The 56,685-nt window shown below is 71.8% G+C and carries 50 protein-coding genes and 2 pseudogenes (1 of these 52 only partly in view); 22 read left to right on the top strand and 30 right to left on the bottom strand.

What is annotated here, in order from left to right:
* The 3 genes from QC282_RS01960 to QC282_RS01950 all read left to right on the top strand — a co-directional run.
* Positions 1-123, top strand: partial view of a carboxylesterase/lipase family protein gene (locus QC282_RS01960; protein WP_279547386.1) — the 3' end only. The gene continues 1,443 nt to the left of window position 1, outside the view; only the last 123 of its 1,566 coding nucleotides appear in the window; its start codon lies beyond the left edge, outside the window; it ends in the stop codon at positions 121-123.
* A gap of 55 nt (positions 124-178) precedes the next feature.
* On the top strand, positions 179-2,032 hold the full coding sequence (gene asnB / locus QC282_RS01955) for an asparagine synthase (glutamine-hydrolyzing) (RefSeq protein ID WP_279547385.1): 1,854 nt from the start codon (positions 179-181) through the stop codon (positions 2,030-2,032).
* A gap of 104 nt (positions 2,033-2,136) precedes the next feature.
* On the top strand, positions 2,137-2,994 hold the full coding sequence (locus tag QC282_RS01950) for an arylamine N-acetyltransferase (RefSeq protein ID WP_279547384.1): 858 nt from the start codon (positions 2,137-2,139) through the stop codon (positions 2,992-2,994).
* Between the two features lie 71 nt (positions 2,995-3,065).
* Here QC282_RS01950 and QC282_RS01945 read toward each other — a convergent pair whose 3' ends face one another.
* From QC282_RS01945 to QC282_RS01920, 6 genes are all read right to left on the bottom strand, one after another.
* Complete coding sequence (locus QC282_RS01945; RefSeq protein WP_279547383.1) at positions 3,066-3,590, bottom strand: shikimate kinase; 525 nt, start codon at positions 3,588-3,590, stop codon at positions 3,066-3,068.
* On the bottom strand, positions 3,587-4,771 hold the full coding sequence (gene aroC, locus QC282_RS01940) for a chorismate synthase (RefSeq protein WP_279547382.1): 1,185 nt from the start codon (positions 4,769-4,771) through the stop codon (positions 3,587-3,589). Before aroC ends, QC282_RS01945 begins: the two co-directional genes overlap by 4 nt.
* On the bottom strand, positions 4,740-6,683 hold the full coding sequence (locus QC282_RS01935) for an anthranilate synthase family protein (RefSeq protein WP_279547381.1): 1,944 nt from the start codon (positions 6,681-6,683) through the stop codon (positions 4,740-4,742). The genes aroC and QC282_RS01935 overlap by 32 nt, the downstream gene beginning before the upstream one ends.
* The gene (locus QC282_RS01930) at positions 6,680-7,303 is read right to left on the bottom strand and encodes an isochorismatase family protein (RefSeq protein ID WP_279547380.1); all 624 of its coding nucleotides are present in this window, start codon (positions 7,301-7,303) and stop codon (positions 6,680-6,682) included. Before QC282_RS01930 ends, QC282_RS01935 begins: the two co-directional genes overlap by 4 nt.
* A gap of 44 nt (positions 7,304-7,347) precedes the next feature.
* Positions 7,348-8,118, bottom strand: a complete 771-nt coding sequence (locus tag QC282_RS01925; RefSeq protein ID WP_279547379.1) for a 2,3-dihydro-2,3-dihydroxybenzoate dehydrogenase — start codon at positions 8,116-8,118, stop codon at positions 7,348-7,350.
* Between the two features lie 73 nt (positions 8,119-8,191).
* Positions 8,192-9,364 carry a 3-deoxy-7-phosphoheptulonate synthase gene (locus QC282_RS01920; protein WP_279547378.1) on the bottom strand — a complete coding sequence of 391 codons (1,173 nt, stop codon included), beginning with the start codon at positions 9,362-9,364 and terminating at the stop codon, positions 8,192-8,194.
* Between the two features lie 886 nt (positions 9,365-10,250).
* Here QC282_RS01920 and tal point away from each other — a divergent pair.
* On the top strand, positions 10,251-11,402 hold the full coding sequence (tal, locus tag QC282_RS01915; RefSeq protein WP_279547377.1) for a transaldolase: 1,152 nt from the start codon (positions 10,251-10,253) through the stop codon (positions 11,400-11,402).
* 247 nt (positions 11,403-11,649) lie between these two features.
* Here the strand turns inward: tal and QC282_RS01910 are convergent, their stop codons facing one another.
* Positions 11,650-12,075, bottom strand: a complete 426-nt coding sequence (locus QC282_RS01910; RefSeq protein WP_279547376.1) for a hypothetical protein — start codon at positions 12,073-12,075, stop codon at positions 11,650-11,652.
* A gap of 647 nt (positions 12,076-12,722) precedes the next feature.
* Here QC282_RS01910 and QC282_RS01905 point away from each other — a divergent pair.
* The 3 genes from QC282_RS01905 (at position 12,723) to QC282_RS01895 (ending at position 15,492) form a co-directional block, all read left to right on the top strand.
* A complete protein-coding gene (locus QC282_RS01905; RefSeq protein WP_279547375.1) occupies positions 12,723-13,934 on the top strand; it encodes a S8 family peptidase in 1,212 nt (403 codons plus the stop codon).
* A 269-nt stretch (positions 13,935-14,203) separates the two neighbouring features.
* Positions 14,204-15,001 carry a VOC family protein gene (locus tag QC282_RS01900; RefSeq protein WP_279547374.1) on the top strand — a complete coding sequence of 266 codons (798 nt, stop codon included), beginning with the start codon at positions 14,204-14,206 and terminating at the stop codon, positions 14,999-15,001.
* Between the two features lie 239 nt (positions 15,002-15,240).
* On the top strand, positions 15,241-15,492 hold the full coding sequence (locus QC282_RS01895; protein ID WP_279547373.1) for a hypothetical protein: 252 nt from the start codon (positions 15,241-15,243) through the stop codon (positions 15,490-15,492).
* Positions 15,493-15,672: 180 nt separating this feature from the next.
* Here QC282_RS01895 and QC282_RS01890 read toward each other — a convergent pair whose 3' ends face one another.
* From QC282_RS01890 to QC282_RS01875, 4 genes are all read right to left on the bottom strand, one after another.
* On the bottom strand, positions 15,673-16,509 hold the full coding sequence (locus QC282_RS01890; RefSeq protein ID WP_279547372.1) for a carbohydrate ABC transporter permease: 837 nt from the start codon (positions 16,507-16,509) through the stop codon (positions 15,673-15,675).
* Positions 16,506-17,519 carry a sugar ABC transporter permease gene (locus QC282_RS01885; protein ID WP_279547371.1) on the bottom strand — a complete coding sequence of 338 codons (1,014 nt, stop codon included), beginning with the start codon at positions 17,517-17,519 and terminating at the stop codon, positions 16,506-16,508. The genes QC282_RS01890 and QC282_RS01885 overlap by 4 nt, the downstream gene beginning before the upstream one ends.
* 2 nt (positions 17,520-17,521) lie before the next feature.
* On the bottom strand, positions 17,522-18,817 hold the full coding sequence (locus QC282_RS01880; RefSeq protein WP_279547370.1) for a sugar ABC transporter substrate-binding protein: 1,296 nt from the start codon (positions 18,815-18,817) through the stop codon (positions 17,522-17,524).
* Positions 18,818-18,900: 83 nt separating this feature from the next.
* Positions 18,901-20,142 (bottom strand): aminotransferase class V-fold PLP-dependent enzyme, encoded by a 1,242-nt coding sequence (locus tag QC282_RS01875; protein WP_279547369.1) that lies wholly within the window; start codon positions 20,140-20,142, stop codon positions 18,901-18,903.
* Between the two features lie 215 nt (positions 20,143-20,357).
* On the opposite strand from QC282_RS01875, the gene QC282_RS01870 reads away from it, so the two are divergent.
* The 3 genes from QC282_RS01870 to QC282_RS01860 all read left to right on the top strand — a co-directional run bounded on the left by QC282_RS01870 (position 20,358) and on the right by QC282_RS01860 (position 21,969).
* Positions 20,358-21,062, top strand: a complete 705-nt coding sequence (locus tag QC282_RS01870) for a FadR/GntR family transcriptional regulator (protein WP_279547368.1) — start codon at positions 20,358-20,360, stop codon at positions 21,060-21,062.
* Positions 21,063-21,328: 266 nt separating this feature from the next.
* Positions 21,329-21,646, top strand: coding sequence for a hypothetical protein (locus tag QC282_RS01865; RefSeq protein WP_279547367.1), 318 nt, complete (start codon positions 21,329-21,331; stop codon positions 21,644-21,646).
* Between the two features lie 38 nt (positions 21,647-21,684).
* A complete protein-coding gene (locus tag QC282_RS01860) occupies positions 21,685-21,969 on the top strand; it encodes a hypothetical protein (RefSeq protein ID WP_279547366.1) in 285 nt (94 codons plus the stop codon).
* A 198-nt stretch (positions 21,970-22,167) separates the two neighbouring features.
* Here QC282_RS01860 and QC282_RS01855 read toward each other — a convergent pair whose 3' ends face one another.
* From QC282_RS01855 to QC282_RS01840, 4 genes and pseudogenes are all read right to left on the bottom strand, one after another.
* The gene (locus tag QC282_RS01855) at positions 22,168-24,714 is read right to left on the bottom strand and encodes a DEAD/DEAH box helicase (protein WP_279547365.1); all 2,547 of its coding nucleotides are present in this window, start codon (positions 24,712-24,714) and stop codon (positions 22,168-22,170) included.
* A 190-nt stretch (positions 24,715-24,904) separates the two neighbouring features.
* Entirely contained in the window at positions 24,905-26,284 is a 1,380-nt protein-coding gene (locus tag QC282_RS01850; RefSeq protein WP_279547364.1) for a deoxyribodipyrimidine photo-lyase, read from the bottom strand.
* A gap of 532 nt (positions 26,285-26,816) precedes the next feature.
* Positions 26,817-26,915 (bottom strand): annotated as a pseudogene (locus tag QC282_RS01845) (sugar phosphate isomerase/epimerase); the annotation flags it as partial.
* A gap of 298 nt (positions 26,916-27,213) precedes the next feature.
* The gene (locus QC282_RS01840) at positions 27,214-27,798 is read right to left on the bottom strand and encodes a TetR/AcrR family transcriptional regulator (RefSeq protein WP_279547363.1); all 585 of its coding nucleotides are present in this window, start codon (positions 27,796-27,798) and stop codon (positions 27,214-27,216) included.
* Positions 27,799-27,936: 138 nt separating this feature from the next.
* Here QC282_RS01840 and QC282_RS01835 point away from each other — a divergent pair, with 138 nt between their 5' ends.
* Positions 27,937-28,803 (top strand): class I SAM-dependent methyltransferase, encoded by an 867-nt coding sequence (locus tag QC282_RS01835; protein ID WP_279547362.1) that lies wholly within the window; start codon positions 27,937-27,939, stop codon positions 28,801-28,803.
* A 78-nt stretch (positions 28,804-28,881) separates the two neighbouring features.
* Here the strand turns inward: QC282_RS01835 and QC282_RS01830 are convergent, their stop codons facing one another.
* Positions 28,882-29,529 carry a class I SAM-dependent methyltransferase gene (locus QC282_RS01830; RefSeq protein WP_279547361.1) on the bottom strand — a complete coding sequence of 216 codons (648 nt, stop codon included), beginning with the start codon at positions 29,527-29,529 and terminating at the stop codon, positions 28,882-28,884.
* A gap of 243 nt (positions 29,530-29,772) precedes the next feature.
* Between QC282_RS01830 and QC282_RS01825 the strand changes: the two genes are divergently transcribed.
* Both QC282_RS01825 and QC282_RS01820 read left to right on the top strand, forming a co-directional pair.
* Positions 29,773-30,108, top strand: coding sequence for a metalloregulator ArsR/SmtB family transcription factor (locus QC282_RS01825; protein WP_279547360.1), 336 nt, complete (start codon positions 29,773-29,775; stop codon positions 30,106-30,108).
* On the top strand, positions 30,108-30,797 hold the full coding sequence (locus QC282_RS01820) for a cation transporter (RefSeq protein ID WP_279547359.1): 690 nt from the start codon (positions 30,108-30,110) through the stop codon (positions 30,795-30,797). Before QC282_RS01825 ends, QC282_RS01820 begins: the two co-directional genes overlap by 1 nt.
* Before the next feature lie 404 nt (positions 30,798-31,201).
* Here the strand turns inward: QC282_RS01820 and QC282_RS01815 are convergent.
* The 3 genes and pseudogenes from QC282_RS01815 to QC282_RS01805 all read right to left on the bottom strand — a co-directional run.
* Positions 31,202-31,468 (bottom strand): annotated as a pseudogene (locus QC282_RS01815) (hypothetical protein); the annotation flags it as partial.
* A gap of 277 nt (positions 31,469-31,745) precedes the next feature.
* Positions 31,746-32,246, bottom strand: a complete 501-nt coding sequence (locus tag QC282_RS01810) for a fibronectin type III-like domain-contianing protein (protein WP_279547358.1) — start codon at positions 32,244-32,246, stop codon at positions 31,746-31,748.
* Positions 32,247-32,638: 392 nt separating this feature from the next.
* Positions 32,639-35,413 carry a glycosyl hydrolase gene (locus QC282_RS01805; protein WP_279547357.1) on the bottom strand — a complete coding sequence of 925 codons (2,775 nt, stop codon included), beginning with the start codon at positions 35,411-35,413 and terminating at the stop codon, positions 32,639-32,641.
* A gap of 684 nt (positions 35,414-36,097) precedes the next feature.
* Between QC282_RS01805 and QC282_RS01800 the strand changes: the two genes are divergently transcribed.
* The 4 genes from QC282_RS01800 to QC282_RS01785 all read left to right on the top strand — a co-directional run bounded on the left by QC282_RS01800 (position 36,098) and on the right by QC282_RS01785 (position 39,733).
* Positions 36,098-37,081 carry a tetratricopeptide repeat protein gene (locus QC282_RS01800; protein WP_279547356.1) on the top strand — a complete coding sequence of 328 codons (984 nt, stop codon included), beginning with the start codon at positions 36,098-36,100 and terminating at the stop codon, positions 37,079-37,081.
* 210 nt (positions 37,082-37,291) lie between these two features.
* Complete coding sequence (locus QC282_RS01795) at positions 37,292-38,173, top strand: aminoglycoside phosphotransferase family protein (protein WP_279547355.1); 882 nt, start codon at positions 37,292-37,294, stop codon at positions 38,171-38,173.
* A 222-nt stretch (positions 38,174-38,395) separates the two neighbouring features.
* Complete coding sequence (locus tag QC282_RS01790) at positions 38,396-38,974, top strand: dihydrofolate reductase family protein (protein WP_279547354.1); 579 nt, start codon at positions 38,396-38,398, stop codon at positions 38,972-38,974.
* Between the two features lie 321 nt (positions 38,975-39,295).
* Entirely contained in the window at positions 39,296-39,733 is a 438-nt protein-coding gene (locus QC282_RS01785; protein ID WP_279547353.1) for a hypothetical protein, read from the top strand.
* Positions 39,734-39,985: 252 nt separating this feature from the next.
* Here the strand turns inward: QC282_RS01785 and QC282_RS01780 are convergent, their stop codons facing one another.
* Positions 39,986-40,543 carry a phosphatase PAP2 family protein gene (locus QC282_RS01780; protein WP_336621054.1) on the bottom strand — a complete coding sequence of 186 codons (558 nt, stop codon included), beginning with the start codon at positions 40,541-40,543 and terminating at the stop codon, positions 39,986-39,988.
* A gap of 74 nt (positions 40,544-40,617) precedes the next feature.
* Positions 40,618-41,406, bottom strand: a complete 789-nt coding sequence (locus QC282_RS01775; protein WP_279547505.1) for an MBL fold metallo-hydrolase — start codon at positions 41,404-41,406, stop codon at positions 40,618-40,620.
* Positions 41,407-41,504: 98 nt separating this feature from the next.
* Here QC282_RS01775 and QC282_RS01770 point away from each other — a divergent pair, with 98 nt between their 5' ends.
* Entirely contained in the window at positions 41,505-42,104 is a 600-nt protein-coding gene (locus tag QC282_RS01770) for an ABATE domain-containing protein (RefSeq protein WP_279547352.1), read from the top strand.
* A 207-nt stretch (positions 42,105-42,311) separates the two neighbouring features.
* Here the strand turns inward: QC282_RS01770 and QC282_RS01765 are convergent, their stop codons facing one another.
* From QC282_RS01765 to QC282_RS01750, 4 genes are all read right to left on the bottom strand, one after another.
* The gene (locus QC282_RS01765) at positions 42,312-42,908 is read right to left on the bottom strand and encodes a hypothetical protein (RefSeq protein ID WP_279547351.1); all 597 of its coding nucleotides are present in this window, start codon (positions 42,906-42,908) and stop codon (positions 42,312-42,314) included.
* A 113-nt stretch (positions 42,909-43,021) separates the two neighbouring features.
* Positions 43,022-43,786, bottom strand: coding sequence for a DUF899 family protein (locus QC282_RS01760; protein WP_279547350.1), 765 nt, complete (start codon positions 43,784-43,786; stop codon positions 43,022-43,024).
* The gene (locus QC282_RS01755; RefSeq protein ID WP_279547349.1) at positions 43,783-44,196 is read right to left on the bottom strand and encodes a metalloregulator ArsR/SmtB family transcription factor; all 414 of its coding nucleotides are present in this window, start codon (positions 44,194-44,196) and stop codon (positions 43,783-43,785) included. The genes QC282_RS01760 and QC282_RS01755 overlap by 4 nt, the downstream gene beginning before the upstream one ends.
* The gene (locus QC282_RS01750; RefSeq protein ID WP_279547348.1) at positions 44,193-44,684 is read right to left on the bottom strand and encodes an ATPase; all 492 of its coding nucleotides are present in this window, start codon (positions 44,682-44,684) and stop codon (positions 44,193-44,195) included. The genes QC282_RS01755 and QC282_RS01750 overlap by 4 nt, the downstream gene beginning before the upstream one ends.
* Before the next feature lie 274 nt (positions 44,685-44,958).
* Here QC282_RS01750 and QC282_RS01745 point away from each other — a divergent pair, with 274 nt between their 5' ends.
* A complete protein-coding gene (locus QC282_RS01745; RefSeq protein ID WP_279547347.1) occupies positions 44,959-46,452 on the top strand; it encodes an alpha/beta hydrolase in 1,494 nt (497 codons plus the stop codon).
* Between the two features lie 191 nt (positions 46,453-46,643).
* Here QC282_RS01745 and fabG read toward each other — a convergent pair whose 3' ends face one another.
* From fabG to QC282_RS01720, 5 genes are all read right to left on the bottom strand, one after another.
* Positions 46,644-47,387 carry a 3-oxoacyl-[acyl-carrier-protein] reductase gene (gene fabG, locus QC282_RS01740; protein WP_279547504.1) on the bottom strand — a complete coding sequence of 248 codons (744 nt, stop codon included), beginning with the start codon at positions 47,385-47,387 and terminating at the stop codon, positions 46,644-46,646.
* Positions 47,388-47,473: 86 nt separating this feature from the next.
* Entirely contained in the window at positions 47,474-47,743 is a 270-nt protein-coding gene (locus QC282_RS01735) for an acyl carrier protein (RefSeq protein ID WP_279547346.1), read from the bottom strand.
* 173 nt (positions 47,744-47,916) lie between these two features.
* Positions 47,917-49,005, bottom strand: a complete 1,089-nt coding sequence (locus tag QC282_RS01730) for a beta-ketoacyl synthase N-terminal-like domain-containing protein (RefSeq protein ID WP_279547345.1) — start codon at positions 49,003-49,005, stop codon at positions 47,917-47,919.
* A complete protein-coding gene (locus tag QC282_RS01725) occupies positions 49,005-50,216 on the bottom strand; it encodes a beta-ketoacyl synthase (protein WP_279547344.1) in 1,212 nt (403 codons plus the stop codon). Before QC282_RS01725 ends, QC282_RS01730 begins: the two co-directional genes overlap by 1 nt.
* A complete protein-coding gene (locus QC282_RS01720) occupies positions 50,213-52,516 on the bottom strand; it encodes an AMP-binding protein (protein WP_279547343.1) in 2,304 nt (767 codons plus the stop codon). Before QC282_RS01720 ends, QC282_RS01725 begins: the two co-directional genes overlap by 4 nt.
* 205 nt (positions 52,517-52,721) lie before the next feature.
* Here QC282_RS01720 and QC282_RS01715 point away from each other — a divergent pair, with 205 nt between their 5' ends.
* The 3 genes from QC282_RS01715 (at position 52,722) to QC282_RS01705 (ending at position 56,625) form a co-directional block, all read left to right on the top strand.
* On the top strand, positions 52,722-54,428 hold the full coding sequence (locus tag QC282_RS01715) for a class I adenylate-forming enzyme family protein (RefSeq protein WP_279547342.1): 1,707 nt from the start codon (positions 52,722-52,724) through the stop codon (positions 54,426-54,428).
* A 182-nt stretch (positions 54,429-54,610) separates the two neighbouring features.
* Positions 54,611-55,054: a hotdog fold thioesterase gene (locus QC282_RS01710; protein WP_279547503.1), complete on the top strand. Its 444-nt coding sequence runs from the start codon at positions 54,611-54,613 to the stop codon at positions 55,052-55,054.
* Between the two features lie 101 nt (positions 55,055-55,155).
* Positions 55,156-56,625 carry an MFS transporter gene (locus QC282_RS01705; protein ID WP_279547341.1) on the top strand — a complete coding sequence of 490 codons (1,470 nt, stop codon included), beginning with the start codon at positions 55,156-55,158 and terminating at the stop codon, positions 56,623-56,625.
* Positions 56,626-56,685 lie beyond the last annotated feature (60 nt).

Raw genomic sequence — 56,685 nt, 5'->3', positions numbered from 1 at the left:
TTCACCCCCGACCGGCCCACCGTGATGGTCGTCGGCGGCGAGCGGGTCGCGCGGGTCGGCACGGTCTCCGCCCAGCCCCATCTGTCGTACTGGGACCGCGCCGGCTGGGTGCCGCGGCCCTGAACCGTCCCTTCCCACGGCCATCCATCAGCACAGCGACGAAAGGACCGGTATTTCGATGTGCGGACTCGCAGGCTGGGTCGCCTACGACCACGATCTGTCGGCGCGCGGCGAGACGGCGTCGGCCATGGCGCAGACCATGGCGTGCCGGGGACCCGACGACCGGGGCGTGTGGGTCTCCCCGCACGCCGTCCTCGGCCACCAGAGGCTCTCCATCATCGACCTGGAGGGCGGGCGCCAGCCCATGCACGTCACCGGCGAGGACGACGGCCTCCCGGTCATCGTCTACACCGGCGAGGTCTACAACTACCGTGAGCTGAAGGAGGAACTGACCGCCCTCGGCCACACCTTCCGCACCGCCAGCGACACCGAGGTCGTCCTGCACGCCTACCTGGAGTGGGGCGAGCACTTCGCCGAACGCCTCAACGGCATGTACGCGCTCGCCCTGTGGGACCCGCGTACCGAGGAACTGCTGCTGGTCCGCGACCGCATGGGCGTCAAGCCCCTCTTCTACTACCCGACCCCGGACGGCGTGCTGTTCGGCTCCGAGGCCAAGGCCGTCCTGGCCCACCCCGACGCCGAGGCGGTCGTTGACGCCGAGGGCCTGGCGGAGATCTTCGCGATCATCAACACCCCCGGCCACGCGATCTTCAAGGGCATGCACGAGGTCGTGCCCGGCACCGTCGTCCGCTTCGGCCGCGGCGGCCGCACCACCCGCACGTACTGGCAGCTGGAGGCCCGGCCGCACACCGACGACCTCGACACCACCATCACCCGCGTCCGCGAACTCCTTGAGGACATCGTCGAACGCCAGCTCATCGCCGACGTCAAGGTGGGCACCCTGCTGTCCGGCGGCCTCGACTCCAGCGCCATCACGGCGCTCGCCGCGAAGGTCTTCCGCGACCAGGGCAAGCAGGAACGCGTCATGGCCTTCTCCGTGGACTTCAAGAACAACGAGGAGACCTTCCGCGGCAACGGCATCTGGATGGACCCCGACACCCCGTACGCGATCGACGTCGCGCGGCGGTCCGGGGCCGAGCACGTCATCGTCACCCTGGACAACCACCACGTCCTCGACGAGGACGTGCGCCGGCGGGTGCTGCTCGCACAGGACCTGCCGATCTCCACCGGCGACATGGAACACTCCCTCTACCACCTGTGCAAGGCGCTCAAGGAGCAGGTGACCGTCGCCCTGTCCGGCGAGACCGCGGACGAACTCTTCGGCGGCTACAACTGGTTCTTCGACAAGGAGGCCGTCGAGGGCGACACCTTCCCCTGGTACGACGCCTGGCGCCGGCTCGGCGGCCTGGACACCATGAAGGAGATCGGCCTCTGGGACCGGCTGGGCCTCGGGGAGTACACCGCCAAGCGGTACGCCGAGGCGCTCGCCGAAGTGCCGCGGCTGGAGGGCGAGCCGGCCGACGAGGCACGGATGCGGGAGCTGACCTACCTCAACATCAGCCGCTGGGAGAACTTCCTGCTGGACCGCAAGGACCGCATCAGCATGGCCGCGAGCCTGGAGGTGCGGGTGCCGTTCACCGACCACCGGCTGGTCGAGTACGTCTTCAACGTGCCGTGGGCCATGAAGACCTTCGACGGCCGCGAGAAGAGTCTGCTGCGGGCCGCCTCCAGCCACGTGCTGCCCGAGTCGGTGCTCCAGCGAAAGAAGAGCCCCTACCCCTCCACCCAGGACATCGAGTACGTGCGGGCCCTGCGCGCCAAGGTGGAGGCCCTGCTCGACGGTTCCCCCGTGCTCGACCTGGTGCCGGCCGAAGGCATCCGCAAGCTGCTGGACAAGCCCGTCGAGTCCTACGCCGGCCTCGGCGGCCTGTGGGGCATGCGGGCCGTCATGGAGCGCCTGGTCGAGTTCGACGCATGGGTGAAGGAGTACGACGTCCGCGTGGAGTGGTGACACTCCCGCACGCTCGGCGCGCGGCCCGTCAGGTGCCGCGCGCCGAACCCGTACGAGACCCACAGCACTTCTGACACCAGGGAAGACCGCCCGGAAGGACGCTCATGGACACCTCAGGTCTGCCTCTCGTGGTCGACGACTGCCCGGACTGGGGCAGCAAGCGGCTCGACCTGGAGGCCTACCTCACCCGCATCGGCTACCGGGGCCCCCGCGACACCTCCCTCGAAGCGCTGCGCGGGCTCCACCGGGCCCACCGGGACGCCGTCTGCTTCGAGAACGTCGACATCGCCCTGGGCCGCAAGGTCTCCATCGACATCGACGCCGTCCAGCACAAGATCGTCGGGCTCGGGCGCGGCGGGTACTGCTACGAGACCAACCTGCTGTTCGCAGCGGCGCTGGACCGCTTCGGCTTCCCGGTCACCCGGCTCCTGGTCCGCATCCGCGAGGGCAGCGGAAAACGCCGGTTCCGCTCCCACACGGCCCTGCTGGTCCGGGCGGACGACACCGTGTGGCTGGCCGACCCCGGCTACGGCTACGCCGCGCTCATCGAACCCCTCGCTCTGCGCCCCCAAGCGGAGAGCACCGTCGCCGGCTGGTCGTGGCGGCTGACCGTCGAGGACGGCCACTGGCTCCTCCAGTACCGGCGGCCCGAGGGCTGGTTCGACATCTACGCCTTCCGTACCGAGCCCCAGTACCCGGTCGACTTCGAGGCCGCCCACTACGTCAGCTCCACGCGCCCCGGCTCGCCCTTCGTCGGGCAGCTGGTCGTGCAGCGGGCCACCGACGAGGAGCGGTACCGGCTCAGGAACAACGAGCTCATGACCGAGTACCGCAGCGGCGAACAGCGCCTGCGCGTCCTCGCCCCCGACGAGACCGTGGACGTCGTCCGTACGCTGTTCGGGCTCCCGCTCACCGCCGAGGAGGGCGGTCTGCTGCGTGATTTCCTCGCCGCCCGGCGGTGACGGCCGGGCCCCCCACGAGAACTCCCGCCCGCACGGTGACCGTGCGCGGCGGGGAGTTCCGTATGCCGTCGTCAGGCCCGCACCTCTCCCAGGGTGAGGGCCGCGAGAACGGCGTCAACGACGCCGTGCGGTGTCAGACCGCCGGTGTCGACCACGGCGCGGGCGACCGCCGTGTACAGCGGGCGGCGCTGCTCCATCAGCGTGCGCCACTGCCGGTGCGGATCACCGGCCAGCAGCGGCCGGCCCGGGTCCCGCCCGACCCGCCGGACCGCCTCGGCGGCGTCGACGTCGAGGAACACCACCCGGTGTCCGGTGAGTGCGGTGCGGGTGTCGGGGTCGAGGACGGCGCCGCCGCCCAGGGCGAGGACGCCGTCGTGTTCGGCCAGTGCCCGCAGCACGGCCTGCTTCTCGACCGCGCGGAAGGCCGGCTCGCCCTCGTCGACGAAGATGTCGGCGACGGTCCGGCCCTGCCCGGCCACGATGTCGTCGTCGGTGTCCCGGTAGCCGACCCCGAGCCGCTGGGCGAGCAACTGCCCCACGGTCGACTTGCCGACACCCATCGGACCGACCAGCACGACGACCGGACCCGTGCTCATCGCACGGCCAGGTTGTCGAGGTACGAGGTGACATTGCGGCGGGTCTCCACCACCGAGTCACCGCCGAACTTCTCCGCCACCGCGTCCGCCAGCACCAGCGCGACCATCGCCTCCGCGACGATCCCGGCCGCCGGCACCGCGCACACGTCGGAGCGCTGGTGGTGGGCCTGCGCGGGCTCACCGGTGGCGACGTCCACCGTCCGCAGCGCCCGCGGCACGGTCGCGATCGGCTTCATCGCCGCCCGCACCCGCAGCAGCTCACCCGTCGACAGACCACCCTCCGTGCCGCCCGAGCGGCCGGTGGCCCGCCGGATGCCCTCGTCGGTGGTGACGATCTCGTCGTGCGCCTTGGAGCCGGGCACCCGCGCCAGGTCGAAGCCGTCACCGACCTCGACGCCCTTGATCGCCTGGATGCCCATGAGCGCGGCGGCGAGCCGGGCGTCCAGCCGCCGGTCCCAGTGCACGTGCGAGCCGAGCCCCACGGGCACGCCGTAGGCCAGCACCTCGACCACACCACCGAGCGTGTCGCCGTCCTTGTGGGCCTGGTCGATCTCCGCGACCATCGCCTTCGAGGCGTCCTGGTCCAGACACCGCACCGGGTCCGCGTCCAGCCGCTCCACATCACCCGGCCTCGGATACACCCCGTACGGCGCCTTCGCCGCCGCCAGCTCCACCACGTGCGAGACGATCTCGATGCCCGCCGTCTCCCTCAGGTACGACCGGGCCACCGCGCCCAGCGCCACCCGCGCCGCCGTCTCCCGCGCCGAGGCACGCTCCAGCACCGGACGCGCCTCGTCGAAACCGTACTTCTGCATCCCGGCCAGGTCCGCGTGACCGGGACGCGGACGGGTCAGCGGCGCGTTGCGGGCCAGCCCGGCCAGGATCTCCGGGTCGACCGGATCGGCCGCCATCACCTGCTCCCACTTCGGCCACTCCGTGTTGCCCACCATGACCGCCACCGGGGAACCGAGGGTGAGGCCGTGGCGGACACCGCCGAGGAAGGTGACCTCGTCACGCTCGAACTTCATCCGGGCACCGCGACCGTAGCCCAGCCGCCGCCTCGCCAAGTGGTCCGCCACCATCTCCGTGGTGATCGGCACGCCGGCGGGAAGGCCCTCCAGCGTCGCGACAAGTGCGGGACCGTGGGACTCACCCCCGGTCAGCCAGCGCAACCTGCTCAACGGCGCCGTGCTCCTTTCCCGTCGCGTCGGAGAGAACCTCCTTGAGGAGACCGCCGACGATGCGGACGCCGTCCTGGGTGAGCACCGACTCGGCGTGGAACTGCATCGACGCGAAGCGCGGGCCGCGCAGCGCGTGCACCTCACCGGTGTCGGGGTCGCGGCTGACCTCCACCACGCCCACCCCCTCGCAGTCGACCTTGTCCTCCATGCCGCGGGCGGCGAACGTGTTGTAGAAGCCGACCCGTTCCCGGGTGCCGAACAGGTCGATCTCCTTCTGCACACCCTGGTTGGGGACCACCCGGCGGACCAGGGGGAAGCCCAGCAGGGTGCAGAGCGTCTGGTGGCTCAGACAGACGGCGAGGAACGGACGCCGCTCGTCCAGCAGGGTGCGCACCGTCGCCCGCAGGTGGGCGATCTTGGGGTGCCGGGTGTCGCGGGGGTCGCCGGGGCCGGGCCCCATCACGACCAGGTCGTGACCGTCCAGGGAGTACGGCTCGTCGAACCGGCGGACCGTCACCCGCAGCCCCATGGAGCGCAGTTGGTGGTCGAGCATCGACGTGAAGGTGTCCTCGGCGTCCACCACCAGCACCCGGCGGCCGAGCAGCGCCGGATCGGGGCGTGCCGCCCGCGTGTCCCCGGCGAGCCAGAAGCCGGCGAGGGTGGCGTTGCGCCGGTCCAGCGCCGCGCGCACCCGCGGATGGTTCGCGAAGCGGGACGGCCCGTCGGACTCGATGGCCGCGAGCAGACCCGCCGCCTTCGCCGCGGTCTCGGCGACCTCGCTCGCCGGGTCGGAGTGCCGCACGAGCGTGGCGCCGACCCCGATCCGCAGCCGCCCGGCGTCGTCGATGTCGGCGGTGCGGATCAGGATGGAGGAGTCCAGGGCCCGGCCGCCGTGCTCGTCACGGCCGATGAGCGCGACCACGCCGCTGTAGTAGCCGCGGCCCTCCGGTTCGTAGCGGCTGATCACCCGGCAGGCGTTCTCCAGCGGGCTGCCCGTCACGGTCGGGGCGAACAGCGTCTCGCGCAGGATGTCACGGGGGTCGCGCGTGCTGCGTCCCTCGATGAAGTACTCGGTGTGCGCGAGACGGGCCATCTCCTTGAGGTACGGCCCGACCACCCGGCCGCCCGACTCGCAGATCCGGGCCATCATCTTCAGTTCCTCGTCCACGACCATGTACAGCTCGTCGGCCTCCTTGCGGTCGGCGAGGAAGTCCAGCACCTGCGGCAGGGTGGGGCCCGTGGACGGGTAGCGGTAGGTGCCGCTGATGGGGTTCATCACCGCCGTGCCCTCGCGCAGGCTGATGTGCCGCTCGGGGGTGGCGCCGACGAGGGTGCGGGAGCCGGTGTGCACCAGGAACGTCCAGTAGGCGCCGGTCTCGCGTTGCAGCAGACGCCGGAAGACGGTCAGGGCGTGGTGCGGCGTGTAGCCGGTGACATCGGCGGTGTAGGTGCGCTTGATGACGAAGTTGGAGCCTTCCCCGCTGCCGATCTCGTCCGCGACGACCCGGCGGACGGTGCCGGCGTACTCCTCGTCGGGCACGTCGAAGCGTCCGCCGGACAGCTTGACGGGCAGGTCGGGAATCCGGGCGAGCACCTCGGTGACGGGCACGGTGTCCTGGCCGGTGACCGTCATCGCGAGCAGCGGCGTGCCGTCGTCCGGGGACGCGAATCCGCGCTCGGCGATCTGCCGGTAGGGCACGAGCGCCAGAACCTCGTGGCGGGGGCCGTCACCGGCCTCCGAGACGTCGGACAGGGGCAGTTCGGCCAGGGTGCCCAGCTCGCTCGCCTCGCCGACGACGACGTCGAGGACACCCGGGCCCGTCGCCTCGGGGCGGTGCAGCAGGGCGTACGCGGACGGCGGCCGTTCGCCCAGGACCCGGCCGAGCAGGTCGTCGTTCGGGGCGGCGGTCATGCCAGGACCTCCTTGGTGGTGACGACGACGGCGCAGCGCTGCGCCGCGTACTCCAGGGCCATCCGGTGGTGGTACTGGGAGAAGTCGGCCACCGCATCGGCCACCAGGAACGGCTGGATGTCATGGGTGAACGCCTCGACGGCGGTCATCAGCACCCCCACGTGGGCGTACACCCCGCACAGCACGAGCTGGTCCCGGCCGGCGGCGCGCATCCGCTCCAGCAGGTCGGACCGGAAGAAGGCGCTGTAGCGCCACTTGGTGAGCAGCCAGTCGCCGGGGGCCGGGTCCAGTTCGTCCACCACCTGCCGGTCGGCGGGGGTGGTGCGCATGCCCGGGCCCCAGAAGTCCTTCAGCAGGCCCCGCTGCTCGTCGGTCATGCCGCCGGGCTGGGCCGTGTACGCCACCGGCACGCCGAGCCCGGCGCAGCGTTCCCGGACCAGCCGGGCGTTGCCCACGAGTTCCTCGCGCAGGCCTGCGGGCAGGGGCCGCAGGAAGTAGCGCTGCATGTCGTGCACCAGCAGGACCGCGCGGCCGGGGTCGACCGACCAGCTCGCGACGTTGCCGGGCAGATCGCCGGCCGTCGGCATCGGGTAGGGGGAGATCTCGGGTATGCCTGCCATGGAGTTCCTTCTCCTGGTCGCCTGATGTCAGGAACTTCGAGTGCCTAGGCGCCGAGTGCGGCGCCGCCGTCGACGGTGAGTTCGTGCAGGGTGATGTGGGAGGCGTCGTCGGACAGCAGGAAGACGACGGCGTCGGCGACGTCCGAGGGGCGGGCCAGCTTGCCCAGCGGGATGCCCACCCGGAAGGCGTCAAGGGAGCCTTCGACCGTGTGCTTCGGGCCGGACTCGTCGCGCCACATGGACGTGAGCATCGGGGTGTCGGTGGAGCCCGGTGCCACGACGTTGCAGCGGATGCCGTCCCGGGCGACCTCCAGTCCCAGGCTCTTGGTGAACATCGTCGCCGCGGCCTTGGACGCGGCGTACGCGGCCATCTGCACCCGCGGGGTGGCGGCGGCGTTGGACGCCACGGTGACGATCGCGCCGCGCCGGCGTGGCACCATGCGGTCGGCGACGGCCCGCGACATCAGGAAGACACCGGTGGCGTTGACGGCGAACGTCGTCGTCCAGTCCTCGTCGGTGAGGTCGCGCACGTGTCCGAGACGCAGCACGCCGGCGCCGTTGACGAGGAAGTCCAGCGGGCCGAGCTGCTTCTCGGCCTCCCGCACCACGGCTTCGACGTCCGTGCTGCTGGTGACGTCGGCGGGCAGGGCCCGCACCGCCAGGCCGTCCGCGCGCAGCTTGCCCACCACCTGCCGCAACCGGTCGGCGTCCCGGTCGACGGCGCCCACCACCACGCCGCGTTCGGCGAGAGCCCGGGCCACCGCCTCGCCGATGCCGCCCGCCGCTCCGGTCACGAGTGCGACCTTGCCGTCCATGGTCAGTACCTCCTCGTCCGCGTGTCTGCCTGCCTGCCGTGCGCGTGCTGATCGGGGTGGGTGGGTCGGGACGTCATCCGAGCCAGGCCGACGCCACGGCCACGGCCTGGCCCGGGTTGAGGCGCGGATCGCAGTAGGACGTGTACTTGTCCGCCACGTGATCGACGCAGGAGTCGTTGGAGACGCACTCGGTGACGTCGTCGGGGGTGGTCTCCAGGTGCAGCCCGCCGACGATGCCGCCCTCGGAGCGGACCGCCTCCTGGAACGCCTGGATCTCCCGCTCGATCGTCTCCACGAAGCGCGTCTTCAGGCCGTTGGGCAGAGCGACGGTGTTGCCGTGCATGGCGTCGGTCAGCCAGATCACCGGATGCCCCGCCGCGCGGGCCGCGGCGACGAGCTTCGGCAGCCGGTCGCCGACGGCGTCGGCTCCCATGCGGGCGACGAGGGTCAGGCGGCCCGCCTCCCGCCGCGGGTCGAGCCGTTCGCACAGCCCGAGCAGTTCGTCGGGAGTGACCTTCGGCCCGATCTTGCAGGCGACCGGGTTGGCGACGCGCGACAGCAGGGCGACGTGGGCCCCGTCGAGCTGGCGGGTGCGCTCGCCGATCCAGGGCCAGTGGGTGGAGGCGAGGATGAGCCGCCCCTGCTCGTCGCGGCGGACCATGGGGAGTTCGTAGTCCAGGATCAGTGCCTCGTGGCTGGTCCACACGGGCGGTTCCATCCAGTGCCGCCGCACGGGATCGCGCCAGCCGAGGTGGCTCATGATCTCGCGGGCCGCCTCGTAGCAGGCCAGGATGCGCTGCGGTTCCGGCCGCCTGCTCTCGGGGTCGGGCTCGGGGCCGTTGACCATGTGGCCGCGGTAGGAGGGCAGTTCCACGCCTCCCACCAGCTCGGTGGGGCTGGAGCGGGGCTTGCCGAACTGTCCGGCGATCCGGCCCACCCGGATCACCGGCTTGTGGGTGATCATCTTCAGCGCGCCGACGAGCAGGTCGAGCACGGCGGTCTTGCGGGCGACGTAGCCGGGGGTGCACTCGGCGGGGTCCTCCGCGCAGTCGCCGGTCTGGACGACCAGCGCCTCTCCCGAGACGACCCGGGCCAGCAGCGAACGCAGGGTGTCGATGTCCTTGGAGTCGACGAGCGCCGGGCTGCCGGCCAGGGTGTCCCTGACCCGCCGCACCCCTTCCGCGTCGCCCCACTCGGGCTGTTGCCTTGCCGGTTTCTCCTGGATGTCGAGCAGAGCGTCGTCCACTGGTGTCTCCTTAGGCGGGTGGCGTGACTGCGGTGCGCCACCGCCGGGGCACGGGATCCCCGTGAGGTGCGCAGCCGTGCGGGTGTGGGGCGTGGGCCGGCGGCACACCGCCGTGCGCGGGTGGCGGCCGGTCGCCGGGGAGCGCCATGGCGAGCGCCGCCGAGGGTTCCGCGCGAGCGGAACGGGCCGGGCGCCCCGTAATGCGACGGCGGCCGGATTGTCCGGGCACACGCAATGGTTCCGGCCGTCGGATACGCCAGGGGAACGCCACCGGTGGCAATTGACCTGTCCGGCCCGACCCGCGGAGGTGCCGACGGCGGCATGCATTGGTTCCGCGAAAGACGCGTTATTCGCTCCGGGACGCCGCTTCCCCGTTCATTTCGTCCCGGAAGCGGACACGGAAAGCGGAAGCGGTCTTCACGGAGCCGTTCGCGGCTTCATTGCACCGGGGAATCGAGGAACTGTTCGAGCGGTGCCGCGGGTCGGCCCCCGGCCGTCCAGGGCATGGAAAACCGGTCGTCCGGCCAGGTGACGTGCTCCCGGGCGACGACCGAGGGTCGAGTTACGGACAGTTCGGACGGCGGATTCGGGGACGGCGGCGGTGCGGGTCATGGGCGTGGTGCTCCCTCGGCAGACGGAGCGGCCGTGCCGACATTCCGTGTCGAACTCCCGGCCGACTGTTCGATCCCCGATCCTGAGCCGAGAGCGAAGGTATGGCCAATGACGGTGGACGCACTTCGTCAAATTGCCGGTACTTCATCAAGTCGATGCGAGAACCACTTTGCGCCAAACTGCCACGTCCCCCGTAGTTCTTCTCCGATACAGGTCGATAACCTCGATCCGAAACCAACCCGCGGCCGAAGCCCTCAAGGAGTGACGAACCGTCATGTCGGACCGGCTGAGCCCACCGGGCGCGCTGGAGCTGGACGAACTGGTCGCGGAGGGTGTCTCGCCATGGCTGGACGGTCTCGTGCGCGGCCACCTCGTCTCCGGTCGGCTGTCCCGCCTCGTGGAACACACCGGAGTGCGGGGCGCCACGTCGGACCCCGCGGCGCTGGCCGAGGCGGTCGAGACCGACGGCGCCTACCGCGCACAACTCGCCGAGCTGGCGTCCGCCGACATCTGCGCCGCCGACGCGGTACGGGCCGTGGCCGCCCGCGACATCCGCCGGGCCTGCGACGAACTCCGGCCGGTCCACCGGGCCACCCGCGGACTCGACGGCCTGGTGTCGATGGACCTGGACCCGCGCCTCGCGCACGACGCCGAGTCGGCCGTCGCAGAGGCGGAACGGGCGCTGCGCGCGGTGAACCGGCCGAACGTGATGGTCAAACTGCCCGCCGCCGGCGAGGGCATCGCCGCGATCAGGGAGTGCATCGGCGAGGGCATCCCGGTCCACATCACCGGGGTCTTCTCCGTGGCGCGCTACCGCCAGGCCCTCGACGCCTACCTCGAAGGCCTCCAGCGCGCCCTGGCCCGCGGCCGGCGGCTCTCCGCGCTGTCCTCCGCGGTGTCACTGCCCGTGGGCCTCCTGGACGCGGAAGTCGACGCGCGTCTGGCGGAGTTGGGCACGCCGGAGGCCCTGACGCTGCGCGGCGAGGCCGCCGTGGCGAGTGCCCGCCTGTTCTACCAGGTCTACGACGACTGGTTCGGCGGCGCCCACTGGCGCGCCCTCGCGGCCGCCGGGGCCCATCCGCAACGCCTGGTGTGGACCTCCACGGCGGTGCCGGACGCGTCGTCGCCCTCCACCCGCTACGTGGAGCGGCTCGTCACCTGGGGCACGATCAACGCGATGACCCTCCCCACGCTGGAGGCCGCCGCCCGCCGCCTCGTGCTGTCCGGCGACACCCTGATGGGCCGGCACCGCGCGGCCCAGGAGGTGTGGGACCGCCTGGGCCGCCTGGGTATCGACTGCGAAGCGACGGCCCGGAAGCTGGAAACGGCCTGCACGGAACGGCTGACAGCCGCGTGGGGCGACCTGTACGCCGCGGTGGACGCGGGGCGGCACACGGCGTTCCGGGCGCAGCCGTCGGGAGGGTGACAACCACCGGGACGCGAAGACGACGCGCTGCCGACCGCCGAACGGTGCCACCCACCATGACGCTGCCTGCTGCCTGCTGCCTGCTGGTTGCCACGTGTTACCTGTCGCTCGCCGCCTGCGGGAGTCGGCGGCGGGGGCGACGGCCCCGACCGCCGATGCCGACCAGTGCGGAACCGGCTCACCCGCGTGAGGCCGCGTCGAGGATGCCGTCGCCGGGGCCGTCGCTCTGCGCGGGCGTGCGCCCGCGTCAGATGCGCCCGCCGGTGAGCCGGGTGATCGGCCCGTGCGTGTGCCGTGCCGAGCGGCGTCCCACGGCGTACGAGGCGGCGGTCACGGCAGTGAGGCCGGCACCGACGCCGGCGGCGACGGCCTTGCGGCCGGCGATGACCGTCCAGGCGGTCCTGGCCGTGGACGCGACCTGACCCGAGGCCGTGACGATCGCCTTGCGGCCCGCCTCCACGCCCTTGGCCGCGGTCTGCGCGGCACCGGACGCCGTGTCGGCCGCGCGTTCGGCGCCGGACCTGGCGCCCGACTTGGCCTCACCGGCCTTGTCGGCGGCGTCCTTGGCGGCGCGCGAAGCGGGAGCGGTCGCCTTGTCCGCGGTTCGACGGGCCTTGGACCGCGCCGTCGCCGTGGATGTCTGCTGATTCGTGTTCTTGTTCTCTTCAGTCATGGAGACCGGCTTGCCTCTGACCGCGCTACCAAACACGTGAAACCCCGTCACTTGCGCGGAGCGACGAAGCGGTCGGGACGCCGGCGAGCGAGGAGGGGTGCCGGACCCGCCCGCGCGCCGTGGACGTCACCCGGTCGGCGCAGTATGTCCGCGCACCGCCCGGGCACGCGCACCCGTACCGGAGCGGTCACCCTCCGCCGGTCCGGGACCGGGGCGGGGCTGCGGCAGGAAACCCCGAGCCGGCTGCGGCCCCCTTCCCGGTCCACGCGTCCGCCTCGGCGAAGGCCCACGGCGCGGCCGACGAGGCGTAGGTCCCGCGTCGGCAGGGCGCGTTCGCCCACGCCCCCGTGTCCGAAACACGCCCTCTCGATCCTGTGAAACGTCGGGTGTGTGAGGGTCGGGTGAGGGGATCGTCACAGATTTCGCGCGCGCAGTGGTTCGACTGTCAACCAACATGATCACCTGGGCCTTTGCGTGATGGTTGGCTCTGACATGGGCGGACCGTGTGGAGATGTGTCCGGACGCCGATCCGGTGGCCGCGCAGGGGGATTGATCTGACCGCGACAACTGGTGAGTCTTCTCGTCAGCCTCCGCACAGCACTGTGCCGGAGGTCAATCCCCCCACACTGACGAGGAGATCCCTCTTCATGACGACGCATCACAGGCGTGTCGGCACACTGAAGCTCACCACCGCGATATTCGCGGTGACGGCCACCACCGCGGCCGCCCTCATCGGGGCATCGCAGGCCCAGGCCGACGAACCCGCCCAGGGCACGGTGTACGGCCTGAACGCCGAAGGAGCCGTCGCCGGCAGCTACATCGTGGTCCTCGACGAGAAGACGACGCCTGGCGAAAAGAAGGACCTGGCCCAGCAGTACGGCGGCAAACTCAGCCGATCCTACGGAGCGGCTGTCGACGGCTTCGCCGCGAGCAGCCTGACCGAGACCGAGGCGAAGCGCCTCGCGGCCGACCCCGCCGTCAGCACCGTGGTCGCCAACCGCACGCTCCACACGACCGCCACCCAGGACAACCCGCCCTCCTGGGGCCTGGACCGCATCGACCAGGCGGACGCGGCCGGCGACAGCAAGTACTCCTACCCCGACAAGGCCGGGGAGGGCGTCACCGCCTACGTCATCGACACCGGCGTGCGCGTCACCCACCAGGACTTCGAGGGCCGGGCGAGCCACGGCTACGACGCCGTCGACAACGACGACACCGCCGACGACGGCAACGGGCACGGCACGCACGTCGCCGCCACCATCGCCGGAGCCGCGCACGGGGTGGCCAAGAAGGCGAACGTCGTCGCCGTGAGAGTCCTGGACGACAACGGCTCCGGAACCACCGAGCAGGTCATCGCCGGCATCGACTGGGTCACCCAGAACCACAAGGGACCCTCCGTGGCCAACATGAGCCTGGGCGGAGGCGCCGACCCCGCCCTGGACGCGGCCGTCGCCAAGGCCGTCGCCTCCGGCGTCACCTTCGCCGTCGCGGCGGGCAACGAGTCGGCCGACGCCGGGCAGGGGTCGCCGGCCCGGGTGCCGGAGGCCATCACCGTCGCCTCCAGCACCAAGGACGACGCCCAGTCCGACTTCTCCAACTTCGGCCAGGTCGTGGACATCTACGCGCCCGGCTCCGACATCACCTCGGCCTGGAACGACAGCGACACGGGCACCAAGACCATCTCCGGCACCTCGATGGCCTCCCCCCACGTGGCCGGTGCCGCCGCCGTGTACCTGGCCGGTCACCCCGACGCCGCTCCGGCGGACGTGGCGACGGCGCTGACCGGTGCCGCCACCGCCGACAAGATCAGCAACCCCGGCGCCGGTACGCCGAACAAGCTGCTGAAGGTCACCGAGTAGCACGCGTCCCGCACACCTGAGCCACCGTGCGGCAGGGGCCACAGAGGAAACGATCCTCTGTGGCCCCGACGTCTTCGGGTCTCGCCCGCGGTCCGGGCTGCGCCGTACTCCGGCGCACTCCGGTGCACACCGGCTGAGGACCCGCGGCGGACACGCGGAGGTGGCCGACCCGGTGGCCGGGCGCGGTGCCGTGTGCGCGAGGCCGACGGGCGCGTGTCAGTGCCAGGTGCCAGGCTGAGGCCAAAGAGGATCAGCGAAAGGACATCGCGGTGATCACCACTGACTTCGCTCCCGGCTCCCCCTGCTGGCTCGACCTCGGCGCCCCCGACGTCCGGGCCGCCGCAGCCTTCTACGGCGCGGTCCTCGGATGGGACTACGAGTCCATGGGGGAGGGGGAGGACACGGAAGGCGGGATGTTCCGGAAGGACGGCAAGACCGTCGCCGGGCTCGGCAAGCTCACCGAGGAGGGCGCGCGGTCCGCCTGGATGATCTACTACAGCGTCGCCGACGCGGACGCCACGACCCAGGCCGTGGAGCGCGCCGGCGGCACCGTGCGGGTGCCCCCGACGGACCTCGACGAGTGGGGCCGCATGGCGCAGTACAGCGACCCGCTGGGGGGACAGTTCGCCGTCTGGCAGGCGGGCACCAACAAGGGCGTCGATCTGGTGGACGCCCCGGGCTCGCTGTCCTGGACCGAGCTGTACACGAGCGACGCGGCTGCCGCGAAGGAGTTCTACGGCAGCGTCTTCGGCTGGCAGTTCGGCGACATGTCCCTGCCGGGCGGCGGGGGGACGTACTCCCTCATCACCCCGGCCGGGCTGCCGGAGGAGCGGATGCACGGCGGTCTGATGCAGCTCCGTGAGGAGGACCTCGCGCTGGCGGGCGGGCGGCCGTACTGGCACCCGGTCTTCGCCGTCACCGACTGCGACGAGGCCGTCGCCGAGGTCACGGCGCGCGGCGGCAGCGTGCAGATGGGCCCGGAGGACGCGGAGGGCGTCGGCCGCATGGCCGTCTGCCTCGACCCGTCGGACGCGGACTTCGTCGTGCTCAAGCCGGCCCAGGGCTGAACCCCGGCGCGGAGCGGGGGCTCCCACCGGTCGCCCGGGGGAGGGCCCCGTCCGCCGACGGCCAGGGGGATTCGCCGGCCGCCCGTCGTGCGTCGGCCCACGGCCGAACGCTCGGCAGGATTCGCGAGCCTTTGGGCGGGGCCCGGCGTCCCCCGCGTGGCCGCCGCTGGTGGCGGTCGCCGGCCGTGCTGGTGACGCTGGTACGGCACCGGTGGCAAAGAGACGCGTAGGAGATCCTCATGAAGATGTCGTCCCAGCTCCTGGTCGCGGCGCTGACCGTGACGGCGTTGTCCGCCGGGACCGCGCAGGCCGCCGGGCTTCCTGCCCAGGACCTCACCGCCCGCGGCACCGCGCAGCTGCCCGCCGACGTCTCGGCACGGGACTGCGTCCAGGGCGGTGGCATGATCATCGTCGCCGCGAGCGGGGACGGGGCGAACTCCTTCACGAAGCGCTGCCAGGGCGGGACTCACGACGGCGAGACGATCACCTGAGGCGAGCTGCTCGGCGCAGCGGCAGTAAGTGTCTGAGGCCGCGACGGGGCGCGGTGCGGCGCCGGCGCAGACCGCCGGCTCCCGGCCGTGACGCCTGCCGCCGGTGCGACACGGCCGGGCGGTGCGTCGGCGAACTCGTCCGCCTCCGGCGCCCTCGACGCCGCTCGCACCGCCGGCCCTTCAGCCCTTCACCGCCCCCGAGGTGAGGCCCTGGACGATGTGGCGGCTGGCGAAGGCGAAGAGGATCATCGTGGGGAGGATCGTCAGTACCGCCGCCGCGGACATCGAACCCCAGTCGATGTTGAAACTGGAGATGAAGCCGTTCAGGGCCGTCGGTACCGTCTTGTTGCCGTCGCTGTTCATCAGCGTCACCGAAAGGAACAGCTCGTTCCAGCAGTTGACGAAGTTGAAGATGAACGCCGCCACGATCCCCGGACGCATCACCGGCAGGAGCACCCGCACCAGCGCCCCGAACCGGGAGAGGCCGTCGATCATGGCGGCCTCTTCCAGCGCGTCGGGGATGTTCTGGAAGAAGCCGCGCAGCATCACCGTGCAGAACGGGACGCACACGGCGATGTAGACGAGTACGAGCCCGAGACGGTTGTCGACCAGCCGCAGGTCCGTCATCAGCAGGTAGAGCGGCCCCAGCGCGATGAAGGACGGGATCATCTGCGTGACCAGGGCAGCCATCAGCAGAGCGGACTTGGTGCGGAACTCGAAGCGTGCCAGCACGTACGCCGACAGCGTCGAGATCGCCGTGGCCACCACCCCGGCGACGGTCGCGACGACCAGGCTGTTGACGAGGTAGGTGCCGAAGTCCGCCGTGCCGAACAGGCCTTGGTAGTTCTCGAACGAGAACCGCTCGGGCCAGTAGGCGATGGGGAAGGTGAAGATGTCGCCTGGCGCCTTGAGCGAGGTGACGGCGATCCAGTAGAGGGGGAAGAGGGAGAAGACCAGCCACAGGCCGAGGAACGTGAACTTGGTGGCCCGGCCGACGGTGGTTTCCTTGCCGGTCATGACCGCATCCCTCGCTTTCCGGCGCCCCGGGTACGGACCGGGCGCTCCCGCGTGGCCAGCAGGAAGAACACCGCGAAGACCAGCAGGACGGCGACCACCAGGAGGCCGAGCGCGGAGGCCTTGCCGTAGTCGCCCTGCTGCGTGATCTTGATCATCCAGGTGGTCACGATGTGCGTCTCGTCGTTCGGCCCGCCCCCGGTCATGCCGAAGATCAGGTCGGGGAAGTTGAAGATCCAGATGACCCGCAACAGCACGGTGAGCGCCAGCGTCACGCGGATGTACGGAATGGTGATCTGGAACAGCGTGCGGGCCTTGCCGGCACCGTCGATCGCCGCCGCCTCGTAGAGCTCGTCGGGGATCGACTGCAGCGCCGCCAGAATCATGATCGCGAAGAAGGTGACGCCGTACCAGACGTTGGCGATCAGCACGGCGATCATCGCCGTCTGCGGATCGGCCAGCCAGGCGATCGGCTCGTCGATCAGCCCGGCCTTCTGCAGCAGGTCGTTGACGACGCCGAACTCGCTGTTGAACAGCCAGCGGAACAGGATGCCGATGAGGAACCCGGAGATCGCCCAGGGGAAGAAGATCAGGGCCTGGTAGAGACCGCGGAAGCGGAACCGGCGGCGCAGCCAGAGCGCGATCGCGAATCCGATCACCAGCTGGGGCACGATCGAACCGACCACCCACAGCGCGGTGTTGCCCAGCACCGTGCCCCATGCCGGGTCGGTGAAGACGTCACGGAAGTTCCGCAGTCCCACCCACGAGGTGTCGGTGAGGTCCGTCAGATTCCAGTTCCGGAAGGCCATCTGGCTGCCGGCGATCATCGGGTAGTACGTGAAGACGGCCACGAACACCGCCGCCGGTGCCATGAAGGCGGCGATGACCAGGCCCCGTCGGGTGGTGAACTCCCGCCTGCGGCGGCCCCCTTCCCGTGGGGCGCCACCCCCGCGCGAGGGCGGCGCCGTCCGGGACTTCGACGTCGAGGAGGGTGTGGTGGAAGCGGCGGGCATGGCTACTTCTTCCACTTCTCGGTCCAGTAGGCGTCCCAGCCGGCCAGCAGTTCCTTCGGCGACAGCTTGCCGAGGATCATCTTCTGCACGTCGGTGTCGGCCCGCTGCTGCCACTGCGCCCACCAGGCCACACCGCGCGGCTGGGTGACGACGAGGTACTTGTCCGGGTTCTCCGTCATGGTGACGTAACTGGCCCACGGCCCGGTCCGGTAGAACTCGTCCTCGGCCGCCGACTTCAGGATGGGCACCAGGCTGTTCTTCTTCGTGAACGCCGTCGACGCCTTGCCCTCGGAGAGGAACTCGACGAGCTTCACGGCCTCGGCCTTGTGCTTGCTGCCGTCCGCCACACCCCACCCGGCGGTGGCCAGCGGCTGCACGGTCTTGCCGCTGGGACCGGCCATCAGCGGGGCGGTGCTCCACTGCCCCTGCTCGATCGACTCGGACTCCGAGACGGTGGCGATGACCTCGGGGTCCTGGAGCAGGAACGCGGTGGAGCCGTTGGAGAAGCCCTCGACCATCTCCGGGTAGCCCCAGGCCACCGACGACTTGGGCGACGCCTGCCGGAACAGCTTGAGGTAGGTCTCCATGGCGTCGAGCGCCTCGGGCGCGGAGAAGATCGTGCTGCCGTCCTTCAGCAGGTAACCGTTGGCCGGGTCGATCCGGTCGGCGACATACGCCTCGATCGCGGCGGTGGCGTTGCTGTGCGCGTTGGCCCCGCCGCGGAAGGCGTAGCCGTACCGGCGCTCACCCGGCTCGTGGAGGGCGGAGGCCTGCTCCAGCAGTTCCTCCCAGGTGGCCGGCGGCTTGTCGAAACCGGCCTTCTCGATCAGGTCGGTGCGGTGGAAGAGGCTCAGCCCGTAGAAGCCGTAGGGGACGAAGTACGTCCTGCCCTTGTCGTCCTCGGAGGCGGCGACGGCGTTCTCGGTCAGGTCCTCCCAGCCCTTCCAGCCGGCGAGGTCCTTCTTCATGTCGTACAGCCAGCCGTTGTTCGACCACGGGCCGACGGTGATGTCCCGTACCTCCAGGACGTCCACGCCGCTGCCGGACTGGAGCATCTGCTGGATCTTCTGGTCGGCCTGCTCGGTGGGCGGGGAGACCAGATTGACCTCGATCTTGGGGTTCTGCTGCTCGAAGTCGGCTATGAGGTCCTTCAGCAGGTCGGTGCGGGCGGGGTTGGTGAGGCTCTCGACCATGTTGAGGGTGACCGTTCCGCCCTCACCGGGGCTCATGGTGGAACAGCCGGTCAGAGCCATCACGGCGGCTGTGCCGAGCGCGAGGGCTGCCGTCCTTCTTCTCATAGTGCTGACCTCTTCCTTGATCCGTACGGGGATGACGGCGGCGCGGCGACGCGCGGCCGGGGGAGGGGGCGGGGGTGCGCGGGCTAGTGCGCGCGGTGCTGCCCGGTGGTGGCGCGGGCCCAGTCGCACAGGACGGGAACGCAGCGTTCGGCGAAGTACTCGTAGTCCTCGGCGGTGTTGTAGACATGGGCGGACAGCCGCAGATAGCCGACGCCGCCGAAGCTGGTGAACGCCGCCTCCACGCCCAGTTCGCCGGCGGCCCGGTCGCGCAGCGCGTCGGCCGCCACACGGCTGTCGGCCAGGCCGTCGGGCAGCCGCACCAGCCGCATGCCGGGCACGGGCATGCCGACGTCGACGGACGCGTCGGCGCCGGTCCGTTCGGCGAAGGCGGTGCCCACGATCCGCTCGGCGTAGCCGGCCAGGTCGTCCATGTACCGGCGGGCGGTGGGCCAGCCCCAGGTGCCGTCGATGAAGCCCAGTGCCGTCGTCGCGGCCAGGTAGTTGGTGGCGTCGAGCGTGCCCTGCTGGTCGAAGCGGTCGGGATAGGGGTCGGCGGCACCCCACGAGTCGATCAGCGGATACAGCCCGTCCCGCAGCGGACCGCGGGCCACCAGCGCCGCGGTGCCGCGCGGCGCGCAGCCCCACTTGTGCAGATTGCCCGCCCAGAAGTCGCACGTCAGTCCGTCGAGGGGAGCGGGGATCAGCCCGGGCGCGTGCGCGCCGTCCACGAGCAGCGGGACACCTCGCCGCCGCGCCTGCGCGCCGATCCGCTCCACCGGCAGCCGGCGGGCGGTCGCCGAGGTGATCTGGTCGACCACGACGAGGTCGGTGGCCTCACCCACTTCGGCCATCACGGCCTCGTACGCCCGCTCCGCGTCGGCGTCCAGCGGCACCCGGGCGGTGCGCACCCGGCCGCCCCAGCGGCGCGCCAGGCGCTCGGCACCCATCGTCACGGCGCCGTAGCCGTGGTCGGTGACGACGATCTCCCCGCCGTTGCGGCGCGTCAGCCCGGCGTACACGACGCTGACCCCGGCGCTCGCGTTCGGCACCAGGGCGAGGTCGCCGGGGTCCGCGCCGAGGAAGGCCGCGAGGTCGACCCGGGTCGCCGCGAGGCGTTGCGGCAGGGCGGGGAACCACACCACCGGAGCGCTCTCCATCTGCCGGCGCAGCTCGTGCTGCCGCTCCTGGGCCGCCAGCGGTACGGCACCGAACGAGCCGTGGTTGAGGTGGCGCAGGGCGGGGTCCAGCGACCACGCCCGCGCTGCCGGCCGGCCGTCGGCCAGCAGCAGGGGACGCGGCGCGGTGGTGACCTCGGTCTCGCTCACGCGACTCCCCTCTCGGAAGCGAGGGACATCAGACCTCCAAGCAGAGACATATGATGACTCGGGATGGTGGCATGCAGTTTTCGGCCATGACAAGCCCTCTGCAGGGAAAGAAGTCGGATGACTTACGCCTGACACATCACAGACATCACATCTCTCGGCTCGCTACAGTGCTCCGTGGGCAGGCGGTGCCGCCGGTCCGGCAGGGGAGGAATCGGATGTCCGCAGTCGACAAGGCGTTCCACGGCCTACGGCACATGATCGCCACGGGGCGCCTGGGCGCCGGGGAGCGCATCCCTCCGGAGGCGGACCTCTGCGAGGAACTGGGCGTCTCCCGCGGCTCGTTGCGCGAGGCGGTACGCATGCTCGCGGCCCTCGGAGTGATCGAACCGCGGCACGGCTCCGGCACCTACGTCTCCCAGCTCAGACCCGAGGACCTCATCGGCAGCCTCTCGCTGACCCTCCAGCTCCTGCCGCTGCCCGGCCTGCTGGAGGTGTACGAGATCCGGCGGGTCCTGGAGGCCCACACGGCGGCCAAGGCCGCGGCGCGCGCGACGCCCGAGACGATCCGGGCCCTCTTCACGCTCATCGAGTCGATGGAGGCCACCGACGACCCCGCCGAGGCCTCGGAGCTCGACCACCGCTTCCACGCCGAGATCGCCCGGGCGGGCGGCAACCCCACCCTCGCCTCACTGCTCGCGGTCTTCCGCGCACGCTCGCGCAAGTACCAGGTGTTCACCCTCCCCGAGGGCCCGGAGCTGCGGCGCAAGAGCGACGCGGACCACCGAGTCCTGGCCACCGCGATCGCGGACCGCGATCCGGGCGCGGCGGCGGGCGCGGCCGAGGCCCATGTCGCCCAGACGGAGCGCTGGCTGCGCGCGCTCATGCCTCCCGTCGAGGAGGACGACGGCACCGGAGGCTGACGGCGCCGCGGCCCGTCAGGGCCTTGCGGTGCCGGCCCACTCGGTGCAGCTGGGGTTGTCCGAACACGGTGGCGTGCGACGGACGCGGCTCGTCCGGGTCGTAGCCGGGCGGCAGCTCCGGGAGCGGGGCGGCGGGTGACGTTTCTCCGGGGGCCGGGCGGATCCCACCGCCGCTCGTCAGGCCGGACACGGTGTTCGTGCCCCGTGCGCGTGGCCGGTGCACGGCGTTCTGGACGGGGAGCCGGCCGTGCCCCACCATGGTTGTCATGAACACGACTCACAGGGCGGGTGTCGCCCTCGCCGTGACCGCCGTCCTCTCCCTGAGCACAGCCGGTGTCGCGAACGCGGAACCGACCGTGCCCCAGCACGCGGTCATCGTCTGCGACAGCGCCAGCTTCTACGCGAACTACGACAGCGCGTCAGGTCCGGTCGGCCTCAAACGGATCCTGCTGCGCGGTGACAAGGTCGGGCACACGCGCGGCGCCCACCCCGTCTACAACGGCTGGGCCGCCACCTTCGACTTCGGGCCCAACGACTGGGGCTTCGTCCGGCAGGAGTGCCTGGGCGGCTTCGGCTCCTGGTGACCGACGACCAACGACTCGACGACGGAAGGGAACACCCCGTGATCCGCAAGAGCAGGCTCGCCACCCTCGCCGTGGCCGTCGCCGCGCTGACCGCCGTGGCCACCGGCCCCGCCGGCGCCGCCGACGGCACCGTGGGCGAACGCGAAACCGTCTGTGCCCAGGACCTCTTCGTCCGCGTCTCCGCACCCCACGGGGCGTGGATGGGCACCCTGCACCGAGGACAGACCTTCCTGGTCGAACAGGCCGGCGGAGACTGGGTCTACGGCTTCGCCTACGGAGACATCAACCGCCGGGGCTGGGTGCAGAACGGCTGGTTCTGCTGAACACGCCGGGCGCCCGGGCCCGGCACACCTGACCAGCGGGCGCCGCCCGGAGGAACCGTACCGGGCGGCGCCGTGCGCGCTCCGGGCGTCGCACCACGTGCCCTCGGAGGGGAGACGGCCCCGGTCACCGATAGCGTCCCGCGCCCTCCCGGTACGCCGCCGTGCCGTTGCGCCCGCCGGGCATGTCCCCTCGTGGCGCTACGGGCGGCCGGTTCGAAGACCTTGCGGATCGCCGGTTTCGGGGGGCGAGGCCCAGCGCATGCCGAGAGCGGTGAGTTGTCGTGCGCGTTGCGGGGGCAGCGACGCGGCCCGGGTGCGCTGGTTGCTGATCCAGGCGCCGAGTTTGACGTCCCGCTCCTCACCCTCGCCGGTCACGACGGTCTCCACGTGTTTCCTGGGAACCTGCAGATGTCCCTCGCGTGCGTGGAACTGCCGGGCGGCGGCCAGGTTGAGGGCCCACCGGTCGTCCTGGGTGCGGCGCGGGCGTGGCTTCTCGTCCTCGTCGGCGGGCCCGATGCCGAGCACGTGCTCCAGCATCCACTGCTGCACGCCGCTCAGCCTGTCGAAGCCGAGCCGCTGCGCCCGCACCCACCGCCCGAGGTCCTCACCCTGGCGTACCGTCCCGCCCGGCACCGTGGGCAGCGTCCCGCCCTCTTCCAGGTGCAGGCGGGTGAGGTGGAAGGCGCGCTGCCATTCCACGGGCCAGGCCGGGCACCAGGCGGGGTCGATGTCCTCCAGCTGCTCACGCCGCTCCTGCGACAGCGCCCCGGTCCGCGACCCGACGGGCAGCCCTTCGGCGCGACGCTGCTCGATCTCCCGCGCCCTCCTGGCGGCGGCCCGCTGGTTCTTCAGCCAGATGCCGATCCTGTGTCCCTGGAACGTGGCGTCGAGCGGGGCCAGGAGGTGCCCGTGCTCGGCGGCCCACCCGCGCGCCGCCGTGAGGCCCTCCTCCCAGGAGACGTCGTGGTGCGACCAGACCATGCCCAGCTTCTCCAGCTGCGCGACGCGGTCCCCGGCCAGCGTGCCACGGGCGTGGAAGCGGCGGGCGTCGGCGATCCACTGGCCGAGCGGGAAGCCCGCGAGCGGGGCCGGCCACCCCTCCGCCCCCGCCTCCTCACCCTGCGGGACGCGGTACGTGAACGGCACCCGCAGATCGCCGTACGTACGGGTGTAGACGACGGCGGCTTCGACGCCGCGCCGCCAGTGCTGGTGCTCGGGGTCGAGCACGCGCAGGTTGATGAACGCCGCCAGGTGCGCGGGGTCGCGCGGCGTGGAGAACTTCAGCAGCGCCCGGGCCGGGCCGCTCACGCCACCCACGGCCCCACCGGCTTCGCCCTCACCACCCGCTTCGCGGCCCCGGGAGGAGCGGCTGGGCGCCTGCGGCTCGGCGAGCTGTTCCACGATGCGGGCGTCGTGCGCCCGGAGCGCCTCCAGAAGCTTCGCGAGCCCCGCGTACGCCCGGGAGGTGAGCATGCTGTCGGGCGTCTCTCCGGGCCCGAGCAGCACCGGCACGACCAGGGACGCGACCTTGCCCTCGCCGGGCCGCATCCGCAGGGCACGGCCGACGGCCTGGACGAGGTCGGGCATGGAGCCGCGCACGTCGGCCCAGTACACGGAGTCGCAGTTCTTCGTGTCGACGCCCTCGCCGAGGACCCTCACCGACCCCAGGAAGCTCTTGTCCACGGGGGTGCCGTCCGCCGCGGTCCCGTCGGCGAACCGTGCCAGGACGTGCCGCCGGTGCTGCGGGCGGTGCTCCCCGCACAGCCAGTCCGCCCAGACCACCCCCGGATACGCCTCCGGGTCCGCGGCGTGCAGCCCCTCCGCGACAGCCGGGAGGCCGGCCGCGAACGCCTCGGCCTCCCGTACCTGATGGTGAAAGACCAGCGTGCGCCTCAGCCCTTCCTCGGCCGACGCCTTCACCAGTGCCGTCTGCAGCGCGGCAAGCCGTGCCCCGCGCACCTCGTCCGACCGCCCCTCCACACCGAGCAGCACGGCGGCCTGGAACTCCGTGTCCGTGACATCCACGCACACCACCTGATACGGCGCGCAGATCCCCCGGTCGATGGCCTCCGACAGCGTCAGCGTGTAGCACCGGGCGCCGAACGGCCCGTCCGCGTCGTCCTCCATGGAGGCGACCAGCTCACCCGGCGCGCCCTGCTGCCCGTCGCCCTCGTCCAACTGCCACAGCCGCGGCGTGGCGGTCATGTACAGGCGGCGCAGGGCCGGAATCCGCGTGTTGTCGTGGACCACCGCCCAGGGCTTCCCGATCCGGCCGGACGTCCGGTGCGCCTCGTCCACCACGATCAGGTCCCAGCCCGGCAGGCCGGCCCGGTGCGCGCGCTCCAGGGTGCCCAGCCCCAGGGAGGCGTAGGTGGCGAACACGGTGACCTTGTCGAACGGGCGCACCCAGGAGACCAGCTCGTCCACGTCCGTGGTGTTCGGAAAGGAGGCCTCCGCCCCGCGCAGGGACGAGACGCCGATCACCGGACCCGTGCGGCCTCCCTCGCGCCATGCGGCCTCGGTCTGCGCGAGGAGGTCCAGCGAGGGGACGAGCACCAGCACCCGGCCCGCGTGAAGCTCCTCCGCGCTCCGGGTGGCGACCAGGGTCTTCCCGGTTCCGGTCGCCATGATCACCTGGGTGCGCAGTCCGTGCTCGGGCACCGTCCCGCCGGCGGGGACCTCCAGGGCACGGACCACCGCGTCCACGGCTTCCCGCTGGTGCGGCCTGAGTACCTTCGCTGCCACGGTGAGTCCTTCGTCTGGGCGGGCCGGTGTTCAGCAGGTTAAGGGCCGCCCGGTAAATGATCTACGACGGTGCGGGGGCGTCTCCGTCCGTCGCCGGTCTCCCGGGCTCGTTCCCCCGCCGGCTTCCCACCAGCCGAATCCGCCGTTCCGCCGTTCCGCCGTTCTGCTGTTCTGCCGTTCTGCCGTTCCGTCATCCGCGCGCGCGGGCCTCGCGGAAGCGGGCCAGGCCGGCCGCCAGGTCGACGATCGGGTCGGGGTAGTCGACCGCCGCGCGGTCCAGGCCCGCCGGCTGCCACGGCTCGTGCACCGCCGGGCCCGGCAGACCGGCGAGCTCGGGCACCCAGCGCCGGACGTAGGCGCCGTCGAGGTCGTACCGCTTGGCCTGGCGGACGGGGTTGAGGACCCGGTTGGGACGTGTGTCGGTGCCGGTCCCCGCGACCCACTGCCAGTTGAGCTGGTTGTTGGCGAGGTCGCCGTCGACCAGGAGATCGAGGAAGTGACGGGCGCCGACGCGCCAGTCGACGTAAAGGGTCTTGGTCAGGAAACCGGCGGTCAGCAGGCGGGCGCGGTTGTGCATCCAGCCCTCGTGGCGCAGCTGGCGCATCGCCGCGTCGATCACCGGATAGCCGGTCAGGCCCGCCTTCCAGGCGGCCACGTCCGCCTCGGCCTCCTGCGGCGAGCGCCAGTGGTCGTGCCGGGTGCGGTAGTCGGAGCGGGCGGCGTCCGGCCGGGCCGCGAGAACCTGCCGGTGGAAGTCGCGCCAGGCCACCTGCCGTACGAACGCCTCGGCGCCCGGACCTCCCGCTGCGCGCACCCGGTGCACGACCTCGACGGGGGACAGCGTGCCGAAGTGCAGATGGGGCGAGAGACGGGAGGTGGCGTCACCGGCCAGGTCGTCGTGCCGGTCCTCGTACGCGGCGAGCCCGCTGCGCAGCCACGCCGCCAGGCGCTCGCGACCCGCGGTCTCGCCACCCCGGGCCAGCCCTTCCGACAGGCCCGACAGGCCGGCGCGCGAGGGCAGCGGCTCGGACGCCACGCCGTCCGGGACCCGTACCGCGCGCGGTGCGCCGAGGACACCGCGCAGCGGCTGTCCGGACCACTGCCGGAAGTACGGCGTGAAGACGGCGAAGTGGTCGGACGACGCCGGTGTCACGCCACCCGGCGGCACCACAGTGGTCACCGTGTCGTGGACGTGGAGTCGGCGCCCCAGCGCTTCGAGGGCCCGCCGCAGTCCTTGTTCGCGGTGGTGGGCGTAGGCACCGACCCCGGACGCCATGTGCACCTCGGCGGCGTCCGCCTCGGTCACCACCCGGCACACCTGCTCGACGAGGTCACCGGAGCGGACGACGAGGCGCCCCCCGCGCTCGCGCAGTCCCGCGTCCAGGTCCCGCAGGCAGTCGGCGAGGAACGCCAGCCGGTTGGGAACGGCGAACCCCGCGGCGTCCACGGCCCGGTCCCGCACGAACAGCGGCACCACCTGTCCGGTGCCGTCGCCGCCGCAGCCGGCCAGCAGCGGCGGATGGTCGTGCAGCCGCAGGTCCGCGGTGAACAGGACGACCGAAACGTTCATGGTGCGCACTCCGTGAGGAGGATGAGGGGACCTTGTGAGACCTGAGGAGACATGCATCGGCCCTCGGTCCTGCGGTGCGGTGCGGCGCGTGCGCCGGGCGAGTGCGTCTGCCCGTTCCATCATTGCTTCCCCCGGCCGCGCCGTACCTGATGGGAGGGCTTCTCTAGGCCGATCGCGTGCCAGGAACGGACGACCCGCGGCGGAGCACTGCGGAGGCGGCGACGGAGTGCGCCGTGCGGGCGGACGCTCCGGGCGGCGATCTCCACACCTAGGAGCCCGTTGACGCCGGGCCGGGCCGGGTTCACGGACGGGCAGCCGAGCGCGCCGAGCAGCCGGCCCGGCCGGTCGACCTCCGAGTCGTGGTCGGGGGGCCCGTCCCTCGGCGGGCCCGCAGGTACGACGAGGAAGACGTGCGTGCTCCGTACTGACCGGCTACCCGCCCGGGTGACCTCCACAGCGCCGGTGCGGTGCGCGAGGGGCCCGCCCTCGTGGCGGGAGCGGGCCCCTCGGGGAGCGCGGGACGGTCCGGCCAGGCCGTCAGCTCCTTGCGGATGCGTTCCAGCATGAACGCCGACGACTCCCGCGCCCGTTCCTCCCAGGCGAAGACGCACGCGGTGGCCACGCCGTCGAACGGCTGGGCGCGCCCCATTCCCTGGTTCACCGTGGGCTCGTGGGACAACAACCAGACCGCGGGCACTCGCCCGTTCCTGACCTTCACGAACGGGTCGACCTGGTCGATGCCCGCCGCCCGCAGCGCCCAGACCACCAACGTGGACTGGGCACCGGTGCGGAACATCCTGCCCTGCTGACCGGACGTACGGCCTTCGCGCGACACCCGTGCGAAGGCCGTACGTCCGTTTCGCGCGCGCCCGCCGCGACACCGTGCCGCCGTCCTCATCCGGACACGGCGCTGACCGAAGAGGGAGAACCTAGCCGTCCACCAACGCCGCCACCAGGCGCGTCATGGCGGGCCGTGGGTCAGGGGTGCCGGGCCAACTGGTCAGCAGGAGGTGGTGGGCGGTGCCGACGATCGCCAGAGCCACGCTGCGCGGATCCACGGTCCGCGCCACCCTGCCGAGCTCTTGTTCCGCCTCCAGGTAGCCGGTGATGGACTCCTGGATCGCCGTGAAGCCCGGTGCCCCGCCTGCCAGGGCCGTGCGGACGCGCGACGCGGCGGCAGGACGAGCCATGGCCAGGCCTGACAGGGCGGGGCCGCCGGAGGCGAACAGCGCGAGGACGACGGCGTCGAGATTCCGCGCCACCGTGCCCTGCCCGGCGAGCCCCGGCAGCGCCTCCGCCTTCGCCGCCGTCCGCGCGAACCGGTCGAGGCAGAGCTCGGCCACGAACTCGTCGAACCCCGCGAAGTGCGCGTGCAGCAGCCCTTTGGCGCAGCCCGCCTCGGTGGTGACGGAACGGCTGGTGAGTGCGCCGGGACCGTCCCTTTCCACGACGCGCTCGGCAGCCGAGAACAGCCGCTCGCGCACGTCCGGCGTCGCTACTCCGCGCGGTGACATGTGCCTCTCTTCCGTCCTGCCGCCATCGCCCGCAGGGGGGCGAACTCCTCGGATGGTAGCGGGGATTGCCAGTATGGGCGCATGCCCATACAGTTTGGGCGCACGCCCATTCTCCGTTGTCCCAAGCAGGAGGCACCCGTGCCGGACGTCGTCAACACCGAGCAGGAAAAGGCGTGGAACGGCCCGGAGGGCGCCCACTGGGCGCGCCACCAGGACCGCTGGAACGCCGTGAACGAGGGCTTCAACGAGCCGCTGCTCGAAGCCGCCGCGATCACCGGGACCCACCGGACCCTCGACCTCGGCTGCGGCTCCGGGCAGACCACGCGGCTCGCCGCGCTCCGTGCGCCCCGGGGGAGCGCGGTGGGCCTCGACCTGTCCGGCCCGATGCTGGCTCAGGCGCGGGCCCGCGCGGAGGAGGAGGGCATCGCCAACGTCTCCTTCACACGAGGCGACGCGCAGGTGTACGCCTTCGAGCCGGGCACGTTCGACGCGGCGATCAGCCGCTACGGGGTGATGTTCTTCACCGATCCCGTGGCGGCGTTCGGCAACATCGGTCGGGCGCTGCGACCCGGCGGACGCCTGGCGTTCGTCTGCCCGGCCGACGCCATGCTCAACGGCTGGGTGACGGCGATGGCGTCACTGCGTGACATCCTGCCGCTCGGCGACTTCGGCAGGCCGGGGACGCCCGGCATGTTCTCCCTGGCCACCCGGGACCGCATCCACGACGTCCTCACCGCGGCCGGCTTCACCGACATCACCGTCGGCCGGGCGCAGGCGTACGGGGTCTGGGGGCGGGGAGCCGAGGACGCGGCGGAGTTCCTGCTGGCAACGGGCCCTGGCCGGCACCTGATGGAACAGGTCGACGCGGCGACACGGGAGCGTGCCCGCCGCACCCTGACGGACCAACTGCGCGATCACGAGGGGCAGGACGGCACGGTCCGGCTGCGCAGCACGTCGTGGCTGGTCACGGCAGACCGCCTGGCCACTCCGTCGGACAGGCCTTAGGTGCTGCGCGGCCGCCGAGCCGTCCGCTTCCCGACGCTTTCCGCGGCGTCCGGCTCGCGTCCGGCCGGGCGGCCTCCGTCAGGCTTTGCGGGCGAGGAGGTGAACCTCCCGGAACTGCCGCCGGTCGGTGGGCTGGGGCTCGCGGACCATCCGGGCGGCCTCGGCCAACCCGGTCTCGCGCAGCATCGCGGCGAGGTGATCGGGCCACCACCGATAGGCCGGCGCGACGGCGTGATCGAAGACCTGCGTCGGGTGCGCGGCATCATCGCTCGCCGAGAAGCCGATGAGAAGGTGACCGCCGGGTGCCAGCACACGATGGAACTCCGCCAGCAGGACGGGGAGTCGCGGCGGCGGGGTGTGAATGATGGACCAGCGTGAGAGTACGCCGCCCAGCGCGCCGTCGGCGATGTCCAGCGCGGCCATCGAGCCCACGTCGAACCGCAGGTCAGGACAGGCCCGTCGAGCCAGCTCGATCATCGCGGGAGAGGCGTCGACACCGAACGCCTCCAACCCCGACTCGGCCAGGTGGGCGGTGATGTGGCCGGGCCCGCACCCCAGGTCCGCGACCTGGCCGTTCCCGCTCGCACGCACGACCTCGGCGAAGGCACCCAGGATCGCGCGGTCCAGGGGACTGTCGCGCAGCGAGTCGCGGAACAGCTCCGCATAGGTGGTGGCAGCGGCGTCGTAGGCCTCGCGGGCGGTGCTGAGGGCATCGTGTTCGACCATGCTCGCGACAGTAGTTGATCCAGCAGCACACGGGCGCTCCGGAAGGCCGTGAGGCGTCTGTGCTCGCCGCGGCAGCCGTCGGCAGTGAGTGGCCCGTCGCGCCAGAGGCCGACGGGACGGCCGGGTGGGTGGATGCGGTACGCGGATCTCCCGCGAAGGGCGTCGGGATCGTGCGGCGCCGCGCACGGTCTCGACCCGCTGTCCACGCTTTCCTGAATTCAGGATCGTATGTACTCTCGAACGGTGCTGACCATCGCTCCCGAGGTCGAGGTGCTCGCGCGCTTCGGCCGCGCTCTCGCCGACCCCATCCGCTGCCAGCTGCTGCTGGCCCTGCGCGACGCTCCCGCCTACCCGTCCGACCTTGCCGACAGGATCGGCGTGTCCCGGACCCGGTTGTCGAACCACCTGGCCTGTCTGCGCGACTGCGGCCTGGTCGTCGCGGTCCCCGACGGTCGGCGCACCCGCTACGAGCTGGCCGACGAACGCCTCGGCCACGCGCTCGACGACCTGCGCACCGCCGTGGTGGCCGTGGAGACCGACCGCGGGTGCCCGGACGCCGCGACCGAGGACTGCTGCTGATGACCGCGACATCCCTCGGGCCGTCCCCGGCCCGGCGTGACGCGCTCACCCGCCGGATACGCCTGCTGGTCACGGCCACGATCGCCTACAACGTCGTCGAGGCCGTCGTCGCCCTCACCGCCGGCACCCTCGCCTCGTCCACCGCGCTGATCGGTTTCGGGCTGGACTCGGTCATCGAGATCTCCTCGGCCGCCGCCGTCGCCTGGCAGTTCTCCGCCCGCGACCACGCCGCCCGCGAGGCCCGTGAGAGGACCACCCTGCGGATCATAGGCGTCTCCTTCTTCGTCCTCGCCGCGTACGTCACGGTCGAGTCGATCCGGGCGCTGGCCGGCCCCGAGAGGGCGGAGCACTCCACGGTCGGTATCGTGCTGGCCGCTGTCTCCCTGGCCGTCATGCCCTTCCTCTCGGCCGCCCAGCGGCGCGCCGGACGTGAACTCGGGTCCGGCTCCGCCGTCGCGGACTCCAAGCAGACGCTGCTGTGCACCTACCTCTCCGCCGTGCTGCTCGCGGGGCTCCTCGCCAACAGCCTCTTCGGCTGGTCCTGGGCCGACCCGGTCGCCGCCCTCGTGATCGCCGCCGTCGCCGTGAAGGAAGGCCGCGACGCCTGGCAGGGCAAGGGCTGCTGCGCGCCGGCCACACCGACCGCCGCCGTGTGCGGCTGCCGACCGGGATGCGACTGCTGCTCCTGACCACGCGCCGTCACCGGCCCCGCCGCGAGCCGCCTGCGGCCCTTTGAGCCGGGCGGCCACCGCGTCAAGAAGTCCGCAGCGCAGGCCGCGGGCGATACGCCCCGTACTTCGAGCCGTACTTCGAGACCGCTTCTTCGGGGACGGGACGCCGTCAGGTCGGGCGTGAGCCCGGCGAGCCGACCGGCTCGCCGGGTGGAGTGCTGCCACAGCCTGCCCGCACCGCAAGCCGGGTTCCTCTCGCATCGCGGGCGGCGGACACGGGTCCTTCGAGGCGTGCGCATCGCCCCGTCGCCCCGTCGCCCCGTCGCCCCGTCGTCACGTGGGCGCGGCACGCGGCGCCGGGCCGCGCCGAGCCGCGCCGGGCGCCGCGGGCGTCGGCGCAGGCGGGCGTGTGGTGGTGACATGGCCGCTCGGTCCTCGCGGATCTCGCTCACGCTGGCGAGGAGGGTGCCTTCCGACTGCTCGTAGTGGGACAGGGCGAGGCCGAGGCCGAAGAGCGTCGGCGCCCATTCGCCGATGAAGATTCCCCACCGGTCGGCGCGGGCGATGCCGGCGCCGGGCTCGGCCTTGAGGGACGTCATCCAGGTGGCGACGGAGAGGCCGATGGACGCGAATGCGGCCATGTAGGCGTGCTCGCTCCGCATCCCCATCTCGTGCAGCTTCTTGATCATGGCTATCCCTGGGGTGTGAGGGGTCGGGATCTCCTTCCAGGGTCGCCCGGACGGGGGAGCCCTGCATCTGGAGCCAGGCTCCCACGTACCCCGGGCCTCGGGGCGGTCGTCCGCGCATGGGCCGCGCATGGGCCGCTCATCGTGACGTTTCGCGTGCCACGCTTGGGCGTCCTGCGTCCTGCGTCCTGCGTCCGGTGCCCGGGCCGGTGCCGGTGCCCGGGCCGGGGCCGGGGCCGCCGTCCGCCCGCCGCCGGTGTGCGGGCGGACGGCGGCGGGATCAGGGCCTGCCGAGCGTGATCTCCCGGGCTCGGGTGGTGTGCGAGGAGGCGCCCACGTGCGCGGTGAACGTCCCGGACGGAGTGCGCCACTCGTCGCGCGCGCTGTCCCAGTACTGGGTCAGGTGCCGCTCGGCGATCTCGCGGGCGGAGAGGTGGACGGTGACCGTCCTGCTCTGGCCCGCCTGCAGCGTCACCCGCTCCCAGGCGACCAGCCGAGGCGCCGGCTCACCCGCGCTGCGGGGCAGCTCCAGGTAGACCTGGGGGACCTCGGTGCCGGTCCGCTTGCCGGAGTTGGTCACCCGGAACCGCACCGTCAGCCCGTCGTCCCCCGAGTCGCCCGACGCGGAGACCTTGAGCCCGAAGAGCGCGAAGTCGGTGTACGACAGTCCGTGGCCGAACGCGAACAGCGGCTGTTCGCCCTGGGCCTGGTAGCAGCGGTAGCCGACCTGGAGACCCTCGCTGTAGTCGACCTGGCGGATGGTCTCGCCCTCGGCGCGCACACCCGGGTACTGCGCGGGGGTGTTCGCCGGCTGCTGCGACTCAGCGCTGGCCGAACTCCAAGGTGCAGCAGGCGCACTTCACCGCCGTGCGGAGGCTGTTCTCCGGTGACGCCTCCGTCGGGGAAGCGCTGAAGACCATGGACGAGGCCGTCTCCTCGGGCCGACACCCGGCCCGCACCGCCGCCACACTCTGTGCCCGCCGTCTCCTGGCGCGCGTGACACCACCGGCCGGCACCGGCCCGGCGTCGCGGTGTCCGGCACCGCGGGCACGACGGGACCCACCTGCTGACCGCACTGATCAACCACGAGTACCGGCGGTCGGGCGGGCCGACGCGTCGAACGGCGGGCACAGATCCTGTGCCCGCCGTCTCCTGTCGCGCGTGACGCGTGGATCACACGTAGGGGATGACCACCACCGACGTGTCCGTGCCGGTGCGCAGCTGCGAGGACGCGTTGCCGATGGCGCTCCAGACCTCCAGCCGGACCGTTCCCCCGCGCAGGTCGCCGAGGGTGCCGGTCGCCGACTTCAGGCCCCGCGCCTGGGTGTAGTCCTCCCAGCCCGTGACCGGGTCGGTGGCGAAGTAGTTGTACGTCTCCGTCCGTTCGAAGGTGCCGTCACCGGTGAGGTCGTAGCTGATGCGGGCCTGCTGGCCCAGTCCGACCGAGGTACCGGCGTCCACCGGCAGGCGGAAGGCGGTGGTCGCACCGGACTTCAGGGTGGCGTTGACGCCCTTGACCACGTAGACCAGCGGATTGCTCGGGGTGCCGTCGTTGTTGCGGCCGCCGGCGGAGGGGATCGTGTCGCTGCCGGCCGTGGCGCCGGTGGCCGTGGTGAGGGTGCCGCCGGTACGGAGCTGGAAGGTGTTGCCGGTGGGCGGCTCGGGGTCCGGGTCGCCCGAGCCCGAACCGGTGCCGGTCGCGGTGGACCGGGCGGGCACGGTGAGCGTCTTGCCGTCGGAGAACGTGACGGTGCGCTGCGTGGCGCCGTAGTTGTGGGCGGTGTACGTGCGGATGCCGTTCTTGCTGAACACCGCGGACGTCGCGAGGTCGCCGGTCACCGACGGGTCCGGGGCGCCCAGCGCGTCCAGGGTGGTGATCCAGTGGTACGTGTGGGCCTTGGACTCGCCCTGCTCCGGGGTGTATCCGGCGTTGCCGGCGTCCCACTTGGACTTCGCGGCGGCCGGGTCGGCCAGCGACTGGAACTCCCAGAGGATGTCGCGCCATTCGACGGCGGGCCCGCCGTTCTCGCGCTCCATCTCCGCGATGTTGCGCCGGATCGCCGCCTTGTGCGCGCCGAGGTGCAGGGAACCACCCGCGGTCACCGGCAGCACGTTGATGCCGTGGATCTCCTCGGGGTTGGCGGTCCACCAGGTGGAGTAGGCCCCGCCGCTGCCCCACACCATGCCGACCGTGTCGTGCCCGAAGGAGGACGGGAAGACCGTCTGGTCGGCGTCGAACCAGTACTGGGCGATCGCCTCGCCCTCGGTGGCCAGCAGGTAGCTGCCGAGGTCACGCAGTTCCGAGTTGCCGGTGGCCGATCCCCAGAGCACCAGCGCGGCGCTGAGGTTGGTGGACTCCGACGAGGACTCCTGGTTGTTGCCGGCCGCGAAGCCCTGGTGCCCGGAGGCCCAGCTGTGCCCGGCGTACACGTCGAAGCCGCGCAGGAAGGGGAAGGCGCTGTCCGTGCGGCTCGGGTTGGCCGTGTCGCGGATCAGGGCCTTGACCATGCCGCCCCAAGCGGAGTCGGCGGCCCAGGACGCGTCGTACTGGGCGACGATGGCCGCCGCGTACACGTAGTAGCCGTAGTGGAAGTGGTGGTCGTTGAGCTCGGCGTCGCTGCCGTAGGAGGCGGGGTAGCCGATCAGCGTCTTCCAGTCGCGGTCGTAGGAGAACTCGCTCGCCCCGCCCGCCGTGAACCACTCCTGCAGACGGCCCTTGAGCTGGCCGAGCAGCTTGTCGCGGATCGCGCCCTCACCGATCTGGTCCGCGAGCGGCACCAGTTGGGCGAGCTTGCCGAGCGCCTTGCCGGTCCAGTACGTGTCCGTGGCCCCGGAGAACGGGTCGGAGGCGTTGGCGACCTCGGCCAGCCGGGTGCGCAGCAGGGCGGTGTCGACCGCGCTGCTCTTCGGCAGCCCGGGCAGCACCGGGGCGGCCTTCTGACTGGTGGTGAAGGAAGTGCCCTCGCGCACCTTCATCGTGCCGCGCGGCGAGACGTACGTGTACGACGTGAGGGCGTCGGTGGTGTGCAGCCACTGGTGCCGGTACAGCGCCTGGAGAGTGCCCTGCTCGGTGCCCTCCTTGGCCTGGGTCGTGAGCTTGTACGTGGCGCGGACCGTGCCGCCCGCGCTGCTCCAGTCGACCTGCGATCCGGTGACGAAGCTGAACGCGTACTTGCGGAACGTCGCCAGCGCGTCGGTGGACGGCAGCACGGCGAGGGAGAAGTAGTCCTTGCCGCCGAGGCCGGCGCTGATCGTCGTACCCGAGACGTTCCAGTCGGTGCCGCTCGGCGCGAACAGGGCGTAGTGGTGCCCGCTGATCGTGACGCCGAGGACGTTGCCCTGGTCGGCGAAGACGTTCGGCGTGGCCGCGGTGGTGATCTGCGCGTTGCCGCCGGTGCCCTGCGCGTACACGAAGGGCATGCCGTGGCCGATGGTCGTGCGCAGGGTGCGGGTGCCGTCGGACCAGTACGGGGTGACGGTCCAGTCGGACCAGGCGTCGGCCTTGGTGTTGGGCGAGTTCAGCCCGCTCAGGCCGAGGGTGAGGTCGCGCTTGTGGGCGTACTCGTACTGGCGGCCGTCGCCGACGACGGCGGGGCTGGTCGGGTAGCCCACCTCCAGGCCACCGGCGACGGCCTGGTACGTGAGCGGATGGCCGTACATGGGCGTGGAGTACGGGTTGTCGCCGTAGCGCTGGAAGGCGAGGGAGGACCACCAGTCGTTGGTGGGCACGGGCTTGTTCCGGGCGGCCTCGGTGACCTTGGGAGTCACCGGCCCGCCCGTGTTGTTCGTGGGCCCGGACGTGCCGGCCGGCCGGGTGTCGGAGTAACTCCCGGCACCTACGGGAACGGTGGCGGCTGCCGCCGGTGTGGCGGCCGGGCCGAGACCGACCGCGGCCAGGGCGGCAGCCAGGACCAGCGCGGCGGCGTGTCTTGGTCGGGGAGCTGGCATGGGGAAACACCTCATGTCATCGCGATGGACGAGGGCTCGTCGGCGGCGGGCCGCAGTACGTGGTCGGGCGTGGGGAACGCCCGGACCAGGCCGGGGAGGACAGGGTCCGCACCACGGCGAACCGTCGGTGGGGTGAGCGCTGAGCCCAGTCTGAGAGCGCTCTCAGACTGCGGCTGAAACGTAAGACTCCTGAAATCAAGTGTCAATACATCGCGCAGGGTTGGGAACCTAGCGGGGCAAGTCGGAATTCTGAGCGCGAAGCCTTTTCGTCACCTCTTCAACGCTTGACGCAATGGGCGTGCCGGGATCGGGCCAGCCTTCAGGTTGTGAGAGCGCCGGCGCAGGTGGGGTGTTGGTGGGGTCGGGGGCCAAGGCGGGCCTGATGTCGCGACGCACGGAATCGGTTCAGGGGCCTCGTGCAGGTCGGCGAGGTCGAGGAGATCGACGACACGAGGCGGATGAGCCCTGGCGGGAGCCATCCGGAGGACGCCGGAGTAGGCGACTCTTGTCGTAGCGGGTGGTGACGGCTCGGTAGTTTTGCGCCGGTTGATCGTCCGCTCGACCTCGTTGCGGCGTTTGCCGTTGTGCCGTCGTTCCCGTCCGTCACTGACAGACCAGCGACGGCGTAACCGTCGTCCCAGCGGAAGGGCTCGGAGAAACCTTGGCCACGGTTATTCTCTGGCGATGTCGAATCAGTCAGTGACGGCGGGAGTCGGTCTCGCTGGTGTGATGGCGCACTGCGGCGGAAGCCCGGTCGGCGCCGTGAGGCTTCTGGTGGGGGCCATAGCCTCGGCACCGGCGGCTCCGGAGCCCTATGCGGCCCTCGCCGAGTTGTGGCAGGAACAACGCCCGGAACTGAAGGAGAGCCTCGAAGGGGACGGCTCCTTGAGTGCTGTGCTGGCGCAGGCGTACTTCCTGTTCCTCGAGGGGAACATGGACGACGCGGTGATGGCCCTTGGTTCGGTCACGGGTGTGCGGCCCGACGTGGCATGGGGCGCCGCACCCTGGTTCGGCGATGCGCGCTTTCTCGACGCGGTGAGTTCCGAGGCGCTGGCCGAGGCGTGCCTGCGGACGTTGGACTACGGCCACGAGCTGGACACCGACGAGATGCGTGACCGGTTCGCGCCCTGGTTCCGTGCCCTCGACGTGGTGTCCGAGCGGAATCCCGTCCCACAAGCGCTGGCCTCCATGGCCCGGCTGCCCCGGTCCTGCGGCCGGTACGAACTGGCCTTCGTCCTGTGCGACCGCGCCGATGCCGTCGACCGGGTCATGTGGACCGCAGTGGCACGAGCGGCCACCTGGCGTGTGATGGGCGACCTGAATCAGGCTGCTGCGGCCTTCGAACGCGCCTTGTCCCTGGACTCCGCCAACTGGTCCCTCTACCTGGACCTGGCAGATGTGCGTGCCGAGCAGGGCGACTTCGCCGCGGCCGTGAGTCTCGTCGAACAGGGCCTGGCATGCGAACCTCACGAAGTCTCCCTGCGCGCGGCGGGCGCCGCCTACCGCACACGGCTTTCCGGCTCGTCCGACGACTTGAGGGCCCTGATCACCCTGGCACCGGAGCTCGCGAACACCACCTACCGGGACCTGCTGATCGACTACGCATGTGCAGGGCCGACGCTGCCTCGGCGGCTCGTTGCCAAGGCCCGCCGCATCCGTGAGGAGTGAAAGGGCTGTCGTGCCAGCCGGTGCCAGTCACGAAGGCCTTCCGGTACCTGGACACGTGATCCGCCGGACGCCGCCTCGCGCAGTGGCCGCGCAACAGGCGCGTCCCCGCCCGCCGCACCACCGCGCGTCGGTGTCGACACCTTGGTACGGTGCGCAAGTTGCGCGCTTGGAAGGCCGTGACAGCGCTCAAGGGAGAAGGGCCGGGCGACGATGCAGGCGTCAGAGGTCCGGCGTGCGGTGACCGCGGCCATGTCGACCGCTTCGTCGCTTGGCCTGACGGCCGATGACGCCATCGTTCTTCATGACTCGAACAAGCTCACTCTGCGGCTGCTGCCTTGTGACGTCCTGGCCCGGGTGGCACCCGTAGCGCAGCAGGTCGCGCAGTTCGAGGTCGAGCTCGCTCAGCGACTCGCCGAAGCCGGATGCCCTGTGGCCGCTCTCGATCCTCGGGTGGAGTCACGAGTCCATGAGCGTGATGGCTTCGTGGTCACGTTCTGGACCTACTACGAACCCGTGGGACCTCGACAGGTCTCGCCGGCCGACTACGCCCATGCGCTGGAGCGGCTGCACGCCGGCATGCGCAAGCTCGATGTCCCGACGCCGCGATTCACGGACCGGGTCGAGCAGGCCCAACAACTCGTGGCCAACCGCGACCACACGCCGGAACTCGCCGACGCGGACCGGGCGCTGCTCGGCGACACGTTGCGAAACCTGGGACGAGTGATCGGCGAGCGGGGCGGCGCCGAGCAACTGCTGCACGGCGAGCCGCACCCGGGCAACATGCTCACCACGCAGAACGGGCTGCTGTTCATCGACCTTGAGACGTGTTGCCGTGGGCCCGTCGCATTCGACCTCGCCCACGCGCCCGAAGAAGTCAGCGAGCACTATCCGGGTGTCGATCAGGACTTGCTGCGCGAGTGCCGGCTCCTCGTGCTGGCCATGATCACAGCGTGGCGCTGGGATCGCGGCGACCAGCTCCCCGACGGGCGCCGGCTGGGCACGGAGTGGCTCCGCCAGATCCGAGCAGCAGTCGAGGGGAATGACCTCCAGGGAAATGACCTCCATGGGAATGACCTCTATCCGCACGGCTGATCGCGGACCTTCGAGGTAGTAGCCCGCTGGCCGTCCATGTTGGGGGCCGCCGTGATCCTGGCCCTGGCGGTCGTTGGCGCGGCGGGGCCCCCGGCTCCTCCAGGCCCGGGAGCCCCACTGAGTACGTCATGTGTCGTCCGGGTCTGTCCCAAGGCGATGACTTTCGCCGCGATGGTCAGTCTCCATCCCAAGAAGCGATCCATCGCCCTTGAGGAGAGCATCATGGCCGCCACCTACACTTTCGACGTCTTTTCCAGTCTCGACGGCTTCGGCGCCGCCAGTGGCGACTGGACCGGCTACTGGGGCAAGCAGGGCCCCGAGCTTCTCGATCACCGTCTCGCCCTGTACCGGGACGAGCAGCGGATGGTGTTCGGCGCCAACACGTATCGGGCGTTCGCGCAGATGCTGGCCTCGAGTACCGAGGAGTCCGAGGTGCGTGACCCGTGGGTCACCCGGATGAGGAGCCTGCCGGCAACGGTGGTGTCCAGCACCCTGGAAGGCCCCCTCGACTGGCCGGACGCGAACGTCGTGAGCGGTGACGCCGTCGACGTCGTCGCCCGGCTCAAGGAGGAGTCCGAGGTGCCGTTGCGCTCGCACGGCAGCCTGTCGATGAACCGGGCGCTGATGGCCGCCGGCCTGGTCGACCGCGTCCAGGTGACGCTCTTCCCGGTGATCACCGGCCGGACCGGACTGGACCCGATCTTCCAGGGCGCGGCCGACTTCGACCTCGAACTGATCGAGCACCGGACGCTCGACGGCCACATCCAGGAACTCGTCTACCGGCCCACCCTGCATGTGTGAGTCCTTCGTGCGTCCGGCCTCGCGCCGCGTTGCCTGACGTCCCGTTCTGAACGGTCTCGGTCTTCCGAGGGGCGTCCGCGTGTGTGTTTTTTGGGGAGGTGTCCTGGTGGATCAATGTGGTGTTACACACATGCCGTCGATGTTTGTGACGGCCGCGACGTGATTACCAGCGGTGACGGGTCGCTCGCCTGTAGTGCCTTCAATTACCTCCGGGTAGAACTGGTTGCACTACCAACTGGCCTTTGCCGACCGGAAGTTGGTGTGGAATAACGATCTCCGCCACCCCCTCAGTGAGTCGTGTCCATGCCAATGGAGGTAGTTGTGAAGAACATCGTGCGTAAGGCTGCTGTCGGCGCTGTCGTTCCCGTCGCGGCGCTCGCGCTGACGCTGGGAGCGTCGCAGGCCGCGGTGGCGGACGCCGGGTCCGCGATCACGGGGGTCACCGCGCAGCAGTCCGTGATCGGTGAGCTGGAAGCCGCGATTGCCGCGGACGTGGAAGCGGCCGTCGAAGCGCGCGTGGACGCGAACGTCACCGCCCAGGTCGATGTCACGGTTCTCGCCAGTGGCGTGGTGGACGTGTCCGTCGACGTCACGGCGGACGCCTCGGTCCAGGCCGACGCCCAGGCCGAGGCCGCCATCGCCGCGGACATCGAGGCCTCGATCGAGGCCCGGGTCAAGGCCCGCCTCGGTCTCGACATCAACGTGGACGTCGACGTCCGCGTCGAGGGCACCGTCACCGTGGACGTCGTCACCCTCTGACCGGATGACGACGCGGTCCTGCTGATCACTCTGTGAGGCGGGGCGGAACGCTCCTCAAGACAGGCGGCACCTGGCTGACGAGTCAGGTGCCGCCTGCGCCGTTCCCGTGCGGCACGGTCCTGAGCCGCCGACGTCCAGGCGGCGGCCTGCGCGAGTCGGATCGGAGGGCGACTGCAGGGCCGCCGGCTTGCGGCGCCGCGTCGGCCGGGCCCACCGTCCGTCGGCGTCACCGCCCGGTGCCGGTCCCGTCCGTCACCGCCACGCACGCAAGGCCAGTCGCGGCAGACGCCTGGTCAGCCAGGCGCTGACGAGCCCGACGGCGGCCCCGGCGGCGACGTCGCTGGGGTAGTGGGCGCCCGACTGGACCCGCTCCACGGCCACCAGGGCGGCCGGCACTGCGCACGCGGCACCGGCCGACGGCCACGACGGGAACACCGCGGCGGTGAAGGCCACGGCGGCCGCGGTGTGCCCGGACGGGAACGACGACGAATCCGGCCGGTCCTCGACCTCGTCGTGGGGAATCCACTCCTTCGGCGGACGCAGACGATCGACCATCTGCTTGCACACGGCGTTGGAGATCACCTGCGCCAGAGCCAGGGCGGTCAGACCCGCCGCGGCGGATGTGCGCCGCTGCCACCCACCCGCCCCCATCATCACCGCGGCAGCGCCCAGCCAGAGTTTGCTGCCTTCTGCCGCTTCCTCCACCGCCGACAGCGTCTGACGGACACTGCCTTCGTGCCGGGCGGCCATCCGCTTGGTCAGGCGCCGGTCGATCCGGCGCACCGCAGTCATCAGCCTCATCACCTGCATATGTCCCAGCTTTACCGGATCACGCGCACGCCCGGACACCTGCGGAGCCGGTGCACACACCGAAACGGGTGCGCTCAGGCGCGCTGGATCCAGTCCCGGTCGAGGCGGTCGGCCAGGCCGGCGGCGGTGAACGCGGCCTCCAGTTCGTCGCGGCCCTCGGTGAAGTGGGCCCAGCTGTCGTGGTGGACGGGGACGACGCGGCGGGCGCCGAGGATCCGGGTGGCCTCCGCGGCCCGGACGCTGTCCAGGACGAGCGGCTCACCGTCGAACAGCATGGGGAAGCGGGGAGCTCCGGCGAAGAGGACGGCGGTGTCCACCGGGGCGAAGCGCCCGGCGATCTCCTTGACCGCGTCGAGGGAGGCGTTGTCGCCGCTGACGTAGACGGTCGGCAGGCCTTGGCCGGTCAGTACGAAGCCGACGACCTGGCCGGTGAACGGCTCGACCTCTTCACGCGTGCCGGGGCCGTGGATGGCGGGGACGCCGGTCACGGTCACCGTGCCGCCGTCGGGACGGTCGAGCTCGACGGACTCCCAGTCGGCCAGGCCCTTGGCCTTCGCCCCCAGACGCTCTCCGCCACCGGGGGTGGTGAGGGTGAGCGGTACGTCGGAGAGCAGGGCGCGGCCGGAGGTGTCGAGGTTGTCGGCGTGCTCGTCGTGGGAGAGCAGAACCACGTCGACGGGGCCGAGGTCGGCGGGGGTGACGGCGGACGGGGCGGTCTTGGTGAGGGTCAGGCCGGGCGAGGGGTGCTCGCCGGGGCCGTCGAAGGTCGGGTCGGTCAAAAAGCGCAGGCCGCCGTACTCGAAGAGGGCGGTGGGACCGCCGAACGTGCGGACCTGGATCTGCTCGGTGCCGTGCTGGGACATGCTCGTCACACTCTCACTTCTCATGGATTATCGCCATGTTTTCCGTGAGGCGAGACTAGGTGGACGTCACGGAAAAACGCAAGAGATACCATGAGGGCATGACTGAGCCGGACGACGCCGCACAAGCCGCCCTGCCCCCGGCGCCGGGCGTCGACCGGCACGCCTCCCTGGACTTCGCCGACACCGCCGCGACCCTGCCCGCCGGACAGAGCTACGACCTGCTCGCCACCCCCGACTCCGCCATGCGCTGGCTCGCCGTACACGGCCTGACCGCCCCGGACGTGCGGCTCTACGACATCTGCGCGCGGCGGATGCGTACCCTGCGCGGTCATGTGCGGGCCCTGTTCACCGCCCGGGTCGACGGCACCGCCCCGCCCGAGGCGTCCCTGCGGGCGGTGAACGAGGCGCTCACGGCCGTACCCACCGCGCCCCTGCTCACCTGGGACCGGGCCGAAGGGCTGCGCCGCGTCCAGGCGCACCCCACCGACCAGGCCGTCAACCACGCACTGGCGACCCTCGCCGCCGACGCCGCCGACCTGCTCACCGGCCCGGACGCCGACCTCCTCGCGACCTGCGGCTCCGCCCCCTGCGACCGGTTCCTCCTGCGTACCCACGGCCGACGCCACTGGTGCTCGACCCGCTGCGGCGACCGGGCCCGCGCCGCCCGCGCCTACGCCCGCCGCAGCGCACCGGAGTGACACGCACCCACACGCACCTCCCGGCCGGTCCTCAGAGCGCGACGAGCAAGTCCGCGCCCGCCCGGCCGTGTTCGGAGCGAACCGCGCGGGCCGGAGGCGGGGGGCTCCGGCAGCGGGCTTCCCGCCCTGAGGCGTCGTGGGCGTGGCCGTTCGCGCACACGGAGCGGCACGGTGTCCATGTCGCACGCGGGGCGGGGCGCCGGTGTCTCAGCTGAGTTGGTAGGAGCCGGCGCGGTCGTACCAGTTGGTGGACGGGCAGTCGCCGGTGCCCGATCCGCCCAGGTGCGTGCACCGGTCGATCCACTCCGAGGAGGCGCCGGTGTAGTTGGCGCCGTCGAAGAGCTTGATGTCGCAGGTTTGCGCCGTGTAGGTGCTGACCGAGCTGTAGGTGTTGTTCTCCAGGATGCCGCTGGGGTTGTTGGACGCGTACGGATGGGTGAGCCCCGGAAGGCCGTACTCGACGTCGCTGGTGGTGGCGGTGCAGGCGCGATCACCGTAGTAGACGGTGTAGCCGCCGCCTTGCTGGTAGTTGACCCAGTTGTAGACCGCGACGAGCGGAACCGACGCCAGAGTGGATTCGTAGGAGAGCAGGTCCTGTTCCGTGGTGAAGCAGGCCGTCTTCTGATCGCTGAGATCGACGGAGCAGTACGTCCCAGAGGGATCGGGCACCGGGGCCTTGGCCTTGGGAACCTGGGGGACGGGGGTGGCGGCGGCGGTGGTGGTGGCCGAGGCGCCCAGTGCGAGGGCTGCGAGGACCGCGAACAGCGTCCTCACCGGTGACACGTTGCCGGGACGTAATCGCACGACATCCTCCTGAAGGCACGGGAGTTGAGCGGTCCCAACGGTGCCCGTCGGCTGAACCGGTGACTAGCGCCATATCGGGCCATATTTTCCCGTCAAAAGGAACGAACCGAGCGTCAGGAGTGCGGCGTGAGCCTGTCGGAGCGGCCGGCTGCGAGACGCGGCCAGTGGGGGATGGGGCGTCCGTTGCTCCGCAGCCGGACGTGTTCGGCGGGCGTGCCCTGGACGACGGGCCACTCGGGGGGCGAGTCCTCCCAGAGTTCCTGGCGTCCGTACACGGTGAGGTCCATGAGCGCGTAGCTGTAGTCCATCGTCTCCACGCCGCGCTGGGTCGTCCAGTACGTCTCGAAGACGCGGTCGCCGTCCCGCAGGTAGCACACGAGGTGCATGGAGCCGACGCGCCGCCCGGTCAGGAGCTCGTCCTGCGACGGCACCGCCGAGTACCAGGGCACCTCCCAGCCCATGAAGTCGCGGTAGCGGCGGCTTTCCTCGAACGGGCCCTGGCAGAAGACCGCGTAGGTGATGTCGCGCGAGTGAAGGTACGACAGCTCCTGGACCTGACTGGTGACCCACGTGCAGCCCTCGCACTGCCCGGCCGCGTCGTGGCCGTGGTGCCACATGAAGTAGTAGGCGATGAGCTGCCGACGTCCTTCGAAGGCCTGGAGCAGGGTGACCGGGCCGTCGGGGCCGGTCAGTTCGAGGTCGGCGGCCACCTCGACCATGGGCAGGCGCCGCCGGGCGGCGGCGATCGCGTCCCCTTCCCGGGTGTGCGCCTTCTCCCGGACGCGCAACTGGTCGAGTTCGGCCTGGAAGGAGGCCCGGTCGGCCACCGGCGGCAGTGCCGGCGCGCGGTCCGCCGTCGTGCCGTCATGCTCAGTCATGATCCTGTCCCGTCGTCCGTGGTCCTTGGTCCGTCACCCGTCACCCGTCGTCCGTCACCCGTCACCCGTCGTCCGTCATCCGCCGGTCCGGATTCGGGGCGCTCCGCCAGTTCCTTGACCCGCAGCAGACGGGACTCCCACGAGCGGCCGATCCGGTCGAGTTCGCGTGCCAGGGCGCCGAGTTGGGCTCCGACGGCGAGGTGGACGACCTCGCGCCCGCGCTGCTCGGACTCGACCAGCCCCACCTCGCGCAGTACCTCCAGGTGCTTGCCGATCGCCTGTCGGCTCACCGGCAGCACCTTGGCCAGCGCGGACGCCGACATGGGGCCCTGGCCGAGCCGGGTGAGTATCTCCCAGCGCGTCGCGTCGCCGAGCGCGGCGCACACGACGGGAAGGGCGGGGGCGGTCACGCGTGCCTCGTCGGTGCCGGCGCGCTCTTCTCGACGAACTCCTTCGCCGCGGCCAGCTCGCTGAACCAGCCCTTGTCGTTGCCCTCGCGCTCCTTCAGCCACACTGCCGGGTCGTCGGACAGACTGGAGAAACCGCTCTCCACCACGCGCAGGGTCACCCCGCCGCCGTCGCGCTCGTCGATCCAGAACTCGACCAGGGTGGAGGGCGTCGCCTTGTCCCGGAACGGCGTTCCGATCCAGCGGAACGCCGCGTAGCGCGGTCGGTCCAGCTCGACCGTCCGGAACCGGAACTCGCCCAGCGACGCATGGCGCACGACGGCCACGTCGCCCTCGTAGCGCAGGTCCGGCTCGGCCTCGACCGTGCCGTCATTGATGTACCAGCCGGGCCGTACCACCAGCTCCCAGACCCGGTCGGCCGGGGCGTCGATGTCGATCTGCCGGGCGATCCGGTCGAGCTCGGCCGCATCCGCGGCGGTGATGTCGTTCATGGGTGCCTCCTCGTGGAAGAAACGTGCAATTGAACGGTTGCACATCTTCCGAGTAAGTGCAACCTGTGGGTTGCACTTTCCGTCGTGGGCCTGGCGGGCGGTGGCAGGAGACGTGGATCATTCCGGGTCGCCGGGTCGCCGGGTCGCCGGGTCGCCGGGTCGTGGGGGACTGGGGGACTGGAGGGCCTGGAGGAAACTTGGGGGGTAAACCCCCCTGCACACAGGCCAGTTGGCGGGATGTCGGTGACGGACGGGGCGGGCGAGGCTCGTCCGTATGACGAAGAACAAGCGACGCACCGCCCTGTTCGCCGCCTCCGCCGCCGTCCTGAGCCTCGCCGCGCCCCTCACCGCGGCGTCCGCTTCGACGGTCGGCAACGCCGGGCCACCGCGTCTCGACTGGACGAAGTGCGAGGGAACGGGCCTCGACCCGCGGCAGGAGTGCGCGACCATCGAGGTGCCGATGGACTACGCGGAGCCGCACGGCGAGAAGATCACCCTGGCGTTCTCCCGCATCCCCGCCGAGAACCCGAAGACACGCCGGGGCGCCCTGTTCATGATCCCCGGCGGACCCGGCGGCGGAAGCCTCGACCAGCCCTCGGGCAAGGGGCAGAAGCTGCCTCAGGCGGTGCGGGACACCCACGACCTGATCGGCTTCGATCCCCGGGGGTACGGCCGCTCCGCACCGGTCGGCTGCGACGTGGAGCGAGGCGACCTCGCCCGGACGAAACTCCTGCCCTGGCCCGCCCTCGACGGCTCCGTCACCCAGAACATGGCCACCGCGCGGCGCATGTCGCAAGCCTGCGCGGCCAACGGCGGCCGGCTGCTGCGGCACATCAGCACCGCCAACGAGGCCCGCGACCTCGACCGCATCCGGGCGGCGCTCGGCGAACGGAAGATCTCCGCCTGGGGCGTCTCGTACGGAACGTATGTTGGTGCCGTCTACAACGAGCTGTTCCCGCACCGCGCCGACCGCTTCGTGCTGGACAGCAACAACAACCCCGACCCCGCCCGGGTGCAGCGGGCCTGGCTCGCCGCGTTCGAGGTCGGCGCCGAGGACAACTTCCCCGAGTTCGCCAAGTGGGCGTCCCGGCCCGGCAACCCCGACCGCGTGGCCGGGACCGCGGCCGACGTGCGCCGCCTCTTCCTGAGCCTCGCCGAACGACTCGACCGTGAGCCCCTGCCGTGGCCCGGCGCCAACCCGGGGGAACTCGACGGCAACGTGTTCCGCCAGGCGATGCTGGACAGCCTCTACGACCCCGACGATTATCCCGCCCTGGCCAAGATGATCCTGGCCGCCCGGAAGGGCACCGTGCCGCCCGCGCCCGAGGCCCCGCCCGAGCCCCTCATGCAGAACGTCACCGCGGTCAGCGCCGCCACCCTCTGCAACGACGCCGCCTGGCCGAAGTCCGCGTCCGTGTACGAGAAGGGCGTTGCCGAGAGCCGCGCCAAGTTCCCGCTGACCGCGGGGATGCCACGGAACGCGTCGGTCTGCGCCGCCTGGCCGTACGTGCCGAAGGAGCCCGCGGTACGGATCACCGACCGGGGCCCCTCCACCGTCCTCATGATCCAGAACCGGCGTGACGTGGCCACCCCCCTCGGCGGCGCCCTCGAACTCCGCGAGGCCCTCGGCCGGCGCGCCGTCATGGTGACCGTGAACTCCACCGGCCACGAGGCCTACCTCGCCAACGGCAACGCCTGCGGCGACCGGACGGTCTCCCACTTCCTGGCCACGGGTGAGCGGCCGAGCCGGGACATCGTCTGCGGCTAGGACGTGTCCGCACAGTGGCGTCGTCGCGCGGCAGGCGTCACTGTGCGGACCCGGCCCAGGACGTGTGGACGGTCTCCGTCAGCGCGCCGTCGGGGACCCCACGGGAAGGCCGCCAGGACGGCCCCGGCCCCTCGGCGGACGCCTCGGCCTTGGCGTCGGCCCGGACCGAGGCGTCCGCCGAGGGCCGGCCGTCAGGGAAGCAGGCCGCCGTCGATGCCGAGGACCTGGCCGGTGATGTAGCCGGCGCGGTCCGACACCAGGAACGACACCAGGTCGGCCACCTCCTCAGGGGAGCCGGGGCGGCCCAGCGGGATCCGTTCCAGGGCCTTGTTCCTGGCCTTCTCCGGCATGAGCGCGGTCATGTCGGTACTGATGAATCCGGGCGCCACCACATTCGCCCGTATCCCGAAGCCGCCGACCTCCCGGGCGAGCGCCCGGGTGAAACCGATGATGCCCGCCTTGGAAGCGGAGTAGTTCGTCTGGCCGGGCGTGCCGTGCACTCCCGCGACGGACGACATGGTCACCACCGTGCCCCGGCGGCGTCTCATCATCGGGAACACCGCGGCACGGCAGACGTGGTACGTGCCGTTGAGGTTGGTGTCGATGACCTCGGTCCACTCCGCGTCCTTCATCCGGGCCAGCGGCCGGTCCCGGGTCACCCCCGCGGAAGTGACCACGGCAGTCAGTGGGCCCAGTCCGGACTCGACGGCGGAGACGAACTCCCCGACCCGGTCGGGACGCGTGACGTCCACCTCCCCGGCGTGTACCCGGGCTCCGGCCTCGGTGGCCTCCTTGACGACCTGCTCGGCGGCGTCCGAGCGGGAACGGAAGCAGAAGGCGATGTCGAACCCGTCCCGGGCCAGCCGGGTCACCACCGCGCGCCCGATCCCCCGGGATCCGCCCGTCACCAGTGCGACCGGCCGCACGCCCGGCACGGGCCCCGCGTCACCACCCGCCCGCGCGTCCGCCGCCGTGCCCGGGTTCGCGCCCGGTGCCACCCCCGGGCCGGGGATCGGGGCCGTCACGCCGCCGACCGGATGGCGAGCTGGTCCCGCACCAGTTCGCTGACCCGGCCGAAGGACCCCAGTTCCGACAGGTCGTTCTCGTCGATCCGGATGCCGTACCGCTCCTCCAGCCGCACGGAAATCTCCAGCGAGACCAGCGAGTCGACTCCCAGGTCCTCGTCGAAACGGGCCTCGTCGGTGATCTCGTCAACCTGGAGTTCCAGCGCCTCGGCGACCAGCGCGCGCAGCTCCTCGACGTCGAGGACGACGTGGGCGTTCTCTGACATGGGCGTTGTGCCTTTCAGGTGAGGGTTCGGGCTCGGGGTCCGGTGGGGTGTCGATGGCGGGTGGAGATCGGGCCCTCCAGGGCTGTCGGGCCATCCGGGGTGACTGGCCGTCAGGGGTGGGGCTGGCCGTCAGGAGTGGTTGGTCGTGAGGGGGTAGGCGGGAGGTTCGGACGTCAGGGCGCGGCAGCAGTTGCGGCGAACTCCCGGCTCCGGGGCGCCGTGGGCCCGGACGGCGGTGGCGTGAACAGCGCGGCGGCCACGGCGTCGGTCTCCGGATCGCCGACCGTGGCCAGCACCGCGCCACCGTCGGCCGTGACTCCCGGCGCCGAACCGTCCGGGTCCAGGTGGGCCACCGCGGCCGCGCACTGGAACACTCCCAACGCGCCCGAGCAGGGGCCCAGTTGGGCCTCCAGGTCGCGGGTCGGCACGCCCGGTGCCGCACCGTTCGGGACGAGGGGGGTGGCCGGGGACGCGGCGTGGTCGGCGCCGGTGAGCCACAGCGTCACCGGTCCGGGGGAGGGAGCACCGTCCGGCGCCGCGCCCGCCCGCCCCGACGGGGTACTCGCTTGCGCCGACACCGCGGCGACGGCCGTGGACAGGTCGCCCGCTCTGGCGCAGCCGGCCACCGTGGCACGCGGTCGCGCGCCACGCGCCACCGCGCTCTCGACGGACTCCAGCACGACACCGGCCGCCCCGTCCACGCTCGGCGTGCCGAGCAGCCGCGTCACCGCAGGGCCCGACGGCTCCACCCCGACCACCAGCACGACCCGGGCCCGGCCCACCGCGAGCAGGTTGCGCGCCCAGTACAGCGCGTCCAGGCCGCTGGTCGCGCCGTTGCACAGCGTGATGTTGGGGCCGCGCAGCCCGAAACGCATGGCGACCGAACCGGCGATCACGTTGCTGGACGTCTGGGGCAGCCCCAGCGGGCTCAGGCCGGTGACGGTCTTCTCCGCGATGATGTCGGTGAACGCGCAGACGTTGTCCAGGATGCCCAGGTTGGAGCTGACGATCACCGCGATCTCGTCGCGCGGGACGCGGAGTTCGGTGCCGTCCCACACTCCGGCCGAACGCAGCGCCGGTTCCGCGGCCCGTAGTGCCAGGCGGGACGCGCGGTCCTTGTGCCGCAGGTCGCGGCCGGCCAGACCCGTCGCGGGGTCGAAACCGCCCTCGCGGACGGTGCCCAGCAGTTCGTCGGGGTGGGTGAGCCCGGGGACGGCCAGCCCCACCCCGGTGACCACCGTGTCCTCAGGGCGCCCGCCCATCACACCGCCTCCACGATCGCGGCGGCGTTGATCCCGCCGAAGCCGAACGCGTTCACCTGCGCGACGGTCAGATCCGCGGCGACCGCCGTGTCCCTCACCAGCCGCAGACCGGCGGCCTCCTCGATCGGCTGGACCAGCCCCCGGACCGGCGGCACCTGGCCCCGCCGGACGGCGAGCGCCGCCATCACCAGACTGAGCAGCCCGGAGCCGCCGAGGGTGTGACCGGTCATGGACTTGATCGCGGTCATCAGTGGCCCGGTGCCCCCGGCGAAGATCTGGGAGAGCACCTGCGCCTCGGTGCTGTCGTTCCGCGGGGTGCCGCTGCCGTGCAGCATCACCAGATCGATGTCCTCGGGGCGCACCCCGGCCCGGCGGTGGGCGTCGCGCACCACCCAGGAGATCCCGTCCGGGTCGGGTGCCGTGGCGTGGTGGGCGTCGCAGTTGACGCTCACCGCACGCAACCGGCAGTGCGCGGGAGCGGACGCCGTACCGGCGCGCTGGAGGACGACGGCGACCGCGCCCTCGCCCATCAGCATGCCCCGGTGTGACACGTCGAACGGCGTCAGTGCCTGGGGGATCTTGTTCTGCACCCGGTCCAGCGTCCCGAAGGCGCTCTCGCCGATCGCGTCGGTGCCGGCCACCACCACGGTGTCCGCCAGGCCGAGTTCGATCAGGTCGGCCGCCATACCGAGCGCATACAGCGCCGCCGCGCAGGCGTTGGCGAAGGTGTACGAGTGAGGGGTGCCGACGGAGGAGCGCAGCGCGGTGCCGAAGTGCATCTGCTCGGGCCGGAACGGGGTGCCGCCGCGCCACCACAGTTCGGCGCTGCGCTGTTCCTGGAGGGTGGTGCCGACGAGGACCGGCACGTCCTCCAGCCCGTCCAGCCCCGCGTCCTTGGCGGCCTGGTCGATGACGGTGCCAAGCCAGCGGGTGGCGCGCAGGGGTTCGTCGACGCCCGGTGTCGCGCGGTCGTCGATCTCGTACGCCTGCCGCGCCCGGTACCTGCTGGTGTCGAACACCCGCAGGCCCGACAGGCCGCTGCGGCCCGCGCAGAGCGCGTCGAAGATCTCCCCGGGGCTGTCGCCCACCGAGGCCACCGCGCCCAGACCGGTGATCTCCCACCCCGCGGTGTCCCGCGCCGGGCCGCTTCGCCCGGTGGGACCGGTGCCGGTGACCGGCGCGTCCGGGCCGGTGATCGCGTCGCCGGTCATGACCGCACCGCCTGCTGTCGCAGTCGGTAGCGCGCCAGTTTTCCGGTGGCCGTTGCTGGCAGCATCTCGACGAACTCCATCCGTGACGGGCGTTTGTACGACTCCAGCCGGGTGCGCACCGCGACCCGGACGGCTTTGCGCAACGTGTGGTGGTCGACGCCGGGGACGGGGACGATGAAGGCCACCGCCTGTTCCAGCCCGTTCTCGTCGGATCCGCCGACCACGCTGCACTCGGCGACGCCGTCCACGGACCGCACCACGCGCTCGATCTGGTCCGGGGCGACCTTGTAACCGCCGAGGTTCAGCACGTCGTCGGTGCGGCAGATGTGCGCGATCGTGCCGTTCGCCAGGCGCCGGACCAGGTCACCGGTGTAGGCGCCGCCGTCGGCGAAGGTGGCCCGGTTCTCCACCGGACGGTGGAGGTAGCCGAGGGCGACCGTGGGACCGGCGATGTGCAGCCGTCCCTCGTCGCCGTCCGGCACGGGGCGGCCCTGGTCGTCGCGGACGGTGACGGTCACTCCCGGGACCGGGCGGCCGAGGGAGCCGGGCAGGGGCTCCGACGGCGGGGTGGCGATCACGACGTGCATCACCTCGGTGGCCCCGAAGCAGTTCATCAACTCGGTGTCGAAGGTACGGCGGATGCGGTGGGCCAGCTCGGGTGGGCAGTCCTCACCGGCGGACAGACAGAGCCGCAGTGCCGCGGAGAACGATCCCGGTGACGGGCTTCCGGTGGACGCGGAGCCGCCGGGCACGGTGTCTCCACGGGGCCCCGCGCTGTCGCCGGGCGCGGTCCCGCCGGGGGAGGAGGACGTGTCCCGGTCGAGCGCGTCGAGCAGGCTGAGGTACATCCTCGGCACCGAGCAGAACACGGTCGGGCGGTACCGGCGCAACGCGGCGAGCACCGTGTAGAGGTCGACCGCACCACGGAGCAGTACGGTGCGCGCTCCGGCGGCCAGCGGGCAGAGCACCGAACTGCCCAGTCCGTAGCCGAAGGAGAGCCGGGCAGTGGACAGGACGACGTCGTCCGGCCGCAGTCCCGCCACGCTGCCGAAACCGTCCAGCATGGCGTTGATCCCGCCCGCCGAGTGGCGAACCCCCTTGGGGCGGCCGGTACTTCCCGAGGTGTACTGCACCAGCGCCTCGCGCTCGGGGGCCCAGGCGGCGACCGGAGCCACCTCCCCGGGACGGCCGGGCAGCGTGGGGGCACCGGACACCAAGAAGTCGCGTACCTGACAACCCGTCACTTGGGGGAGATGGCCGAAGGCCGCCACCAGCTCGCGCCGGCGGTCGGGCCCGCCGTCGACATGGACGATCGCGGCCGCGCAGTCGTCGGCCAGGAACCGCAGCTGGGCCTCGTCGAGCAGCGGGCTCACCGGGACCGGGACGCACCCGTGCCACCAGAGCCCCAGCAGTGCCACCACGGTCGCCACCGAGTCCTCGGCGAGCACCAGCGCACGCGAGCCGGGGACCACTCGGAGAGCCCGTAGCGCCCCGGCGTAGCCCCGGGCCGCCTCGTACAGCCTGGCGTAGGACACCTCACCGACGTCCGGGTCGAAGTAGCCGACCCGGTCGCCGTGGCCGGCGTCGAGATGGGCGCCGACCAGTCGCGCGACCAGGTCGACCGGATCGGCGGGACTTCCCCTGCCGGGCGGGTCTGCGGACTCGGCGGCGTCGGACGGCTTCCCCGGGGCCACGGGGGACGCCGCCGACTCCGTCGCGGTGAGCGGCGCCGTGCCCGCGAGGACGGCCGCGGCATGTGCGGCCGGTATGCCGGCCGGCTCGCCCGGCGCGGTCACCGCGCCCGGCTCATCCGGAAGCCCGGGGCCCTCGGGGCCGGCGGTCGGTCCGGTCGCCGGGACCCGGCCGCCGAGCAGGACGGCCGCGTCACGGACGCTGTCCATGGCCGCCGCCTCCTCGTCGGTCAGGGTGACGCCGAAGTGCCTCTCGATGCGTACGGAAATCTCGACCTTTTCGAGGGAGTCGACTTTCAGGTTCTGATGGAAAGAGGCGTCGGCAGACACCTCCGCGATGTCCAGTTCGAGCACGGTGGCTACGATGGCGCGCAGCCGGTCATGAATATCGGTATCCCGCACTGGGAGCACAGTGGACGCTCCTCGTCGAGCTGTCGCATGGGGCGGAGAGAACGGACGAGAATTCAACAGGAGCCGTCCGGAACCGTACACACCTTCCAGCGGGACACCGAAATGCGTGGCGCATTGTTTGTCAGGTAGCTCCTCGCGGCGGGGCCGCCGGTCGTTCCGGTCCCTCCTTCCGGCAGGCGTGGTTGTGCCGCACGTCATGTTTGAGGTGCGGGAAGAGGAGACCTGACATATTCGGTGGTCGCTGCTGGCGCCGGGCAGGGCCGGCTCGCGAGAGTGGCTCGGCCGCCATTCCGAACGCACCCTGCGGCGCGCCGCAGAAATGCGAAGAAAAGCGTCCGGTTCGCAGCAGTTCGTCGTCGTATCTGTAAAAGGCGCTGGTCTTCTGAAAGAGGACAGGTGAACAATGCCCCTTTCCGCACGCACCCTGCTGTCGCCGGAAGCCCGCCTGCGGGCCGCGCATTTCCCCGGCCTCGGTGGCGGTAACGCCTGGCGCACGGCCGCACGACTGAGTCCCCACCCCGATCTCCCGCTGATCATCGCGGACCGCCCCCTGGTCAACCTCGACGGGCAGGAGCAGGCGGAGTTCAGCATCAACCAGCTCGACGCGCTGGCCGACGCCTGGGCCGCCTGGTACCTCGACCGGGGGGTACGCCCCCGGGACCGGGTGGCGCTCTACATCGAGGACTCCTTCGAGGACCAGCTGCACCTGGCCGCGCTCGCACGGATCGGCGCGATCGGGCTGCTGATCAACGGCCGGATGCTGCCCGAACTGGCGCTGGGCCTGATGCGCCGCACCGAACCGGTGGGGCTCTACACCGACGCCCCGCACCTGGCCCTGCTCGACGGACGACACCTCGAACTGCCCGGCCTGCGCTGGACCTGCGCCCGGGAGGAGGTCGGCACGCTCGGCCACCGCTCGCTGCCGGAGTCGGCGGTGTACCGGCACGGTGACGAGGACCCGGTGGTGCTCTGCCACTCCTCCGGGACCACCGGCAACCCCAAGCCGGTGATCTGGACGCACCGGCAGAGCGTCGCGGGTGCCCGCTTCCGGCTGGCGAACAACACCGAGTCCGAGGACTCGGTGATGCTGGCCGCCGCGCCCCAGACCCACTCCAGCGCCATCGCGTTCACCTTCTACGCCCTGCTCGCCGGCCTGCCCACCATCGCCTACTCCGACCCCGGCGGACCGGGCCTGGCGCGCGCCTGCGCCACCTACCGGCCCACCGCGGTGCTGGCCTTCAACGAGGCGCTGGGCCGCCTGGCGACCATGGAGAACGACCCCGCGGACTTCACCTCGGTGCAGGTCTGGCTGAACCTCGGCGACGCCGGCCACGACGCGCACATGCGCGCGCTGATGCGGCTGGGCAGCACGACCGTGGACGGCCGAACGGTGCCGGGCTCGGTGGTCGACGACGGGCTGGGCTCCTCCGAACTGGGCTGGGCGGCGATCCGCCGGCTGCTCACCCCCGACTCCCCGCCGCGCCCCCGCTACCTGGGCACCCGGGTCTCCGTCGCCGAAGTGGCCGTACTCCGGGAGGACGGCACCGAGGCCGAGCCGGACGAGGTCGGCATGCTCGGCGTGCGCGGCGAGGCCGTGACACGCGGCTACTGGAACGACTCGGACACCACCTACCGCACCATGCTGGCCGGTTACTGGCTCTCCGGGGACCTGGTCTCCCGCACCGCGGACGGCGACTTCTTCCACGTCGACCGGGTGGTCGACGCCATCCGAACGCCCACCGGCGACGGCTACTCGGTGCTGATGGAGGAGGAGTTGCTGCTCAACCTCCCCCACATCGAGGACTGTGCCGTGGTCGCCGGCCGTCACGAGGAGACGACCGTGCCGGTGGCCGTGGTCCGCCCCCGGGAGAGCGGCGCGGACCCCGAGGTGCTGCTGAAGCAGGTCAACGAGGTGCTGACCCGGATCGGCCAACCCGCCGTCGCCCTGCTGGAGTTGGCGCAGACCGAGGAGGACATCCCGCTCGGCCCGACCGGCAAGGTCCACAAGCGCCGGCTCCGCGAGCGCTACGCCGCCCTGCACAGCTACCGCCCCACCGGACCCGCCGCGCGGACGGAGGCCGGCCGGCTGACGACCGGCGCCACCCGATGACCGCACGGCTGACGACCGTGCCCTCGGCGGCGGGCGACGGGGCGTCCCCCGCGGACGGCGAACTCGCCCCGCCCGGCGGCCCGGCGTCGACCGCCGGGCCCGGCCCCACCGCGCCGCCGGCCCTGGCGTTCGACCCGGCCGACGGAATCCCGCAGGACGACCCGTGGCGCACCGCCGACTGGATCAACCGGGTCGGTGCGCGGACACTGGCCGGCCGGCTGGGCATCACCTTCCTGGAAGCCTCCCCGGAGCGGCTGGTGGCCACCATGCCGGTGGCGGGCAACAGCCAGCTCTACGGGATGCTGCACGGCGGTGCCTCGGCGGTGCTCGCCGAGTCGATGGGGTCGATCGGCGCCGCACTGCACGCCGGCGCCGGCCGGATCGCGGTGGGCGTCGACCTCAACGCCACCCACCACCGTGCGGTGCGCGCCGGTGAGGTGACCGGGGTGGCCACCGCCCTGTTCCTGGGCCAGACCGCCGCCACCTACGAGGTGGTCGTCACCGACCGGTCCGGGCGGCGGGTCTGCACCGCGCGGATCACCTGCGCGCTGCGCGCCACCCGGCGGAAGCGCACGCAAGGAACCACCGCGTCACCGCACACATGCACGGCCGACAGCAATCGGTAGGCTCCTCCGCGGTCGCGTGCGGTTACCAACCCGCCGAACCGTCCTGACAGTTCCCATCCGTTCAACCCGCAGCACAGTGCTGCAGGCGTTCGAGGAGTCCCATGACCGACACCCACCCGCCCTCCTCCACCGGCAGGGAGGAAGCGCCGACGGAATTACCCCCGCTGCGCATCAATCTGGTCCTGGTCGTCCTGCTTTCGGCCATGTTCATCGTGCAGTTCGACTTCTTCGTGGTCAATGTCGCCGCGCCGTCGCTGGAAGACAGCATCGGCGCCGGGCCGTCGGCACTCGAACTCATCGTGGGCGGCTTCGCGTTCGCCTACGCGGGCGGCATGATCACCGGCGGCCGGCTGGGTGACCGCTACGGTCACCGCCGCCTCTTCGTCATCGGCGCCGTCGCCCTCGGCGTCACCTCGCTGCTGTGCGGTATCGCGGCCAACCCCGAGCAGTTGGTCGCCGCCCGGCTGGCACAGGGGCTGGCCGCCGCGGTGATGGTGCCCCAGGTCCTCGCGGTGATCACGGCCGAGTTCCCGGACAGGGAGAAGCCGAGGGCGATGGCCTGGTACGGCGCGGCCGCCGGACTCGGCTCGATCGCCGGTCAGGTCCTCGGCGGCGCGATGATCTCCGCCGACTTCGCCGGCCTGGGCTGGCGCAGCATCTTCCTGATCAACGTGCCGATCTGCCTGGTGATCGTGATCGTGGCGCCGCGTGTCCTGCCCCCGCAGCGCCAGCGCAGCGACGTCGGCCTGGACCCGGCCGGGGCGATCGGCATCTCCGCCGCCCTGGCGCTGCTGCTGGTCCCGCTGACCATGGGCCACACCACCGGCTGGCCGGCCTGGACGTGGATCTCCATGGCCCTCGCCGTCCCGGTCGCGGTGGTCACGCTGCGCTGGGAGCGGGACCTGGCCGGCCGGGGCGGCAACCCGGTGCTGGTGCTCTCGCTGTTCCGCAGCCTCTCCTTCCGGGGCGGGATGATCGCGAGCACCGCGTTCATGGTCTACTTCGGCAGCTTCATGTTCACCCTGACCCTGCTGCTGCAGGCGGGCATGGGGCTCAGCCCCGTGGAGGCCGGACTGGTCTTCTCCCCGATGGGTGTGCTGTTCACCGCGACCGCCATGATCGGCTCGCGGCTCACCGACCGCTTCGGCATGAGCGCGCTGGTGGTGAGCAGCGCGGTGACCGGGCTGGGCCTGGTGCTGCTCGCCGGCCGGCTCTACGTCAGCGGGGACGACACCGGTGTCGCCTGGGTGGTGCTCTGTCTCTGCCTGATCGGCGGCGGCAACGGTGTGGTCCTTCCGGCGCTGTTCGGCGCCGCGCTGATGCGGGTCGCCCCGGAGGACGCCGGTGTCGCCTCCGGCATCCTCACCACCGCCCAGCAGGTCGCCAGCGCGGCCGGCGTGGCCATCATCGGTGCCGTGTTCTTCATGGTGGCCGGCGACGACCCCGGCGGCGAGGAGTACGCCGTCGCCATGGCCTGGGCCACCACGGTCAGCGTTCTCATGGTCCTCGTGGTCATGCGGCTGACCTGGACGTTCAAACGCTTCGCCGCCAGCGACACCGCTCAGGGCTGAGTAGCGCCCGGAGCAGGGGGTGCCGCACGCCGAGGCGCGTTCCCCGGGCCAGGCCGGGCC

It is taken from the genome of Streptomyces sp. DH24, assembly GCF_029813775.1.
In the GTDB taxonomy this organism is placed as follows: domain Bacteria; phylum Actinomycetota; class Actinomycetes; order Streptomycetales; family Streptomycetaceae; genus Streptomyces.
The sequence above is the reverse complement of the archived record's forward strand: the minus strand, read 5'-3'. Positions and strand labels throughout refer to the sequence as shown.

Bases quoted from the DNA above. Each gene is read 5' to 3' on its own strand.
- asnB (WP_279547385.1), top strand. From the start codon at position 179: ATGTGCGGACTCGCAGGCTGGGTCGCCTACGACCACGATCTGTCGGCG.
- QC282_RS01950 (WP_279547384.1), top strand. From the start codon at position 2,137: ATGGACACCTCAGGTCTGCCTCTCGTGGTCGACGACTGCCCGGACTGG.
- QC282_RS01945 (WP_279547383.1), bottom strand. From the start codon at position 3,590: ATGAGCACGGGTCCGGTCGTCGTGCTGGTCGGTCCGATGGGTGTCGGC.
- QC282_RS01935 (WP_279547381.1), bottom strand. From the start codon at position 6,683: ATGACCGCCGCCCCGAACGACGACCTGCTCGGCCGGGTCCTGGGCGAA.
- QC282_RS01930 (WP_279547380.1), bottom strand. From the start codon at position 7,303: ATGGCAGGCATACCCGAGATCTCCCCCTACCCGATGCCGACGGCCGGC.
- QC282_RS01925 (WP_279547379.1), bottom strand. From the start codon at position 8,118: ATGGACGGCAAGGTCGCACTCGTGACCGGAGCGGCGGGCGGCATCGGC.
- tal (WP_279547377.1), top strand. From the start codon at position 10,251: ATGTCGGACCGGCTGAGCCCACCGGGCGCGCTGGAGCTGGACGAACTG.
- QC282_RS01910 (WP_279547376.1), bottom strand. From the start codon at position 12,075: ATGACTGAAGAGAACAAGAACACGAATCAGCAGACATCCACGGCGACG.
- QC282_RS01905 (WP_279547375.1), top strand. From the start codon at position 12,723: ATGACGACGCATCACAGGCGTGTCGGCACACTGAAGCTCACCACCGCG.
- QC282_RS01895 (WP_279547373.1), top strand. From the start codon at position 15,241: ATGAAGATGTCGTCCCAGCTCCTGGTCGCGGCGCTGACCGTGACGGCG.
- QC282_RS01890 (WP_279547372.1), bottom strand. From the start codon at position 16,509: ATGACCGGCAAGGAAACCACCGTCGGCCGGGCCACCAAGTTCACGTTC.
- QC282_RS01885 (WP_279547371.1), bottom strand. From the start codon at position 17,519: ATGCCCGCCGCTTCCACCACACCCTCCTCGACGTCGAAGTCCCGGACG.
- QC282_RS01880 (WP_279547370.1), bottom strand. From the start codon at position 18,817: ATGAGAAGAAGGACGGCAGCCCTCGCGCTCGGCACAGCCGCCGTGATG.
- QC282_RS01870 (WP_279547368.1), top strand. From the start codon at position 20,358: ATGTCCGCAGTCGACAAGGCGTTCCACGGCCTACGGCACATGATCGCC.
- QC282_RS01865 (WP_279547367.1), top strand. From the start codon at position 21,329: ATGAACACGACTCACAGGGCGGGTGTCGCCCTCGCCGTGACCGCCGTC.
- QC282_RS01850 (WP_279547364.1), bottom strand. From the start codon at position 26,284: ATGAACGTTTCGGTCGTCCTGTTCACCGCGGACCTGCGGCTGCACGAC.
- QC282_RS01840 (WP_279547363.1), bottom strand. From the start codon at position 27,798: ATGTCACCGCGCGGAGTAGCGACGCCGGACGTGCGCGAGCGGCTGTTC.
- QC282_RS01830 (WP_279547361.1), bottom strand. From the start codon at position 29,529: ATGGTCGAACACGATGCCCTCAGCACCGCCCGCGAGGCCTACGACGCC.
- QC282_RS01820 (WP_279547359.1), top strand. From the start codon at position 30,108: ATGACCGCGACATCCCTCGGGCCGTCCCCGGCCCGGCGTGACGCGCTC.
- QC282_RS01805 (WP_279547357.1), bottom strand. From the start codon at position 35,413: ATGCCAGCTCCCCGACCAAGACACGCCGCCGCGCTGGTCCTGGCTGCC.
- QC282_RS01800 (WP_279547356.1), top strand. From the start codon at position 36,098: ATGTCGAATCAGTCAGTGACGGCGGGAGTCGGTCTCGCTGGTGTGATG.
- QC282_RS01795 (WP_279547355.1), top strand. From the start codon at position 37,292: ATGCAGGCGTCAGAGGTCCGGCGTGCGGTGACCGCGGCCATGTCGACC.
- QC282_RS01790 (WP_279547354.1), top strand. From the start codon at position 38,396: ATGGCCGCCACCTACACTTTCGACGTCTTTTCCAGTCTCGACGGCTTC.
- QC282_RS01780 (WP_336621054.1), bottom strand. From the start codon at position 40,543: ATGCAGGTGATGAGGCTGATGACTGCGGTGCGCCGGATCGACCGGCGC.
- QC282_RS01775 (WP_279547505.1), bottom strand. From the start codon at position 41,406: ATGTCCCAGCACGGCACCGAGCAGATCCAGGTCCGCACGTTCGGCGGT.
- QC282_RS01770 (WP_279547352.1), top strand. From the start codon at position 41,505: ATGACTGAGCCGGACGACGCCGCACAAGCCGCCCTGCCCCCGGCGCCG.
- QC282_RS01760 (WP_279547350.1), bottom strand. From the start codon at position 43,786: ATGACTGAGCATGACGGCACGACGGCGGACCGCGCGCCGGCACTGCCG.
- QC282_RS01750 (WP_279547348.1), bottom strand. From the start codon at position 44,684: ATGAACGACATCACCGCCGCGGATGCGGCCGAGCTCGACCGGATCGCC.
- QC282_RS01745 (WP_279547347.1), top strand. From the start codon at position 44,959: ATGACGAAGAACAAGCGACGCACCGCCCTGTTCGCCGCCTCCGCCGCC.
- QC282_RS01735 (WP_279547346.1), bottom strand. From the start codon at position 47,743: ATGTCAGAGAACGCCCACGTCGTCCTCGACGTCGAGGAGCTGCGCGCG.
- QC282_RS01730 (WP_279547345.1), bottom strand. From the start codon at position 49,005: ATGGGCGGGCGCCCTGAGGACACGGTGGTCACCGGGGTGGGGCTGGCC.
- QC282_RS01725 (WP_279547344.1), bottom strand. From the start codon at position 50,216: ATGACCGGCGACGCGATCACCGGCCCGGACGCGCCGGTCACCGGCACC.
- QC282_RS01720 (WP_279547343.1), bottom strand. From the start codon at position 52,516: ATGACGTGCGGCACAACCACGCCTGCCGGAAGGAGGGACCGGAACGAC.
- QC282_RS01715 (WP_279547342.1), top strand. From the start codon at position 52,722: ATGCCCCTTTCCGCACGCACCCTGCTGTCGCCGGAAGCCCGCCTGCGG.
- QC282_RS01705 (WP_279547341.1), top strand. From the start codon at position 55,156: ATGACCGACACCCACCCGCCCTCCTCCACCGGCAGGGAGGAAGCGCCG.